This window comes from Pedobacter frigidisoli, assembly GCF_004331675.1.
In the GTDB taxonomy this organism is placed as follows: Bacteria; Bacteroidota; Bacteroidia; order Sphingobacteriales; family Sphingobacteriaceae; genus Pedobacter; species Pedobacter frigidisoli.
On sequence record NZ_SJSN01000012.1, the window covers coordinates 1 to 57,671 of the forward strand.

44 protein-coding genes and 1 pseudogene (1 of these 45 running past the window's edge) are annotated in these 57,671 nt (G+C 41.2%); 18 read left to right on the top strand and 27 right to left on the bottom strand.

Annotated elements, in window-relative coordinates; all coding sequences use genetic code 11:
- Positions 1–1,556: 1,556 nt before the first annotated feature.
- From EZ449_RS15325 to EZ449_RS15375, 11 genes are all read right to left on the bottom strand, one after another.
- Positions 1,557–2,246, bottom strand: coding sequence for a hypothetical protein (locus tag EZ449_RS15325; RefSeq protein WP_131560390.1), 690 nt, complete (start codon positions 2,244–2,246; stop codon positions 1,557–1,559).
- A 10-nt stretch (positions 2,247–2,256) separates the two neighbouring features.
- The gene (locus EZ449_RS23130) at positions 2,257–5,436 is read right to left on the bottom strand and encodes a DUF6443 domain-containing protein (protein WP_131560392.1); all 3,180 of its coding nucleotides are present in this window, start codon (positions 5,434–5,436) and stop codon (positions 2,257–2,259) included.
- 49 nt (positions 5,437–5,485) lie between these two features.
- Positions 5,486–9,127 (bottom strand): hypothetical protein, encoded by a 3,642-nt coding sequence (locus EZ449_RS15335; RefSeq protein WP_131560394.1) that lies wholly within the window; start codon positions 9,125–9,127, stop codon positions 5,486–5,488.
- A 179-nt stretch (positions 9,128–9,306) separates the two neighbouring features.
- On the bottom strand, positions 9,307–10,452 hold the full coding sequence (locus EZ449_RS15340) for a type II secretion system F family protein (RefSeq protein ID WP_131560396.1): 1,146 nt from the start codon (positions 10,450–10,452) through the stop codon (positions 9,307–9,309).
- The gene (locus EZ449_RS15345) at positions 10,449–10,757 is read right to left on the bottom strand and encodes a hypothetical protein (RefSeq protein ID WP_131560398.1); all 309 of its coding nucleotides are present in this window, start codon (positions 10,755–10,757) and stop codon (positions 10,449–10,451) included. Before EZ449_RS15345 ends, EZ449_RS15340 begins: the two co-directional genes overlap by 4 nt.
- A 163-nt stretch (positions 10,758–10,920) precedes the next feature.
- Positions 10,921–11,277 carry a type II secretion system protein gene (locus EZ449_RS15350; RefSeq protein ID WP_131560400.1) on the bottom strand — a complete coding sequence of 119 codons (357 nt, stop codon included), beginning with the start codon at positions 11,275–11,277 and terminating at the stop codon, positions 10,921–10,923.
- Positions 11,265–12,512: a hypothetical protein gene (locus EZ449_RS15355; protein WP_131560402.1), complete on the bottom strand. Its 1,248-nt coding sequence runs from the start codon at positions 12,510–12,512 to the stop codon at positions 11,265–11,267. Before EZ449_RS15355 ends, EZ449_RS15350 begins: the two co-directional genes overlap by 13 nt.
- 59 nt (positions 12,513–12,571) lie before the next feature.
- Complete coding sequence (locus EZ449_RS15360; protein ID WP_131560404.1) at positions 12,572–13,177, bottom strand: toxin-antitoxin system YwqK family antitoxin; 606 nt, start codon at positions 13,175–13,177, stop codon at positions 12,572–12,574.
- 1 nt (position 13,178) lies between these two features.
- Positions 13,179–13,673: a hypothetical protein gene (locus EZ449_RS15365; RefSeq protein WP_131560406.1), complete on the bottom strand. Its 495-nt coding sequence runs from the start codon at positions 13,671–13,673 to the stop codon at positions 13,179–13,181.
- Positions 13,674–13,680: 7 nt separating this feature from the next.
- On the bottom strand, positions 13,681–14,622 hold the full coding sequence (locus tag EZ449_RS15370; protein WP_131560408.1) for a fibronectin type III domain-containing protein: 942 nt from the start codon (positions 14,620–14,622) through the stop codon (positions 13,681–13,683).
- A gap of 11 nt (positions 14,623–14,633) precedes the next feature.
- A complete protein-coding gene (locus EZ449_RS15375) occupies positions 14,634–15,479 on the bottom strand; it encodes a LytR/AlgR family response regulator transcription factor (protein WP_131560410.1) in 846 nt (281 codons plus the stop codon).
- A 333-nt stretch (positions 15,480–15,812) separates the two neighbouring features.
- Here EZ449_RS15375 and EZ449_RS15380 point away from each other — a divergent pair, with 333 nt between their 5' ends.
- Complete coding sequence (locus tag EZ449_RS15380; protein WP_131560412.1) at positions 15,813–16,529, top strand: LytR/AlgR family response regulator transcription factor; 717 nt, start codon at positions 15,813–15,815, stop codon at positions 16,527–16,529.
- Between the two features lie 93 nt (positions 16,530–16,622).
- Here the strand turns inward: EZ449_RS15380 and EZ449_RS15385 are convergent, their stop codons facing one another.
- The 4 genes from EZ449_RS15385 to EZ449_RS15400 all read right to left on the bottom strand — a co-directional run bounded on the left by EZ449_RS15385 (position 16,623) and on the right by EZ449_RS15400 (position 24,781).
- Positions 16,623–16,928, bottom strand: a complete 306-nt coding sequence (locus EZ449_RS15385; RefSeq protein ID WP_131560414.1) for an immunity 53 family protein — start codon at positions 16,926–16,928, stop codon at positions 16,623–16,625.
- Positions 16,929–17,159: 231 nt separating this feature from the next.
- Positions 17,160–17,651, bottom strand: coding sequence for an ankyrin repeat domain-containing protein (locus EZ449_RS15390; protein WP_165499776.1), 492 nt, complete (start codon positions 17,649–17,651; stop codon positions 17,160–17,162).
- Positions 17,626–20,802: a DUF6443 domain-containing protein gene (locus EZ449_RS15395; RefSeq protein ID WP_131560418.1), complete on the bottom strand. Its 3,177-nt coding sequence runs from the start codon at positions 20,800–20,802 to the stop codon at positions 17,626–17,628. The genes EZ449_RS15390 and EZ449_RS15395 overlap by 26 nt, the downstream gene beginning before the upstream one ends.
- 1 nt (position 20,803) lies before the next feature.
- Positions 20,804–24,781, bottom strand: coding sequence for a DUF5977 domain-containing protein (locus EZ449_RS15400; RefSeq protein WP_131560421.1), 3,978 nt, complete (start codon positions 24,779–24,781; stop codon positions 20,804–20,806).
- A 773-nt stretch (positions 24,782–25,554) separates the two neighbouring features.
- Between EZ449_RS15400 and EZ449_RS15405 the strand changes: the two genes are divergently transcribed.
- Both EZ449_RS15405 and EZ449_RS15410 read left to right on the top strand, forming a co-directional pair.
- On the top strand, positions 25,555–26,205 hold the full coding sequence (locus EZ449_RS15405) for a Crp/Fnr family transcriptional regulator (RefSeq protein ID WP_225872337.1): 651 nt from the start codon (positions 25,555–25,557) through the stop codon (positions 26,203–26,205).
- A 4-nt stretch (positions 26,206–26,209) separates the two neighbouring features.
- Positions 26,210–27,616: a hypothetical protein gene (locus tag EZ449_RS15410; RefSeq protein ID WP_131560423.1), complete on the top strand. Its 1,407-nt coding sequence runs from the start codon at positions 26,210–26,212 to the stop codon at positions 27,614–27,616.
- An 830-nt stretch (positions 27,617–28,446) separates the two neighbouring features.
- Here EZ449_RS15410 and EZ449_RS15415 read toward each other — a convergent pair.
- Positions 28,447–28,848, bottom strand: coding sequence for a helix-turn-helix transcriptional regulator (locus EZ449_RS15415; protein ID WP_131560426.1), 402 nt, complete (start codon positions 28,846–28,848; stop codon positions 28,447–28,449).
- A 432-nt stretch (positions 28,849–29,280) separates the two neighbouring features.
- Between EZ449_RS15415 and EZ449_RS15420 the strand changes: the two genes are divergently transcribed.
- The 5 genes from EZ449_RS15420 (at position 29,281) to EZ449_RS15440 (ending at position 37,621) form a co-directional block, all read left to right on the top strand.
- On the top strand, positions 29,281–29,850 hold the full coding sequence (locus EZ449_RS15420) for an RNA polymerase sigma factor (protein WP_131560428.1): 570 nt from the start codon (positions 29,281–29,283) through the stop codon (positions 29,848–29,850).
- A 70-nt stretch (positions 29,851–29,920) separates the two neighbouring features.
- A complete protein-coding gene (locus EZ449_RS15425) occupies positions 29,921–31,018 on the top strand; it encodes a FecR family protein (RefSeq protein WP_131560430.1) in 1,098 nt (365 codons plus the stop codon).
- 300 nt (positions 31,019–31,318) lie between these two features.
- The gene (locus EZ449_RS15430) at positions 31,319–34,741 is read left to right on the top strand and encodes a SusC/RagA family TonB-linked outer membrane protein (RefSeq protein ID WP_165499777.1); all 3,423 of its coding nucleotides are present in this window, start codon (positions 31,319–31,321) and stop codon (positions 34,739–34,741) included.
- A 10-nt stretch (positions 34,742–34,751) separates the two neighbouring features.
- Positions 34,752–36,134 carry a RagB/SusD family nutrient uptake outer membrane protein gene (locus tag EZ449_RS15435; protein WP_131560434.1) on the top strand — a complete coding sequence of 461 codons (1,383 nt, stop codon included), beginning with the start codon at positions 34,752–34,754 and terminating at the stop codon, positions 36,132–36,134.
- On the top strand, positions 36,134–37,621 hold the full coding sequence (locus EZ449_RS15440; protein WP_131560436.1) for a TlpA family protein disulfide reductase: 1,488 nt from the start codon (positions 36,134–36,136) through the stop codon (positions 37,619–37,621). Before EZ449_RS15435 ends, EZ449_RS15440 begins: the two co-directional genes overlap by 1 nt.
- Before the next feature lie 69 nt (positions 37,622–37,690).
- On the opposite strand, the gene EZ449_RS15445 is transcribed toward EZ449_RS15440, so the two are convergent.
- The 3 genes from EZ449_RS15445 to EZ449_RS15455 form a co-directional block, all read right to left on the bottom strand.
- Complete coding sequence (locus tag EZ449_RS15445) at positions 37,691–37,984, bottom strand: hypothetical protein (RefSeq protein WP_131560438.1); 294 nt, start codon at positions 37,982–37,984, stop codon at positions 37,691–37,693.
- A 20-nt stretch (positions 37,985–38,004) separates the two neighbouring features.
- Positions 38,005–38,466, bottom strand: coding sequence for a MauE/DoxX family redox-associated membrane protein (locus tag EZ449_RS15450; RefSeq protein WP_131560441.1), 462 nt, complete (start codon positions 38,464–38,466; stop codon positions 38,005–38,007).
- A 217-nt stretch (positions 38,467–38,683) separates the two neighbouring features.
- Positions 38,684–39,274, bottom strand: coding sequence for a Crp/Fnr family transcriptional regulator (locus EZ449_RS15455; RefSeq protein WP_131560443.1), 591 nt, complete (start codon positions 39,272–39,274; stop codon positions 38,684–38,686).
- A 297-nt stretch (positions 39,275–39,571) separates the two neighbouring features.
- Between EZ449_RS15455 and EZ449_RS15460 the strand changes: the two genes are divergently transcribed.
- The 4 genes from EZ449_RS15460 (at position 39,572) to EZ449_RS23525 (ending at position 43,188) form a co-directional block, all read left to right on the top strand.
- A complete protein-coding gene (locus EZ449_RS15460) occupies positions 39,572–40,291 on the top strand; it encodes a LytR/AlgR family response regulator transcription factor (protein WP_131560445.1) in 720 nt (239 codons plus the stop codon).
- A gap of 212 nt (positions 40,292–40,503) precedes the next feature.
- Entirely contained in the window at positions 40,504–41,562 is a 1,059-nt protein-coding gene (locus EZ449_RS15465; RefSeq protein WP_165499778.1) for a sensor histidine kinase, read from the top strand.
- Positions 41,563–41,821: 259 nt separating this feature from the next.
- Positions 41,822–42,730 (top strand): restriction endonuclease, encoded by a 909-nt coding sequence (locus EZ449_RS15470; protein ID WP_131560449.1) that lies wholly within the window; start codon positions 41,822–41,824, stop codon positions 42,728–42,730.
- 182 nt (positions 42,731–42,912) lie between these two features.
- Entirely contained in the window at positions 42,913–43,188 is a 276-nt protein-coding gene (locus EZ449_RS23525; protein ID WP_131560609.1) for a peptide-methionine (S)-S-oxide reductase, read from the top strand.
- Here EZ449_RS23525 and EZ449_RS15480 read toward each other — a convergent pair.
- Positions 43,181–43,426 (bottom strand): DUF3253 domain-containing protein, encoded by a 246-nt coding sequence (locus EZ449_RS15480; RefSeq protein WP_131560451.1) that lies wholly within the window; start codon positions 43,424–43,426, stop codon positions 43,181–43,183. The two genes, EZ449_RS23525 and EZ449_RS15480, sit on opposite strands and share 8 nt — an antisense overlap.
- A 148-nt stretch (positions 43,427–43,574) precedes the next feature.
- Here EZ449_RS15480 and EZ449_RS15485 point away from each other — a divergent pair, with 148 nt between their 5' ends.
- The gene (locus EZ449_RS15485) at positions 43,575–43,817 is read left to right on the top strand and encodes a hypothetical protein (RefSeq protein ID WP_131560453.1); all 243 of its coding nucleotides are present in this window, start codon (positions 43,575–43,577) and stop codon (positions 43,815–43,817) included.
- Positions 43,818–43,853: 36 nt separating this feature from the next.
- Here EZ449_RS15485 and EZ449_RS15490 read toward each other — a convergent pair whose 3' ends face one another.
- The 6 genes and pseudogenes from EZ449_RS15490 to EZ449_RS15515 form a co-directional block, all read right to left on the bottom strand.
- Positions 43,854–44,723, bottom strand: coding sequence for a restriction endonuclease (locus EZ449_RS15490; RefSeq protein ID WP_131560456.1), 870 nt, complete (start codon positions 44,721–44,723; stop codon positions 43,854–43,856).
- 223 nt (positions 44,724–44,946) lie between these two features.
- Positions 44,947–45,243: pseudogene (locus EZ449_RS15495) on the bottom strand (Hsp20/alpha crystallin family protein).
- Positions 45,244–45,741: 498 nt separating this feature from the next.
- Positions 45,742–47,394 (bottom strand): hypothetical protein, encoded by a 1,653-nt coding sequence (locus EZ449_RS15500; RefSeq protein WP_131560458.1) that lies wholly within the window; start codon positions 47,392–47,394, stop codon positions 45,742–45,744.
- A gap of 83 nt (positions 47,395–47,477) precedes the next feature.
- Positions 47,478–49,499, bottom strand: a complete 2,022-nt coding sequence (gene mobC / locus EZ449_RS15505; protein WP_131560460.1) for a conjugal transfer protein MobC — start codon at positions 49,497–49,499, stop codon at positions 47,478–47,480.
- Positions 49,500–49,502: 3 nt separating this feature from the next.
- The gene (locus EZ449_RS15510) at positions 49,503–50,741 is read right to left on the bottom strand and encodes a relaxase/mobilization nuclease domain-containing protein (protein ID WP_131560462.1); all 1,239 of its coding nucleotides are present in this window, start codon (positions 50,739–50,741) and stop codon (positions 49,503–49,505) included.
- Positions 50,726–51,133 (bottom strand): plasmid mobilization relaxosome protein MobC, encoded by a 408-nt coding sequence (locus tag EZ449_RS15515; RefSeq protein ID WP_131560464.1) that lies wholly within the window; start codon positions 51,131–51,133, stop codon positions 50,726–50,728. The genes EZ449_RS15510 and EZ449_RS15515 overlap by 16 nt, the downstream gene beginning before the upstream one ends.
- A gap of 878 nt (positions 51,134–52,011) precedes the next feature.
- On the opposite strand from EZ449_RS15515, the gene EZ449_RS23530 reads away from it, so the two are divergent.
- The 3 genes from EZ449_RS23530 to EZ449_RS15530 are packed head-to-tail and all read left to right on the top strand — an operon-like array spanning position 52,012 to position 53,976.
- The gene (locus EZ449_RS23530) at positions 52,012–52,077 is read left to right on the top strand and encodes a DUF2256 domain-containing protein (RefSeq protein WP_205943021.1); all 66 of its coding nucleotides are present in this window, start codon (positions 52,012–52,014) and stop codon (positions 52,075–52,077) included.
- A 45-nt stretch (positions 52,078–52,122) separates the two neighbouring features.
- Positions 52,123–53,247 (top strand): three-Cys-motif partner protein TcmP, encoded by a 1,125-nt coding sequence (gene tcmP / locus EZ449_RS15525; RefSeq protein ID WP_131560466.1) that lies wholly within the window; start codon positions 52,123–52,125, stop codon positions 53,245–53,247.
- Positions 53,248–53,976, top strand: coding sequence for a DUF5131 family protein (locus EZ449_RS15530; protein WP_131560468.1), 729 nt, complete (start codon positions 53,248–53,250; stop codon positions 53,974–53,976). It begins immediately after the preceding gene.
- Here the strand turns inward: EZ449_RS15530 and EZ449_RS15535 are convergent, their stop codons facing one another.
- On the bottom strand, positions 53,977–55,338 hold the full coding sequence (locus tag EZ449_RS15535) for an AlbA family DNA-binding domain-containing protein (protein WP_131560470.1): 1,362 nt from the start codon (positions 55,336–55,338) through the stop codon (positions 53,977–53,979). It abuts the gene before it with no gap.
- Positions 55,339–55,511: 173 nt separating this feature from the next.
- Between EZ449_RS15535 and EZ449_RS15540 the strand changes: the two genes are divergently transcribed.
- The gene (locus EZ449_RS15540) at positions 55,512–56,264 is read left to right on the top strand and encodes an ImuA family protein (protein WP_131560472.1); all 753 of its coding nucleotides are present in this window, start codon (positions 55,512–55,514) and stop codon (positions 56,262–56,264) included.
- Positions 56,261–57,671 carry the 5' portion of a Y-family DNA polymerase gene (locus EZ449_RS15545; protein ID WP_131560474.1) on the top strand. 83 nt of this gene lie beyond the right edge of the window, so only the first 1,411 of its 1,494 coding nucleotides appear in the window; the start codon lies at positions 56,261–56,263; its stop codon lies beyond the right edge, outside the window. The genes EZ449_RS15540 and EZ449_RS15545 overlap by 4 nt, the downstream gene beginning before the upstream one ends.

The following is a 57,671-nucleotide window of genomic DNA, read 5'->3' on the forward strand; positions in this document are numbered from 1 at the left end:
AAAGGCGTCAAACTCCCCGTCATCCATCTCAAGGTACTTTTTTACCGTTCTGCGGTTACAGTTCAGCGCCTTGCTGATCTTTGAAGCTGAACGTCCGGCAAGGGACATTCGCTTAATTTCATAATACATCATAAATTTGTTCAAGAATGCGTGCATATTCATCAGTTGTCGTAAGCCGATGAAGGTCGTATTAAACGGTGGGGTTTAATTATCCTACCGTTTTTTTTGTGCACTCTTGTTGCCGTTTTTGGTGTATTCTTATTTGCCGATTTCTGTGCAGATTAACTTACTGATTACATTCAGTCTTACTTTCATGTTCACATTATCCTTTAAGCATTCATTATGAGCATCAGTAGATAGAATACCAAATCCCCCATAGAATGAATAAAAAACAAGGTGATCAAAAAATAAAAAAAGCCGCAATATTTTTGACGAACGATGCTTATGAAGTGATATTCTAGGGTTTTCGAGTGACGAACGTGTTTCGCTAACTATTTTGATTTCGACGAAAGGATATATGGACTTTCAAAATAGAGGAATGAATCTAATGACGAGAATTTGCAAAAATTTTTCTCTACAGGATCATTTAGGATCTAAGTGCTGGGCGCTAATTTAAAACTAGGTTGCCTTGAATTAAAACTTGAATTCGGCTATAATTAGTAAACAGCAAAGCCTATCAGTTCATTTCTGATAGGCTTTGCTTTAATTTTCTATTCTGCAAGAGTTAAGGATTTAGATAACGATTCTTTAGCGGCCGTTTAATCATACTGCCGATATGATATCGAAACAGCAAATCCCAGCATCTCTATCGGGCCGTTGCTGTAATATTCTATCCTAAGACTATTAAAAGAAAGTCTTAGGTTTTCATTTTAAACTTAAGTGACCGCAAAATACGAAAGGTGAAGCCAGGGGGGCAATGTTACGTCGCACTTATTCATGAACAAAATCTTCAAAGTTGCATTTTGGGGTTTCTCGCACTCTCTTCCAATTGTACAATAATTTCTACGGAGTTTAATTATTTCCATTGGGGTATGTAAAAAAATCATCAATGAACTTCTTTGTAGTATCTCTTGTTGATTCTGGCAGATTATTTTAAATTCACAATGTTTTGTATCAATATAGAATATTCTGTAGAATCTATATTTCTTAGCAAGTTCAGCATTACATATCGTATAAGCATATCCATATTGTTAATTTGCACTATTTGATTTCATACAAGTGCAGTATTGCTCTGCGGCTTTTCCCCCATCCATTTGATCTGTGCATGAAAACAATGAAGTTGCCAATGCGAAAAGAATTGGTAAGTTCAATTTTGTGCACATTTTGATTTGGATCAATATGCGGGCCTATACCATTTGGGTTCTGAGTTGGTTCAAGGAGTTTAACCTCTTTTGATAAGAAGTTAATAAAACTATATGTGCCATAGATCTCGCATAACTATTCAATCCAAGTGATAAACTTTTCGAATTGTATTATTTTCTCAAAATAAAGCTAGGTTTTAGATTGCCTAACAACAGATCGAAGATCTTATGTATATCAAAGGATCATAGATAAAGTCACTTTTTTTTATCTTTAACTCGTTCTTTGTGAATATCCGGAACTTCTTCAAATAGAGGCATCATCAACATTGACGGAAGCCAATTGTTCACACCATATTGGATATCCTCATCGCTTATTTTTTTTGTTGAAGGTTCCGATCTAAGTATATTAAATGCGATTTCGTTAAATTCTTTTACTGAAATCTCAGCTAATCCTTTTTTAATGTTTTTTTTTAAAAGCTCAATAACTATTCTTAAGCGCAATATTATTTCTCCATAGATAGATATCCCCTCTAAATGTGCAACCTTGTCAAAACTTGACTCTATACCTGAAAATGCAAAATAATCTCCATCCTTAACATAGAACCAATTTCCATCAGTGTGTTTACTATTACTATACTTTAAATGTGGCAAATCTTTCTCATCAACAGCTCTTTTTTCAGTCTTGACCTGGATAACTTTGTTAACTCCTCTTTTTGAGGGTTCTTCCGATATTACCCTCCCAAAAAGTAAATTACCATCATCTATTTCTCCTATATCTGTAGGCTCAAAGACGTTGTATACACTTAATAGATAATAATCTAACCCCTTGAAAGGCTTCAAAGAAAAGTACGAGCAGTAAACATAAGTATAGTTGATATCTTCTAATGATGTTATTTCCTTAAATGGAATATTACCTAATGGCAATTTAAAATAATGTACGTCCATATATTCTTATCTAAAAACTATTTTTCCAATTTGGGGCATTTTTTTCAAGCCAAACCGTAGCTTTTTGTGCGTATTCGACATAGTCCTTTCTTTTGGGATCAAATGCATTCCGAATATTTGCCACAGCACCTTTGGATTTTGAATATTCTAGAACTTTTTGTTCAACTGCTCTTAATAATCTTGGATCATCAATCCCATTCAAAACAGGTTCAATTTCCATTAGCAATCTTTCTGCCTTGCTGTACCGTTTGAAAACATTAAAAGCTTTACCAATATAGGGTAGGCCTTTTTTAAGACCTTTATAGATAGAATTAAAACCACCTTTTAAACCAATGTCTGGCACTTCCATTTTTATCAAAAATGGATTATAAGCGTACCCACCATTACTAACCGCTACAGTACGGTTTCTACCGAATATTTTAACCTCAATCTCTCTTGGAAATAACCCGTAATATATATTATTCCAAAAACCATGGACCGGCTCCATAACTTTTTTTCCAGTTATGTTAACTTCCTTCAAGAGAATGGCCATAGTTGTGTCAGCTTTCATCCCGTCAGGATCAATCATCAAGACTGGATTATTCATCCCATAACTATATGTAGATATGTCATCAGTGCCCTCCGCCAATGGATCCACAACATTCCACCTTCCAATGACCGGATCATAGAACCTTGCGCCGTAATCATACTGCTCGCCCAGCTCATCCTGTACCTCCTTGCCATTATAGAGATACTTGTTGCTCCCTACGGATACCGAGTTCCTTTTCCCAAATGCGTAATAATCATCCTGCTGTAGCCTCCGCACAGCCCCACCGTAAATATCAAAAGAATAACGCACATTTCCAAGGTGGTCCGAGAGATTGTACTGATAGGTATATACTCCATTGTTGTTCTGGGCAATTCCCTCATCCGTGTGGATGATCTCAATATTGTTGCCACTATACTCTATCCCAGAGATATACCTCCTGATGTTACCGTTCGAGTTCTTGGTAAGCTTTGTGCCAGTCGCATCATAGGTGTAGGCCACGGACACCCCAAACTTTGTGGCCGTGCTCGGCAGGTTCAGCATGTTGTAGATAATCGTCATCCCGTTCCGCCCATCAGTTGTCGCACTGCCGTTGGCATCATAGCCATAGTCCTGCGTGGTCACGTTCGCCACCGATCTCAGCATGTTGCCGCCATTGTGATAGGTATACAGGTTCGCCCCCGTGCCGTCCCTGTTCAGGCTGGCGATATTGCCCATCAGGTCATAGGTCAGCTCCTCGCTCATATTGATCCCAGAGCTGACCCCCTTGGTCAGCCTGTTCAGCCCATCATACTCATATCGGTAGGCATTAGCCAATGTACCATTGCCCGCCCCCCATAGCGAGCTCGAGATGTTCCCGTTGTACTGCCTCCGTGCGCTTGGCACAGCGCTGTTGTCATCATAGTTTAGCAACAGGCTGAACTGGTCCGACCTGCTAGAGCTCAGCCAGCCACGCTCATTGTAGCTATAGCCAGTGGTCTGCATCCCGCCCGCCAGCTGCTTGTTCAGCAACTGGCCCAGCTCGTTATAGCTCAGCTCACTCAGCAGCACATTGTCACCAACAGTGCTGCCGCTGGTAATCTGGCTACGGGCCTGTTTCTTCCTCCCCACATGGTCGTAGGTATAAATGTTGGCAATGGTGGTGTTCAGTACGGCGGTATGGTGGATACGGTTAGAGCTAAGTACCTCTCCCGTAAACCCATAGGTAATCGAAAGCTCATCATAGTTGTCGGTATTCTGGGTATCCGACAGATAGTGCTGCGCATAGGATCTCACCATCTTGCCCAGGTCGTCATAGTAGCTCACCGTCCATAGCCAGTTACTTGTTCCCAACACCTTTACCTTGCTTGCTGTCGCCAGCCCTTTCGTCCTTGTGCTGAATGAGAGCGATTGGTCATAGGGCATCCCCGGGGCAGTGTAGTCATCATAGTAGCTCATGCTCAGGTACTCTCCGATGCTCCCTTGCGGGATTGCATTGTTTGTGTAGCCCGTACTCCCATCGGCGGTATTTCTAACCTCATAGGCACTATTGACATTGGCTATCGACTGGAAGTCCGCACGATAGTTGTTGTTCGCCGCGCCACCGTGCAGGTCGTCCACGTAACTCCCCGTAAGCACCGAGCGTCCAAACGCGTCATACTTGGTGAACAGCCATTCCTGCGGGCTCTTTCCACGCTGCACCGCGTCCTGGCTCATCACTAACTGATCAAGCTTATTGTAGACCAGATACTCCCATCCCTTGCCCGGGAGCTTCTTCTCTACCACCCTGTTCCTGCCATCGTACCTGTAGGCGTAGATATAGTTGTTGAAGTTTGCATCATTGTCCGCAAAGCTGGTGATGCCCGCCCCATTCTCGTTAAGGGCTGGTGGCAACACGTACCTCAGGTTCCCAAGGTCATCATAGAGGTAATACGTACTTAGGCTCCTTGTATCAGTCTCCCATACCCGCTTCAGCACCACCCGGCCCTCCAGGTCCTTATATTCATCCACCTTGCCCATGTTCCCATCGGAAGTCTTCCAGTTCTCGTCACGGCTGGTGGTACGATAAAGCCGGCCCGCAACATAGCTACCACTACTGGAGGCACCGCCACCATTCACCGCCCACAGCCTTACCTCCCCCGCATTCGTGCCATACTCCAATCGCTGGGTATGGCCAGCGGATAGCTGCCAGGCGGCACCGGGCGATCCCTGCTGCTCTACCCTGTTCAGTGGGCTCGGCTCGAACTGCGTCTGCGCAAAGGGATAGGTATTTACCGACACCCCGGTTGGTGGCGAAGCGTAGAAGCCGCCCTGCGAGGCGGCCGCACCCGACCTGAAGCTGCCGTTGGCAGTTCCAGGCAAGTCCACATAAGGCAGGTATTTCCTTGCCTCACGCCCAAATGCATCATATTCCACAGGTTGGATAATATCCTTTCCACTCGGGCTCGCCTGCCACTGCACGCTCTGTAGCGGACGGCCAAGGCCATCAAGGTATTGGATCGTCCGGTTTGCACCCGCAACGCCAAGCGTAGAGAGCGATGCACCAGTCTTCTTGTCCGGAACCCTGACCGTGGTCTCCACAATATAGTTTTGGTTCCCGCTCGGTGACTGGCCATAGGCAGCCCCACCCATCGGCAAAGACAATATCGCCAATAGCCTATATATAGATATTCTGTTGTTCAACATGTTATTGTTACTTTTATCGTGATTCCCTTAAACCCTTATCCATACTTTCCTAATGTGGCGGCACAACTTCTGGCTCCTCTGGTGGTGGAATAATGGGGTCAGACTCATCACACCATACCTCGAAGATGAACTTACCGTTCTGGATGTAGTAGAGCTTGTACCCTATGTGTCCAGCCCCAGTCTCCCGCAGGGTATAATACCCAGTCGGCGCCAATGTAGTTAGCGATTGATCCGTATAAAACCTCGCCTCCGGAACCGACGGGCCACCTACTGGGATTGGTACGGCACCCAGGTACCTAACCGAATAGAGTGGCTGATAGAGCATTGGGGTCTCCGGACCATTGGACGGACATACCTCGTACCTGAGGGTGGAAAAGGCCGTTTGGTAGTTATGTACCAAGGGCAGATCACCCCCGCCTGGGTTCGTTGTACCCCCACCAGCCCAGTCACAGTCCACTACCTGACCGGCATAGTTGTAGCAGTAGCTCTTGGTGATATCGCCATTGTCGTCCCTGATATACTTGAGGCGTTGGAAATCGTCATAATCATAGCTCATAGTCATCCCCTTAGGATCGGTCATACTCGTCATCCCAACTAAGGGTTTGTAGGTATAGCCAGTAATGAAGGCACTGGGAAGAGCCGACCTGAGTTGACCGGCGACCGCAGCAACATCCACATCACTTGGATTGCTAGCATTTATGGTATTCATGGAGGTTGTACTAAGTGCAGCCGCTAGTGAGCTGTAGTCAACATTTTTTGCCTCTATTATGGGATACTGATTGCGATAGGAATATAAATAGCTTATCGGAGATCCACCGTTTACCTTTATGGTCCTAGGCTTGCCGTTCTGGTCATGAAAGGAATAAGATATCTTCTCCCTATAATGTGTCGGGATATGAAGAAAATCATAGCGATCTCCCAAGTTCATTTGATCTGATTCAGCAACCAATGTCCGTCTTAAAGAGAAAATTTTCGATGAACCAATAGGGTCGTATCCAAATTCGCTTATTACCCCACCCACCATGTGCTCAATGCCCTGATCACTCTTCACGGTAACCTGCTCAATCGGCTGATTTAAAATATTGTACTCTAAAAGTGAAGCTAAGAGTGGAGAAGAGCTGGCATTTGATTCATAGTCCTTGGGATAATAAAAACGGCTAATCAAAGTACTTCCATTGCTGGTGTTGCCCGAAACCTCCTTAAGATTAAAACCATTAACGGAATATTGATAAGATTTCATTGTAGGCAGCGAAACACCATTGTTGATCTCGACAACAGTATCCACTTGGACAGCGTATGCGTCAGTCGAAATGGGATAGGAAGCAGCATACAATGCATTAAGAATGACTTGATTACTAGCAGAGAAATTCATTTGTATCGAGGGGCCAATCTTGACACCATATGTAGTGTAAGCGGATCCTGGGACGACACCATACTTGTACGCTTCTTTTCTAACGAGTACATTCCCCGATTTAAAAACTTCCTTACTTAACAAGAGTCCCCTTTTCCAATCTTGTGAGGAATTTGGAGGGAAGGGAAATCCGCTGGTGTTATTGATATCATTTGCCTCTGAAAAATTACTAAACCGAGAGATGATTTTTCCATTATCGCCTGACCCTAAAACGGTTTTGGTCACCTGGGAATAACCTAGATAGGAGGATTTGGTATTCACAAGCGTAGAGTTGGAGGCTGAGCTATACACTCTATAGGTACAGGTATAATCTGCTGACCATCCAGATCCCGAGGCGATACTTGTTTGATAGACATAATTTGGAATGTTACCAACCTGCCCTGAGGACTTTGCAGTAGATGGAATATTATAATCGTATGTCTCGATGATCTCGGGTCCAAAAAGAGGTTTTTTAGTTATCTTTCTAATCCTTAGACCAGGGCCGCCAATTTCTACAGCCTGTTGAGTAGCGACCTGATTCATACTTGTCACTAAAAATATATGAAAGAAAAGATATGGATTTCCTGCATACTCACTAATCATATCGACCTTAAGCTTATAATTACCTGGCTCTAAGGATAAAATGGTTCCGTTGATTATTGAGACTTCCGAATTATCGGGCTTAACAATCTTTCCCCAAATGGTACAAGAACAATAAGTATCTACACCTTCTGTTAAGAATCTAACAGTTGTATTTACATTACCCATTTCTGATGAAATAGTAAAGTCTTTCTCAAAATAGAAATCAGTACTTGTATTATTATTATTACCTGCAAGTGCTGCTAAATAGTACTCCTGATCCAACATGGTACTTTCCATTGTCGTAAACCTATTGCCTTCAAGTTCGAAATCTGTAGTTCCCCCTGTTGGGTAAATGATTGATTTAAGACTGCATTCAATCGAAGCACCCTCATTGGCATTTTTATCTGCGCCTTTCCTTAGTCCATTCAATTGTTCATAGTAAGAAACCGATGTCGTGTTATTTGCGCCATTGGAATACCCCCAGTGATCCTGTGCATTGGAATTCCTATATGGAAGTCCTTGTCCGTAATAGTACAGGAATTTGTATGGCTTATTCATTTTTGTATTTGATTCCTCTCGCAAAGAATCCAGCCTCAGACGCTTATGATCCGTATTTGAATATAGATTTATACCACCAGTTCCGGTATTATTATTCTCGAAATAACTAGTAAAGAATTTGAAACGCTTGAGAATTCCATTATCGGATCCAAGAATATCAATTCTGTCAAGCATGTGGTCTCCATTACAATCAAGCCTTGCTGGTCCCTCATAAAAATTTATGGTGCCATTTTTGAAGATAATAGACTGTAACTTTTGAGCCGTTATCAAATTGTAGTTGAAATTATACCCTGTATATTTTTGGCACTCATTTAAAATTGTTTCCGGAATGTATACTTTCTCTGTGCCCTTAGTCAAATAATTTATGTTATGTGAGGTATAGGTAAAATTTACCTTATTGGATTTGGCATCTTCAATCTCGGTCACGTACCAACTGGTGGCATCGAAAAAATATTGTCCATCTGTCATTACTCCTTGGCCTTGATAGCGAGTGTCACTTTCAGAATATTCACGCTGACCGAACTTATACTTCACGCCCGAAGCATTAGTAATTATCCAATCATATCCATTGACATCTCTTTGGATCTTAATGTTCGGGTTAGCAGGCATTAATTTGAAACTATCGTACTCATCCTCAAAAAAGCTAAAGCTTAAATCCCCAACATTTACATGATAAAGATCCTGTTCCGAATCAGTCGTACCACGATAGGTACCCAATAGAAAAGCATCTCTCGTTGCGGTATTCATTTGATTATTCACAAAATTGCTTATCGTTTGAGCGGTCCCATAGCTGTCTGGCAAACCTCTTACTACTCTACTAATCATACCTCCAGCATTAAGGGACCAGCCGGTTCCTACCCAAGAGGCGATATCATCTACCTTTACACCACCGGCATGATAGGATAGCCCAATATCTAAACTTATATCTCCATCCTTAATTTGCCACATCGGTATTCCAATATTTGGAACGCCAGTATACTCTCCAACGGGAAGTTCAAGAAATTTGCCAAGGGATGCTGCATTTGGAGAGGGTGCTAGTACAGATACCATGTCCCCTGAGATGCTTGGTTGATTCATCTGAGCATTAGCCTTCCAACATATTGCAAGATTGCCAACTGCAGCTAATAACATTAAGGTAAAATAATTTTTAAAGTATTCCATATAGCTTTTTGGTTCTAATCCACATCTATTTGCCTAGTATAATCCCCAATTTGGTGATGAAGAAATATTAGACAAAATCTTTTTGACAAACGATGCTTTTAGAGTGATATCCGAAGCTTTTGGAGTGACGAACGTAATTCAAGCTTTGAAAATTCCAAAGAGAAAAATTCATGAAATCACTAAAAACTATTGCTCATCTGGAACATCGGCAAGTACATTGCAATCAATATTACCCCAACTGCTAATCCTAAAAATATAATAATCAAAGGCTCTAATAGCCCACTGATTGCATTGGTCTTGTATTCAACCTCCTCGGTATACTGTTCCGAAAGCTGCTCAAAGAAATACTCCAAGCGGTTAACCTCCTCTGCAATCCGAATCATCTGCACAAACTTATCAGGATAGAAATCATGTTTGGCCAAGGCATCTGATAGGCTGCTACCCAAAAGGATCTCCCTTTCTGCAAGTAATAACGATTGCTCAATTGGATAGAAAGTAATCATTTGCCTCACCATTTCCATGGCCTGAAGTAGCGGCGTAGCTGTACCAGTTAAAAGCCTCATGGTATTGGCAAACCTGGCCAAATAGATCTTTTTGGCAATATCACCCACGATTGGGATTCGGAGCAATACAATCGCACTATATTTTTTAAACCAAAATTTGTTCCTATTTAACAGATAGAATCCAATCGCGATCAATAAAAAGAATAACAGTAGGTAAATATAATTATCCAACCAATTGGAGAAACGGAGAATGAGTGCTGTAATGTAAGGCAACTTGCCGCCAAAGCGTTTGAATACATCGGCAAACATGGGCACCACGAACTTGATCATGAAAAAGATTGCCGCGAAAGAGGTGCTCAGCACCAGCATGGGATAGGTAATTGCACCCACGATCTTTCTACGCTGAGAAATCCTAGACTTATAATATTTGGCAAGCTCTCCCAACACCTCACCAAGCCTACCTGTCTCCTCCCCAATTCGAATGCTAAAATATTCATATCGGCTGAACTTATCCTGAAGCTCCAATGTTTGGGAAAGCGATTGACCCGCGATCACGCTCTTCTCAATGGCAGCAAATAGTTCAGCATCTTTTTTTGTGTAGGTGCTGATGGTTAAGGCAAGGGCCGTCCTGATATCGATTCCTGAGCGAATCAAGGTACCTAGCTCATTATAAAAGCCCTGCTTTTTTTTATCCGGAAGTTGACCACTGCCAAAAGAAATGTCCCTAGTCATAAAATCCAAAATGCCATTACCGTTTCTTAATTTGGGGTCTTTTAGAACTTTGGTCTTTTTCTGAAATGTGGAAATATCAATCGGCTTCATAGTTGTCTTAATAAATCCTTGGCACTGTAAACCTTTTTAAATTGCATCTGTATCCTCACTCCATCATTTAGCAAAACCATAAAATGTAAGCCATCCAGTGTATCTGGCGCTAATACTTCATTGCCCTCGAAAGATGTACTCAGTCCATAGGGCGCTACTTTGAAAGTATCTATGTGATCAGTATTAAATGTTCTCCATATCTCCCTTTCAGAAAAGTGATAATTAATTTTTGTAGTATCAGAGGAACACTCAAAACCATCCTCTGTTCGAATAATGTACCTTGATCTTAAAAAGTCCTTCTCCATGACATGCCCCAGTGAAAGCACAATATCTGAGGATTCGTTCCTAGCTCTAAAGCCTACGTAGTAATCATTGATCAGCCCGTATGCGGTATAACATATCGTGATGCATATGGCTGATAACAACATGGCTATGGTTACCTCCATCAACGTGTACGCATTTATCCGTTTATTGTGACTCATCTCTCTTATATAATGCCCGAATTGACCCGAGGGATTGACCATTTATACTTGCCTTTACTTCTAGGATATCCATTTCTGGATGGAATGATCCCTTAGCGCTCAAGTTATATTCAATACTGTCAATTTTAAGGTTATCCTCCCAAATACTTCCCTTTTTCTTAATATCCATGATAATCAATTCCATTTGTTTCATGGCCTGCAATTTCTGATGTGATAATGAATTGCTGAGTACATTATAATATAGACCTATTGCAATGGAGAAGATTACCATAATGATTACCATGGCAATGAGCACCTCTATCAGTGTTGATCCAGAAATTCTTTTATGTGTCAGTTTAGCCATTTCAATATCTTGCCGTGTTGTTCTTTGCCCCTAAAGATTGGAGAACCTAAATAATACTTACTTCTTGATTTCCTATCTAAGGTGACATCCACCAAGAAATTCTCGTATAATGTAGTGGGTGTCTTCATGATAAATCGATTACAGGAAACCTTTCCAAAAACCTTAACGTCCTTACTCAATTTGAGCAGCCCTGTAGCATAAACCTCTCCTGTGATGATTGATGAAGATCCAATGGAAATCATGGTCTGTAATGCCGACCGTTTATCCTCATAACTGAGGATAATCCCCTCAAACTTTACGTTTTTCCCAATATCAATTTTTGCCTGATCGACCAAATGATCGACTGATATAATGCCCAACACTGATGGATAACTGAGTGAGGCATTGTTCCCAACCGTGATCGAATCCCTTGCAAAAAGTTGGCAATTGCCTATAAATCCTTCCTCTACCTTGATTGATTGTGCAAAAACGATGATGTTATCGAGCTTGGCATATTTCTCGATAACAACCATTGAATCTGCATACAAGATCATCTTGCCACTCAATTGTTGTGAAATCACCTGACCTTTAGGTACACGAAATCTTTGGACCGAATCGAGGAACCCGACCGTTAAACTATTTGTGGGTAAAATCTGTAATTCACCGTCTATATTTCCCGCACGCTTAAGCTCTTCTTTAAGATAGCCCAAGTAAGCATCGGTTAATCCATCCAACTTTCTTCCACTATCGTTAATCTTTCCATACACCACTTCCACGCCAGAATATGGGCGACTTTCAACGTAGGCTTTTCTTATTCCAGACTTTGGTACAAATGCAACGCCTTTAATTCTGGTATCTCCGCTTACGGATAGCGGTCTGTCCTCATCGCTGAGGTAGATTGCGGTAGAATCTTGGTGATTATCCAGTCCAATCAACATGGATTTTGCAATGCTATCGGTGCTGACAAAGCTCCACACCTGTGCTAGATCATAAATGCCCCAATGTGATCTGGAGATCGTTATGCTATCGGCACCATCCCCATAAAGATCAATACTGTGATTTCCGTAGCCATTTCCTGGTTTTTCAAGCAACTGCATTTCAATACCCGACTCCAAGTTCCTTAAGATTCTGCCCATCCTAAGTTCCTTTAAATAGCCCGAGCGGTAGTGGGCCGCTAGCATGATCAAAGAGGCTGAGAGAATTGCTATAAAAAAAGCGATCACGATCGAAAAATAAAGCGCACCAGCCTTAATCATGCCAATGGTTTTTACTCCAAATATTCAGTGCCTTCAAAATGACCCAGCATTCTTTCATCCTATTTCTTCCTCCTCAATTTGATCTTGTCACCAAGCTTGATCATCCATATCTTTAACTTAGATTGTTTTTCCTGTATAACAATTCCTTTTTTGTAATAAGTTACCTGAACCTTATCTGTTGAGAGGTGGCCTAACCATTTACGATGCTTTAGTCCATTACGGTATCTTCCTTCCTCCAACAGGATCCCCTTTCCATCAAATCGTGCGAAGAGCCCATTCAATTCTCCAGAGGAATAATTGGAGATGGAATCCAATGACCCATTTTCACGCCATTTCTTCCACTCACCAACCATTAATCCACCATCAAAATTCCCCTCAGCCTTAAGATTTTTATTCAGGTAGAATTCCCTGTAGGCACCATCTAGGAGTTTTCCGCCAAAGCCGCCTTGGGTAATATTAATCTGATTGCCCCCATACCAAAAATATCTTTTGCTGTCGCTGGTCGCCTGATGCCCTTCCGGAACTACCTCGAGGTGGAAGACCACCTTATAGGAAGGATAATTGATTGTATGACTATAAAGCTCCAGTACGGATTGAGATCGCTGTGCACTACAGGCAGTTACAACCATAAAGTATGCAATTAGTATATTTAGACTGGCTTTCATGCTATTTTAGATGTAGATATTTGTTTAGCCCCTGATGTTCAATTCTAATGGAATCTCCTTGCTGCCTTATGAACCTAATGCCGTCAACTTGTTCTCCCTGTCCCACCATCACCTCCTTGCCATTGATATTTAAGATTGCGATCACCTTTTTGGTAGTTGGATTATAGATTGCTCCAGCATAGACCACAGTTGGCCAATTGACCACAGGTTTGATTGGCGGAGCCATTGATTGACTTTCTCTCACCGTTAATAGGTCATTATTAACGGAACTTGATGAACCTGCTTGCGCAACGGAAAAAGGATCATCGTAATCCAGATTAAGTGGAACCCTATCCAGGCCGTGATCAACCAACTTAAAATAGCTTGGTTTTGCAGATGATTTTCTTGTCAAAATTTCATCACTTTCACCTCCCTTAGCAAAAACCCTATAAAAGATCAACCCCCATAATACCGCTACCATACATATCAACAGATAGGTTATGCCTTTTTTCTTCATTTTATCATTACTGCACAGTAAAAGAATAATAGTTGCTAAATATTCCAGTATTCCCTGCCTTATCCACTGCCCTTATCCTCCAGAGAAGCGACTCACCGGATTGAGCATTAAGAAGATTATATGATGCACTGGAAACCGCTTGAGGAAAGGCAGTGCCGTAGAGACTGGTTGAATCCGACTTATAAACATAGACCTGATAATGATCCGCATCCCCAAGTGCAGCCCAGCTCAGCCTAACCGGAAGCGTAACAGCTTGTCTATTAGCTGGCAATAGCAAGCCGGCTTTTTCTGGTGGGGTAATATCATAGTTAAAATTCTTTACTACGCTCCATTTTGAATTCTCAGCTGCATTCTCTGCCCTCATCCTATACTGAAAGTTCCCCTCGATGGTTAGCTGTTGGAGGTAACTCAGGTTATCTGTGCTGATATTCAACAGCAACCTGCTCTCATCCAAAAAATTGTTATTATCTACCTGCAACCGATAGGCTGTAGCCCCATATAGATTGAGCCATTCATATCTCAATTCGTTTTTATTGGTTACCAGTCCATTTAATGGCGAAATCAATTGCACAGATTGTGCAGCGATACTAGAGGTATATACAATAAATGACCTAAGCGCAAAGGCAGTCTGACTACTGCCATTCTCTGCACGGACACGCCATTGATACTTCCCTGGATCAAGAGTATAGGTAAACTTGGTACTGGTGATTAATGTATCCAAAACAAGCTTTGATAAGCTATCAAAGCTAGGTGTGGCAACCTGCAGGCGGTAAAAGATTGCATCCGAACTGCCCTCCCACCAAAAGGTCTGCTGATAACTATTGGTTTCGAGGTGTTCACCGGGACCAAGCAAAATTATTTTCCGATCCTTTAGGGAGGGCTCTATAAACTCACTACAGGCAAATAGCGATAAAACAAACATCAAAAGCAGTAATCTTTCAACTTTCATACTCTGCCAGTTTAAGTAAGTAAAAAAGTTAACAGCTCAGAAGCATCCAAGATATCGCCAAACAAGAACCCTAAACAAAATACCAGTGAAGCTGGTCGAGAAAAGCTTAGGAGATTGGGCTGTTTAACTTTCTTGATCATCCTTTCATTCTTCTTGTCGAAGAAAGCCTTGCGGTAAGTGTTGCCGATCAACAGTTTATGTTCCTCAGCATGATTAAGTGTAACGGTATTTCCCTCAATAGATGTAATTTTACTGTCATTGATGATGAAAGACTTGTGTATCCTACTGAACGAGGAGCCTGATAGGTTATCTTCCATCTCTTTCATAGAGTTATGACAAGAAAAGCGCCTATCATTCTCCATGTGAAGAACTACGTAATTTTGAAGCGCCTGAATATAGATCAATTGATCACATTTGATCAACACCTCCTTAAATCCCTTGGAATCTGTTTTGATAAAAAAGGACTCCATTGCTTCCGGTTTTCTAGAGGCAAGAATTGATCCCGCCAATTGGGTAATCAACTCAAATTTATTGATGCACTTGACAAACCTATTCAGCGATACAGGCTTGATCATGTAATCAAAGGCAAGGTATTCGAATGCCTCGAAAGCCTGATGTGTATCGCCTGCGATGAGCACCACTGAGGAAAACTGCCTGATTCGGTCAACCCATGATTCATTACCAGCAGATAAGGAGGAATCAATAAATACAATATCAGGGCGAATGTGATATACTGGGTCGAAATGTTCAGGAATGTGTACAGAATAACCACGTAATTCCGTGACAGGATAGTTGGAGATGTAGGCGCAAAGCGACTCGACAGTCGATAGTTCACCGATGACGTAACAATTGATCATGAGTTGATGTTAATAAAGTAAATAGGATGTAGTGTGTAGTGGGATGATAGTAGAGCTTCCCCTTTCAGCGATCTATAGGATACTTAATAACAGTTGTTAGATTTAACATGAGAGCATAATTTTAGTTGGAACTGATTAGTTTATTCCTTTGTAATATTTAAAATCTAATATGAAAAAAAGTGGTACAAGAATTTTTATTTTTATACGAACCCCCCAAATTTTTTATACGAATACCCAATCCCTTAAGATCAGCTCAACTACTTATACCTATCTTTGTTATCGCAAATTGTCTCTTTTTTTAACACCGTCCCCTTAAGCAATCTCCGTTAATATTTGACACCCCTTTCCTGCGTACTTATAGATGATGATCCCGCTGCCATCATACAGCTTACCGAGTGCATTTCTAACTACCCGAACCTCAACCTTGTTCGAGCTTTTACCGACCCTATAAAAGCACGGAAATATTTGATCGAATTGGAGGAACCAATCGACATCCTATTCACAGATGTGGAAATGCCGGGAATGTCGGGAATTGATTTAGTGAGAGAAATTAAAGGCAAATATAGATCACTCATCCTGGTCAGTGGTCACCTGCATTATGCCCTCGACGGGTATGACCTGGATGCACAACAGTTTCTCAGTAAACCCTTTGATTATAGAAAGTTCGAGAAGATCGTAAGTTCGGTTATCTCAAAATTGCCACAAACAGAGGCAAGCATCACGATCAAGCTGAGTGGTAAGAACCGTGCGGAAAGGCTCCTACATCGGGATATTATTGCTATTGAAAGCGCCTCCAACTACCTTAAGATCCATACTACTGAAAAGACCTATGTTCCTTATGGAACCTTAAGTGAGATGCAAGCATTATTAAAACCTTTCTCAAATTTTCGTCGTATAAGTCGTTCCGTGATCATCAATACCAACTTCGTAAAGGGAACGGTACGCTATAAAATAACACTTGACAAGAACATGGTTTTCACAGTAGGAGAATCCTATAGAAAGGAGTTCAACAAAAATTTCGCCAACTATTTTAAAAAAAAATGTAAGTGATGAATAAACGATTGGTAGTCTAGGCATTCGCAAGTGAGCACTATTCAACATCTAAAGTTTTTCATGCTCGGAATCCTGTACATAGAAAAGACCTTATTTAAGTACCTGAACATTGCTGGACTCTACAAATTCCTTGAATTTTGATATTAATAAGGGTAGTTTACTAGAATCACCATAGCCTTCAAAAACACTCCCTTCTGATTTGATTGAATACCAATCATCATCAGTATTATCAACTTTTATGTTAATTATTTTTCCATCCTTTTTGGTATCAACTAAATCTATACCAACAAACCATCCTGGATTATCTAGGGTATTTATCTTAATACCATAGCTATGTTCCCAATCTCCATCACAGTTGGATTTATACCAATCTGTAAGCCATTTTAATATCTCCATTTTTATTGTTTGTGTAGTTCATCTGGTTTTGCTGGCCTGACATTTTTTCCCTCTTTTACATGAGGTGTTGGAATGCTTTTACACTCTTTTTATCATAGTGAGGTTTACTTTCAACATCTACTCTTTTCTTCTCATCCCATCCAGTGGGATTTTTAGTATTCCTTTCATATGTAGCTGTTCCAGTAATTCTCCCCACCTTAGACTCATAAAATTTGTATTAGGGTGAAGGAATTATTGAAAAAATTTCCTCACGTCATAATTGGCAATTGTGTTTGCCAACTTACTGGGACTAACCTGAGAATGGTTATTATGATTTAGATCTGCTCCCCGTTTCAACAAAAATTCAATCATCTCACCACTACCATTATAAGAAAAAACAGCTCGCCATAATGGTGTATTTCCGTAATCATCCTCACTATCAATGATTGCTCCATTTTGTATTAGGATATCCGCTGCTTCTACTGAATTATCCTGTGCGGCATAATGCAATGGATACCAACCAGTTCGATCTTTGGTGTTGGGGTCTTCCTGATGTCCTAATGCTAATTTTAAAACAATGATGTTTTTTGCTAATAAAGAATGAATGACAATATTTCTACCGTCATTATCGACAGTTCCTACTCCTTCCTTGGATATCCAATTATCAATTTCGACAGTTCTATTACCATAAATAGCCCTTATTATTTCATCAGACAATTTAGTTTTTTTTGGTTTTTTCTTCATGTTTTCGACTTCTATTTTCACTTCTATCTTCCAGATGATACAAACTCGCATCATTTTCAGTCTCAATTACCTCTTTCCTTGAACTTTTCTTTTCTTTGTGCATCTCTTGTCTAGCTTTCCATGAATGTCCTTTTTTATGACCTACATCAGTTTTTTCAGGATCTAGTGGTTTACCTGTATTAGGATCAAGCATCTTTCCCTCATCGTTTTTTGGTTGAGCGTCCCGTATTTTTGCCAATACCCCTTTCCTAAGTTTCACTCTGCTACCTGTTGGGTCTTTTTCTGTTTTTGTCTCCTTTTTGACCTTGCTTTTATTAAAATCTGCGTTTACTTTAGTGTTGTCTTGAACAGAATAATTGTTCTTACTTGAATAATGATTGTATGCCTTTGTGCCAATATAAGCCGAAGTCAATACTACAGCTGTTCCTGCAACAACCTCCGCAGTTGTATATGCAGCAATTGCCTCACCGATGTATACAAGAACTGGAATTAAGGGAGCAAAAGCTGGTTTTGGTGTAGGCCACATACCATCAGGATCGACAAATCTTATGGGGTCGTTAAACGCATAAGTGTATGGAGACCATCTCCTACCAAGTTCTGCCAGCGGATCAACCACATTCCACCTACCTATAACCGGATCATAGAACCTTGCGCCATAGTCCAACTGTTCACCAAGCTCATCCTGAACCTCTTTCCCGTTATAAAGATATTTATTATTTCCGAAACCCAAACTATTTCGCTTTCCAAATGGGAGATAGTCATCAACCTGTAGCGATCTCACCTGTCCATTATAAATATCAAAGGTCTTGCGAACGTTTCCCAGATGATCCATCAGGTTGTAGTGATAGGAATAGCTGTTGTCCCCATTGTGCTGGGCCAGCCCCTCCTCGGTATGGATTACCTCGATATTAATACCATTGTATTCAATGCCATCAATATATTCCCTCACCGTGGTCCCCCCATTTTCGCTCACCAATTTCCTCAGCTTGCTACCAGAGGCATCATATATATAACTCACCACCTTTCCGTTCCCACTTGCCACCGATGGTAGGTTAAGGATATTATAGCTCAGCGACATCCCGTTCCTGCCATCAACCGTTGCGTTACCATTTGCATCATATCCATAGGTGCCCGCGACATTGTCGATATGGTCCAGCCTGTTTCCATTATAGTAATACTGGTTCATTGCACTGCCATTCCTTGAGAGCTGGTTGATGTTGCCCATTAAATCATAATTGATCACCTCGCTCATGTAAATACCAGAGCTCGTGCCATTGGTCAGCCTGTTCAGCTTATCGTATGCGTAGCTGAATACATTGGCGGAACCCCCAGGACTGCCGTTGAGCGACCATCGCTGCTTTCCAATATTGCCATTGTACTGCCCGCCCCCATTTTCCTGATAATCCAGCTGAAAGCTAAACTCATTGCTGATGTTACTCTTGATCCACCCACGCTCATTATAGTACATCTGTGTGGACTGCATGTTATTGTGCAGGCCCTTTTGAAGGAGCTGACCGATCTCGTTATAGCTCAGCTCACTCAGGAGCACATTGTCCCCCAATATGGTGGGGCTGCCAATCTGCTCATAGGTAAGTCTCTTTCTTCCCATATGGTCATAGGTATAGCTGTTTGCAATGCTCGTATTCCCCCCAGTGGTATGGTGCAACCTTGCGGTCTCCCTCACCTCCCCGACAAAGCTGTAGCTGTTGGTCACCTCATCATAGTTCCCTGCCTGTACGCTTCCACCAAGATAATGTTGAGCAAAGCTCTTTACCATCCTACCATCATTGTCGTAGTAGCTAACCGTCCAGAGCCAGTCGCTCGTACCCAGTACCCTTACCTTTCCCGCCGTTAAAAGACCTCTCGTCCTATCAGAATAATTGGCAGCATAGTTGAAGGGCATGCCCGGTGCACTATAGTCATCATAATAGTTGATAGTCAAATACTCGCCGATACTGCCCTGCGGAATTGCATTGTTAGTATAGCCGGTGTTTAGATCAGCTATATTCTTGGTCTCAAAGGAGGTGGTCCCATTGGCAATACCCTGAAAGTCTCCACGATAGTTATTGTTGGCGAGGCTTCCGTGGAGGTCATCCACATAACGGCCAGTCATAACGACCCTTCCCAAGGCGTCGTATTTTGTAAAAAGCCATTCCTGTGGGCTCTTGCCACGTTGAACCGCATCCTGTGTCATCACAATTTGATCTATACCATTGTAGACCAGATACTCCCAGCCCTTTCCCGGAACCTTCTTCTCTACCAGTCGCTTCCTACCATCATAATGATAGCCAAAGATAAATTGGTCAAATACCAATTCCGACTCGGTAAAGCTGCCAATCGTCACCGCTGGTGGAAGCACATACCTGAGGCTACCCGCATCATCATAGACATAATAGGTATTCAGTGCACCTGTCTCACTCCACTGTCTCCTCAATACCACCTGGCCATCCAGGTCCGTGAACTCCTCGGTGGTCCCCGCATTCCCCGAGACCCAGTTCTCATCCATCATCTGGGTCCTGCGCAGCCTTCCCGCGGCATAATATCCAGAGCCCGTTGCCCCGTTCCCGCTAAGTTGCCACAGCCTAACGTCGTTAGCTACATTTGTACCGTACACAGTCTTTGCCGTGTGCCCGGCATCGCTCCCAACCACCGGCTGCCAGTCGGCACCAGGGGCTCCCTGCTCGATTATCCTATCAAGGGGAGATTCCTCAAAGACCGCTAGGCTAAATGGAGAGCTTGTCCTGACCACCTGTGGACCGTTGGCCAGATTGGAATAATAGGAAACCGCCGCTGTCCCGCCATTGTTGCGAAAGGCACCATTGGCAGATCCATAGTCCCTGTAGGGAAGATATTTTTTGGACTCGCGTCCGTTGGCATCATACTCTGAGCTCAGTACAATATCCCCCTTTCCCGGGCTGCCCTGCCACTCCACGGTCTGCACCGATCGCCCAAGCCCGTCCAGGTACTGGATCTTCCTGTTCACCGAATCAACGGGCAGGCCCGCAAGGCTCAATACCGCCTTGTGGCCTGCCGCCCTTACGCTCGACTCCATCACATAGTTACGGTCGGCACTCGGCGACTGCGCAAATGCCGTACAAAAGCTCGACAGGATAATTCCTGTAATGATCTTAATGCTATTTTTCATCATCATATTATTCTACGGCGTCAAAACGTGACATGCTCAAATGAAAGGTCCCACCAACCATGTTGATATTGTTTAATGTATATGTACCTCCCACTGCATTGGTGTTGTAAAATGAACCGGCAACTTGGTATGTTGGGCCATATAGATTCACTTTAGTCCAACCATTATGGGTAGAGATATTGTATGTAGACCCATATGTGGTGAACTCTAGGTTATAGACACCTGGTGGCACACTGATCCCGGTGAGCAACTGCGCCTCGGTAAAGCTGTAAATTACCACACCACTGCCATTCTTGAAACTCAGTGTAGTGATTCCACTTGAGCTGCCCTGGGTATCCTTATAATATTCCATTAGGGTATTCGCAGTGGAACAAGTACCCTGCGCATTGGCATAGGCCTGGCCATTGCTGTTCACCTCCGCCATCGCCTGCCCGTTTGCATCCGCCTGACTAATGGATGATGAGTAGCTCCCAGCTGCTACCGCATAAATCAAGCTACTTCCGGCCCCCATGGTACATTCCTTAGTAAAAGACTGCGATTGCTCAAGATTATAGAAAACGGGAACTGAAGAATTGAATCCGAACAACTGATGATAAGCGTAGGTCTTGGTTATATCCCTATTCTGGTCCCTGACATTCAACAACCTATCAAAGGCATCATATTCATAATAAACGGTATTGCCCTTTTCATCCACCATTGCTGTAATCCCCACATTTGGATCCATTGTGATGCTCTTCAAAGAAGCATCTGTTGGATAGATCGCAACATCGTCGACCGCATCGCCGAGTGTTAAGGTCATTGGGCCCATATAGGCTTGCTGGGCATATTTCCATCTACTGTTTTCCAGGTAGAAATAAGTTATTCTATATTGCCTTCCATTGGGTGGAACCCATCCCAAAGTGTAGTCACCATTTTGATAACGTTCGCCTGTATGGCCCGTACCCAGCTGCGCTGAGGTAAGGTCCTCAAAATTCTCAAAGAAGAACTCGCTGGACAATGCGTTGCTGCACTCCACTATTGGAAGCTTATTACGGTATCCATATTTAAAGCTGGACTTTGCTCCCCCACTCTTCGATTGGGTCAGTAATTTGCCCTGGCTATCATAAGCGTCGAATGACACAAAATTATTGTAGGGGCCTCCCATAACACTTAGCTTTGCATTTACGGGCTCTACATTTCCGTTTCCCCAGTCCTGATACTCAGTGAATAGCGATTGCACGTGGTTACCTCCAGCTAGGTCGGTTTTGATAATGGGGGTGGTGATCCTGTTGTTGGCAACCAAGTCTGAGTATGCGTTAAGATTACCATCGGCTACCATCTCATGGGCATATTTGATATTCATCTCACTCTCCCGACCATCACTCAGGTTTGACAGGATGCGATTAGGCTGAAAGTGATCGGTATTGTTGTAAACCTCCACGGTTCTTGATACCATGGGGTTATTGCCCTGCGGGTCATATTCGGTAACTGTTGTCGTATCTGAGTACACCCAGCTGCCAACGTGGGAGAACATTGCCACATCAAAGGGCACAAACATGGATTCATTTGGTGGAGAATAGCTGAGGGTGGGCAGATACCTTCTCTTGACCACAAAATTGTCCAGATCGGTCAGTTTACGCAGGTCTGATACATAATGTTTTTTTACCTCACGAACAACCTTGTAGGTATAACCTGTGGTATTACTTCCTGTAACGTAAAAATCTCGAGTTTGATCCTCCAGACCGGTCTGGAACCCATAACTGGTCAATGGAAGTCCCTGCATGGCCGAGCCCCTCACCTGGAGCGCATTCCAGCCCTGGCTACCCAAATAGTGGTGTGCGGTGCCGCCATTCTTCCACTGCTCATCGTCAACCTCTGTTACCTCCCTATAAAAGATATGACTACCCGAGATATAGTTCAGGGGATCAATAGGCGTGGAGTTTGCTATCCTGTAGGTACATTGTGAAACACTCCAATCTGGACAGTTCTTCCCATCGATCAGGTTGGCGTAATACTTTCTGGTATCTGGCGTCTCACGTAGTAAACCTGATGATATTCCCTGACTTTCCAAAGAGGTATAAATGAGCCGCTTGCGAAGTGTACGGCCAATGGTAGGAATAGAAATGTTTCGGACAACCCTCACTCCTCCAGCCTCATAGTTCATGGAGACAGGTGATCCCTGCGGATAATAGCCAAAGCTTAGCTCACCAATTGCGGCCTGTCCGTAAGCCGTCCAGGTAATGTTATAGGTTCCCGGTGTCAAAAGGAGTTGCTTACTATAATTCTGCCCGATACGGAGCAGGTGATTATAGACCGAGTTATTGTATTGGTCACGAACATCCAGAATGGCATGTTGATGAATCTGGTCATCCACGCCAGTTCCACTGTATTGGCAGGAATAATCAAAACCCACGCTCTGGGCGCTTCCTAGGGAGATGATAGTTGAGTAGCTTACTGCGTTGCTATTTCCAGTCCCCTGCCTTATCTCTCGCAAGGTTGTTCGAGCAACCTGCGGTGTTCGGGTATCAAAAACCGTATTTGATTCATACTCCAAGCTATCTGCACCTCCTGTTGGATAGGTAATCTTTCTGAGAAGTCCCATGAGTGAAAAGGCTGCATCTGGCTCCCTGTTGGCATATGCAGGGAACAATTGCGCATCAGAGGCATCGCTACTGGTTGGCAAGAGGCTCTGATTGTTCTTCCCATTTGGAAATCCCCAATAGTCCTGCGCAAAGGATAAGCGTGATGGGAGCCCGTTCATATTGTAGTAGTCAAAGCTATGTCGTTCTGGCTCTCCCCCCTCAGCAGGTGAACGGATAACACCCATCAAAAATGGTCGAGAGCAGAGTATCGCCGGGCTTCCCTGCGAATTGTAGTAGCTATTGTTGAAACTGTAATTGTAGCTAAGACTATAGATATTGGGTACTTGGTGTACCGTCGGATCTGCAGAATTGTGGCTGAAGTACTTGATCTGGTCTAGCAACATATCCCCATCAATATCGCTTCTCTGGGTATAGTGAAAGTCTGTGGAGGTAAATCCGCCGGAGATACTGATAAGCAGCACGCCCTGACTCCTTAGGTTACTGGCACAGATCTGATTCTCTATCCGTTGCGGGCACGTACCCTGAGGGCAGGCTGCAGTTGTCAACGTCCCTTGGGGCGTGCGGATCATGGTCTCTGAAACATCCGCAAGGTAATCAAAGCTAACAGCGGTATATCCAAAGACTATCTGTTCGCCATGGATACCCTCTATTTTCTTTAGATACCAAGCAGTAGGAATGAAAACATCAAAGCTCTTTCCGCAGGTAGCACCATAGGGAACGGTCTTTGTCTTCTCAGTTGCCGAGGAACCGCCAAAATAATATTTTGTGCCATTTGGATCAGTAATTCTAATTGTCCAATCCGCCGAAAACTCGTTGTTGAAATTCGTCTCAATTCGCAGTGGCGAGGTGGTCAGCTGAATGGCCTTGGTTTTTTCCGTCGGCTTTAAATAGAACTTTCCTGAATACCCATTACATTCAAAACTGAAGATATCAGCCTGGGTATCATACATATCCTTGGTTGCACTGTCAAGGTAATTGTAGGCTTCTGGAGTTGAGCTACCCGATGAAAGCCCAGCTGGCGGGGTTAACCACTTGGTACTTTCATCCGGTTTACCAAATACCGTCCTGGAGATCACACCGCCTGCATTAAGCGTCCAGTTCACGCCAACACGTGAGGCCAATTGATTGACCTTTACCCCATTTCCAGAGTTGTACGAGATACTGATGGGCACACTGAGGGATCCATCCTTCACTTCCCCAAGCGGAATAGTCGCATTCGCCGTTCCGCTGGAAAGGCTCAATGGCAGTCCACTATACTTGGTGAGCTGAAAGGCATTTGGCGCCGGCGGCAGTACTGCGGTCAGCGATGGGGCATTAATGGATTGTTGGGTACTTGGTGATTGGGCAAAGAGATTCATCGAGCCCAGCACGAACAATAACAATAGCGATTCCTTAAACTTCATGAGAAACTGTTTATCCCATGAAAATGATAAACAGTATTTTTTTAAGGAAATCCTTTTGACGAACGGACCTTATCGAGTGACGAACGATACCTTTGAGGTGATGACTTTTCAAGCATTTAAAACTCTTGATAATAAATTCATACCAACTAATCTTATGAATACCGGGGCATCAGCAGTAACCTAGTGAATCCCTGTCAAAAAAAAACCGGCGAATAGGTAGTGATAAAGTACCAACTAGGTTAACATTTCAATCCAATAGAATTCATTTACCTGATCGCTAAAACTTGATCTTGGGATGCAAATTCAACATCGCCTGCCTTTGTCAGTACAATTGTTGGAAAGGACAGATTTTTAATTTAGTGTAAACGTTCTACCAAACGCTTTTTGAAGAAACCAGCCTAAAAGCCATAGCGGCTTTTTTTATCGTCAGGAATCCCCGAATCACAATCCGCTACTCTTTCGGCAACCAGTGTCTGCATCTCATCGAGATTCCGCGTCTTGCTCATCGACTGCCGTCCCTTGGTGTCAGCAAAACGCTTAAGATAAACGGATCAGAGTACAGTTTTTCTGATAGCTTATGTAGGCTCATAACGATAGGTTTTAGGCTAAAGGTTTGAGCAGCAATCAATCAGATACCTAAAAAAATGAAAGATTTCTAAAATCGCTTAAAATAAAAGCGAGTAAATCCCGTTAAAAAAATATATCCTTCCGACAGGACAATATTAGCCAGGTAAATGCACTGAAAAGTTGATTTGTGACACAATCGACATCCTATGCTGAAACAACCTATTCCAGAAGCCGATCTATTGGAGACCTTGGGCTTCATTGTACCACTCCCAGCCCCCTTTCAACAAAGGGTAAATGAGGAGGTAATTATCGAAAACTTTGGCCGAAAACATTTATTACTCAGGCCAGGCGAGATCGCCAGAAGACTATACTTTATCCGCAGCGGTTTCCTCCGGGCATTTTTCATCGACGAGAACGGAAAGGAATGCACCACATGGTTCATGGGAAAGGGCGATCTGATGATCTCCGTATATAGCTTTTTCACCCAGAAACCCGCATTTGAGTATATTGAGGTGCTCCAGGAATGCAAATTGCAGTCCCTGAGCTGGAATCAACTGAATGCCTATTATGCCGATTTCCCACAGGGCAATTTGTTGGGCAGGATCGTAACCCAGAAGTATTACATCATGAGTGAGGAAAGGGCTATTTTTCTGCGTACCCAAACACCCAGTTTACGCTACGAACTGCTGATTGCTCAGCATCCAGATATTGAACAGAAAACCAGCCAGAACAACATCGCCTCCTACCTTGGAATCAGTAGGGAAACCTTGAGCCGAATCAGGAGAAAAAAATTGCAGCTGTTTCGCCAAACACAAAACGACCAAAATCCAGGAGCTATTTTATCACCAAAAAATTAACGTCATGAAAGCAAAAACTAAAACTACCATACTTTTTATTTTCCTAATAGCTGCTTGTCAAAAGGAACCCTTAAGGGAAAATAACCCGAAGCAAGACCAGGCAATCGATACAGCCTTGACATTAAGCGATGCAAAGGATTTTATCGAACAGATTAATCCAGATAGCAGCAGCGCCTTGGCGAAAATCGTAATAGAATGGAAACTTGCTAAAAGCGAGGAAACCCATAAAGGGAACAAGTGGCTTATATATTTATCGGGCCAACCCACCTATCAGAATTACAAACAGGGTTACCGGCAACTTGTAATCTTGAGAAACCAAGAAAGTCAAAAGATTGAAGCGAAAATCCTGGAGATTATTCCTGATGCAATTTACCTACAAAAAAAAAGAAGAACGAAAGTATCCGACTTTACGGGAAGAGTATTTGAATACAACCTCAACTACAAGTTGACTGGAGGACGACTTTACAGTAACGGAAAACCGGTTGGCAAAATTCGGCAGCTTTCGGAACAGGAACAGATCGATCAGGCAAACAAGATGTTAAAGGAAATCAACCCGCTGAGTGGAATTCAGGGAAAACAAATGAAGATGAGATCCATAGAAACCTGCGAGTGGGTGCAGGATTACTATATTGACGCTAATGGGGAATTGACCATTCACTCCACCCAGCTATGTTCTACCACCTATTTTGATGATGGTGGTGGCGGGGGATATTATGACGGCGTTGGAAGCAGTTCATCCGGTACAACTTCAGGTGGTGGATCTGGATCAGGTAACTTGGGGACTACCTCCCCTCCAGCTCCATCTAATCTTCCCGGAGAAAACAACAGCAAAGTCGATCCAAAAAAAATGATGGCCTGCTTCTCTCAGATTTCCACTCCCAACGCAGCATTTGTGGTTAGGGTCTATGTTGTCGAACCACAGCCAGGAACCTATTTTAATGTTGGTCAAAACTCTTTCGGACATGTCGCTATTTCCCTGAGCAAGACCAGTGGAAACACAACCATTACACAAACCATTGGATATTATCCAACTGAATCAGGTTTGGATAAATTGGATTCTAAATCACAAATTCTTGATAATGGTTTTATGGCATATAATGTTTCTTCTACGTATTATGTAAGCGAAGACAGCTTTCAGAAAGTCATCACTTACCTTAGCAATCCGCCCAAGCAATATCATTTCACAGATTTAAATTGTGCTGCATTTGTTTATGGAGCTGGTCAAGCCGGCGGAATTCCTATTCCCGATCCTACTACGCAAATTGGATTAAGTGGACCTGGTGGAGCTGGCTTTGCCAAGACACCCGCAGGAATGGCAGGTGCTTTGCGGGATCAAAGAATAGCAAATCCAAATTTAGATATTAACGACGCTGGTGGGGTGATGCCTGCCAGTAAGGGTGAGTGCAATTAATTAGCATATGAAAAAAAAATATAAAATATCCATTGGAGTTTTATTACTCATTGTTTTGTTTAGTAATCTCCCTCCGTTCCAATATTTCTTTCAAGAAAACTATTATTACAGGAATAAAGATGGGAGTTTTCAGTTTGAGGAAATAGGAGGAACCGAAAGAACCTTTGAAGTTGCTGAAAAACAATTTGAACATTTCAAATCGCTCCATCCAGAGAATCCAAATAAAGTTCTCTATCGGAATTTCACGTTTAAACCCTGGCGATTCTGGGAATGGTGGACTATGATCTCACATTTTCAAAGATATAGGTTGCCCAAATATGAATGATAAAAAAATGCCTGATCAACGATCTGGCATTCATTTAATAACAGGAATAATCATCAATAACCTTGTTATTGATGATATCAATTAAAATACATTGATTGTAGGCAACATCCCTTGCTTCACTAAGATCGTTGGTTTCTAATAAATCTTACATTGCCATTTCAGCAGAAACCCCGTAAAGTGCTATTTCATTTTTTTGAGCTGGATTTTCCATAATATTTATTTTCGAATTTGTAGCCCAGGTAAAATATTCCGAATAGTCAAGGGCGGTCGACAGACCGTTTACATACCTTTGATCATTCAACAGGAATATTTTACAGGTTAGCAAGGACCAGAAAGTATTTGGGAAAAAACTTGCGGGATATTTAGAACGCTAAATAGCTTGTTATGGTAACTAAACGTTTTTATTTGCTATGAGAGTTACCTTTCTGAAAATTAGGACCAGATTATTGGAAGCCAAGCAAAATGTGAGGAGAAGATCTTGTGCAAAATCGCTGGGCAGTATCGATTATTTGTTAGACTTATTTTTAGTTTTCACTTGGCTTTGTTCGTGAAAAGAAATTAATTTCTTTTGGTTTGCAATGATCTCCAACAAATCTTCAATCTTGCCATTTTTTGATAGCAACTCTTTTTCCAATTCAGCAATTTGATTCTGAAAGACAACGATATCTTTACTGAACATACTCTTCAATGGTTCTTCATTTAAATAGTATAAAAACAGATTTTTATTGAAGAGCCTAGAAAACAATATTAGCTTGTCAATATCAACAGACTGTCTATTGTATATCCCATATAATGTTGACTCGCTGACATTGATATATTGCGCAACATTTTTTGCCTTTAAGCCATTCTGCTTAACCAAATCTTTAATAATCTTTCCAATTGCAAACGCCATAAACAAAGCTTGCAAAACAGATATTCTTAACTAAATTATAAACTATCATAATATAATAGCTTTTAATACTAAATAATAGTAGTTTATAACTAAAATTCTTATATTTGATTAAATAATCACATTTTTATTTAAAAACTAAATGAATTAATTCATAGCAAGTGAAGATTAATTTAAATAGAGCATAATAATTTTAATTTTGCAGTAGTAATCTTAATAAATACTGCTAACGAACCTCGCCACTAAATCTGGTAAATTTCACGCGAGCGTAAGTGAAGCATCCATACCCTATATAACTATAGGGCTGGTGCTCGCTTATGTTTAATGTGTGAAATTTTTTCGCAAGAAAAAATTGGCTTTACCAGAGCCTTGTGACATTAGACTTTGCGGGTGCTAGCCCTAAAGTAACTTCCAGTTCGTATTATTATCAGGCTCTGAAACGATACGAACATGGAAAACTATGAGCATCTTTCCGACGACGATCTTTTAATCCAACTTAAAAACGGAAACCATTCTGCGTACACGGAAATTTATAATCGCTACTTCTATTTGATGTTCATTTTCGCTTTAAAGAAAATTCAGGATGAAGAGCTTAGTAAAGACTTTGTCCAAGAACTTTTCATCAACTTATGGAACAAAAAAGAATCGCTCTCAGAAAACGGAAAACTTGCCTCTTTCCTTTATATATCCATTAGAAGTAGGATTTTTGACCATTTTGCTCACCAAAAGGTTGAGCATAGATACCTGGATTTTCTAAAGAACTACCAAACAGCTGCTATTGAAAAAACAGATCATCTGGTTCGAGAAAGGGAGCTTAGCGATTATATTGAAAAACAGATTCAGGCACTTCCCAAAAAGATGAGGCAGATTTTTGAGCTCAGCAGAAAAGAACATCTCACCCACAAAGAGATTGCAGTTAAGCTTGAGACCTCAGAACATAACGTCTCCAAACAAATCGTAAATGCCCTAAAAATTTTCAGGACAAAGCTTACCAGTTTTTTGCCATTCACATTTCTGTAGTTTTTCTTTAAAAAAAACTTACTACCCACCGATATGTTCGCCGTACTAACTTCAAATCAATTTGATTGCAATGGACAACGAACAAATTAGGGCACTTCTAAAAAAGTATAATTCTGGTAAATGCACAGAGGAAGAAATGCTATGGATTGAAAAGTCTTTTTTTGAATTTAATGAGCAAGATATAGAGCTTTCATATAAAAAGCTGGAGGGATTAAAAAAACAAACATACAGTCATTTACCCAAGCCAACAACAAAGTTTAATGGATTAAGAATCTTAATATCTGCAGCGACCGCAGCGGCGATAATTGCTATAGCCATTTACATTTTCTTACCACACACTCCCAACAATACCGCTGCAAGCTTAAACCTTGCAGAACATATCCTTGCAAAAGGAAATGTCGCACAGATTAAGTTATCCAATGGAAAGACCATCCAATTGGATGAAAGCAAAAATGAGATTACCATCAACGCATCATCAATAGCTTATGCAGATGGGACAAAAATAGAGATTGCTAATGATGTACTAGAACAAACCATATCAACGCCTCGAGGCGGCGAATATCAGATAGTGTTGTCCGACGGCACCAAAGTATGGCTAAACGCCGCTACTGTTTTACAATATCCCACAAGCTTTAGAGAGCAAGCTAAAAGGAGTGTAAGATTGGTCAGCGGCGAAGCCTACTTTGAGGTAGCAAAGGATAAAAAACATCCGTTCATCGTTAACACCTCAGGACAAACCCTTACTGTTCTTGGCACTCACTTTAATATCAAAGCATACCAAAGCGAAGTTAAAACTACTCTATTGGAGGGCGCTGTGAAAATAAACTCCGCTAGTCAGTCTGATTCAATAAGGCTAAAGCCAGGTGAGCAATCGCTTGCCGTGGGAAATAAGTTCCAAAAAAGAAATGCAGATATCGATTTGGAGATGGCCTGGAAAAACGGCAGGATGAAATTCAGAAATGCTACCCTACAATCTATGTTACCCGAGGTTGAAAGATGGTATAATATTCAGATTGAATATGAGGGAAAAACACCAGACATCCACCTCACGGGTGGAATATCAAGAAAGTCCAGTCTTGCAACATTATTGAAGTTACTACAAATGAGTGGTGTCAATTTTACACTTAATGAAAGGCAGGGGATAAAAACCTTGACGATAAAATCTTAATAGCCCCTAAAACAATAGTCCATTTAAACCCTAAACTGCCTATGTAGAGATCTAAATTCAATTTTAGTTAATGATTCCAGATAAAAAAGCCGGAGGTGTTTTGTAGAACACCACCGGCAAAGTCTGGTGCATTATATCAAGCACTAACCTAACATTTTATCAACCAAACCAAACAAAAGTATGATTTTTTATCAACTGAAGGGAAACTGTGACCAAAAACATCCCTATCCACCACCAGCATATTTTTCAAAAAATATAAATTGGAGATTTTGCACTAGGCTTTTTATTAAATCTTCAACATTGCTGATTTTACTCACCACATCTCTTGTGCGGTTTTCCAATGCGCAGACGATCACCTTAAAAGTTAACCAATCATCCCTACGCTCTATCCTAAACAAGATTGAGCAGCAAAGTGGTTATGACTTTTGGTATAACAAAGGCGCTATAAGTGAGACTGAGAAAATCAGCGTTGATGTCAAAGGTCAACCTCTGGATGTTGTTCTGAAGATCGTTTTCGCCCAAAAGAAAATAGGATTTGAAATCGTTGACAAGACAATATTCTTAAAGCCTTTAACTGAAAATCCAAAAGGTAATCCAACTAAAACAGAGACCAATATCGAGGGATATGTGGTAGATGATCAAGGTAAGCCAATACCTAATGCTACAATCAAGGTCAAAGGCGGTGATATGATGACTATAGCAAATGGCTCTGGTCGATTCAAAATCTCAACCATGAGTGATAATGGAATTTTGATTGCAACCTCATTAGGCTACTCGCAAACCGAAATACCTTTTTCATTCAATAACCGGGTGCTTAACATTATCCTTCAAAGTGAGGAAAATAGACTGGAGGATGTTCAGATTGTATCGACAGGATACCAAAACATCCCAAAGGAAAGGGCAACCGGGAGCTTTACACAAATTGACAACAGCTTGATCAATAGGAGTGTTGGACAAAATATCCTCGACCGTCTAGATGGAATAACCAACAGCTTAATTTTTAATAAAACCAGTCCCTTGGGAACAGGAGCTAGCAGCTCAACACTTTCTATCCGTGGACGCAGCACCATAATGGGCAATCCCAACCCGTTGATAATTCTTGACAACTTTCCTTATCAGGGGGATTTGAGTAACATTAATCCAAATGATATAGAAAGTATTACAGTCCTGAAGGACGCAGCCGCAGCATCCATTTGGGGCACGTTGGCAGGCAATGGTGTAATTGTTATAAACACCAAAAAAGGAAAGCTCAATCAAAAGGTTAGCGTAAATCTCAATGCCAATATCAAGATCTTGGAAAAGGCCAATTTGACAAGCCAGAAGCAGTTAACGAGCGCTGAGTACATCGAGGTAGAACGCGACCTATTTGACAAGGGTAAATTTAACTCCACCATAAACAATGGCTACGGTAATTTATCGCCAGCGGTAGAAATCATGTTAAGCAAGAGACTGAACAATATTAGCGAAGCAAGGATGATCCAAATGCTTGATTCACTATCACGGTCCAATGCCACCGACCAGTTTCTGAAGTACTTTTACCGCGAACCCGTCTCTCAACAGTATCAACTGAGCCTAGATGGCGGGAGTGCCGCTCATCAGTATTTTATTTCGGCAGGGCTTGATCAAACCTTAGGTGACCGCAAGAGCACTTCAAACAATCGTAAATCCTTAAATATCAACCAAACTTTCTATTTGCTAAACGGCAAAATGGACGTGGTTGTCGGCCTCGCTTTAACCCAAAGTCAGTCCGGCTTTAATTCCCGTGCATATAACCCTCGATATCCATATGAAAATGTGACCAATGAAAGTGGGATTGCACTTGCCGTGACAGATGGAATATTGCGATTACCTTATGCTCAAAGCGCAGGGAACGGAAAATTGCTCGACTGGCTATATCGCCCATTGAACGATGATGCACAGAATTCAACAGGCAAAACCACAGATTACCGTCTGAATACCCAATTGAGCTACCAGATTTTGAAATCATTGAAAATGTCGGCAAATTACCTATATCAGCAGGGTATAACTTTCAACGAAGTATTAGATGATCAAAATTCTTATTATGTCCGCCAACAGGTAAATACCCTTTCTTCCATCAATACAACTACAGGCTTAGTCTCCCGTCCCCTACCCTTTGGAGATATACTTTCCCGAACCAACTCAGGTTATCATAGCAACTTCGGGCGTATACAGTTTATTTACAGCAAAAGCTTTGGGGAGAGTCATGAGCTTAATGGAATCCTGGGTGGAGAGGTTAGGGAGAATATCGTCAACAGTTCAGCAAACATATTGTACGGCTATAACCGCAATACACAAACCTCATTAAACCAATTTATAGACTTTTCCAAGTTCAATAATTATTTCTATAACACAACGACCTCGCAGATTCAGACGGGTATTTACAATTATGGCACTGTAGATCGTAATCGTTCAATCTACGGTAATCTTGACTATAGCTATCTAAAAAAGTATCATCTTTCGTTGAGTGCGAGAAAAGATGAATCCAACATTTTTGGGGTTAAGAGCAATCAAAAAGGCGTTCCGTTATGGAGTGCAGGAACATCCTGGCTAATCTCTTCCGAAGAATTTTACCCACTTATTCTTCCCAAATACCTGAGATTTCGATCAACATATGGCTACAATGGAAATTCCGACCAATCTACCTCAGCATATTTAACTGCGTCTATTGACAACGTGGCAAATATTTATGGACAATTCCCTGCAAATATCCAGAATCCCCCAAATCCCTCACTAGTATGGGAAAAAATTGCCAATCTTAATCTTGGCCTCGACTTCGCAACCAAGGGTAATCGAATATCAGGAAGTATTGAGTTTTATTTAAAGAATGCGAAGGACCTCATTGGGTATGCTTTTACAGCTCCCCAAACTGGCATAACCCAATATCGTGGAAACTCCGCCAGCTTGAAAACGAAGGGATGGGATTTCAGCATCCAATCCATAAACACGAACGGGAAAATAAAATGGCGAACATCCCTACTGGTAAATTTTGTTAGAGACAGAATCACGGCTTATGGAAGAGAACCGGCCAGCAATAGTGCATTGGTAATTTCGAATACCTACACCCCGATTATGGGTTATCCTGTTTATTCAATTTTCAGTTATCCCACCACCATTCTTGATAATGCAGGAAATCCCCAAGGCTATCTAAACAATGTTGTTAGTAAGGACTATACAGGTATGGCTAATTCCAATAACCGAAGCGACCTTGTCTATCACGGATCAGGAAATCCAACTGTTTTTGGTTCATTAATTAATACAATCGGTTGGAAAAAATTTGAGTTTTCCTTTAACCTAACCTTCAAGGGAGGATATTATTTCAGGAGAAACTCACTAAACAACACCAATCTATATAATAATGCCTATAACAGTACAGATTATGCCAATAGATGGATGAAAGTGGGCGATGAATTCAATACATACGTCCCATCATTAGTCTACCCTGCGATCATAAACAGAACTAATCTTTTTACTTATTCGGATAAATTAGTCGAAAGAGGTGATCACCTACGTTTCAAGGATGTACGCATTGGATATACATTAAACAATCCCCATAATCATTTGGGAATCCATCAACTCAGTTTTTTCGGTTACGCCAGTAACTTAGGCATTATATGGCGAGCAAATAAATATGGCATCGATCCCGACAGCCAGATCACAGATCAGCAAAGGGGCATTGCCTTTGGTTTAAAAGTAACCTTCTAAAATAATCAAGATGAAAAAATCAATTATCCATGTCCTATTCATACTAATGCTGGCGATGACCTATAGCTGTAAAGATGGGTTTTTGGACGTAAAGCCAAAATCGGACCTGGTTGTTCCAAGCACTTTATCAGATTTTGAAGCAATGTTGAACAACTCAAGCCTTTATCGAACCGCTGCGTTGGGTCAACTATCTTGTGATGACTACGAGTACCTAGATTTTGCTGCATGGCAGAGCACAGTAACAGCCACAGAGCGAAATGCCTATATCTGGCAAAGGGATTTATTTAGCGGAGAGCAGGCACGACCAGACTGGAATATACCATATAGTTCTGTATTTTACGCCAACAATGTTCTCGAAAGCATGAAGAAGCTTGATCCAGCTACGGAACCAGAGAGATATAACCAAGTGAAGGGATGGGCGCTTTTTGTCCGTTCAGCTGCCTTTTATGACCTATTGCAAAACTTTGCTCCCCCATATGAGGTAACCGCGGCAACTTTTGATCTAGGAATCCCACTCAGGCTATCCCCAGGTATAGATGAAATCTTACCTCGAGCCGACTTGGCAACATGTTATGCACGGATTATTACCGATCTAACTGAAGCAGCAAGCCTACTGACAGCAACCTTTCCTTCAAGCAACCGATACCAGCCTTGTAAAGCGGCGGCTTTCGGGTTACTCTCAAGAATTTACCTTAACATGAATCAATTTGCAAACGCACATAAATATACGGATATGGCATTGTCGCATTACAATAAACTCATTGATTACAACACCGTTTCACAAGCTAGTGCCACACCTTTTTCATTCACCAATGACGAAACGATATTAAATAGTGGGCAAGTACTTTTTTATGAGACTACTATATCCAGAATAACAAATACAAGGGTTAAAGTTAGTCCTTCTCTCATTGCACTATATGAGACAAAGGATCTTAGGCTACCTATCTTCTTTGAAAAAAACACCAATGGCAGTTATAGTATGAAGCGAGGTTACTTTGGGGGTGGCAGCTATGGCTTTTCCGGTATCGCGACAGATGAGCTCTATTTGACTAAGGCAGAGTGTCAGGCCAGGGACGGTGATACAAATGCAGCGATATCTACACTCAACCAGTTACTCATCAAGCGATATGCTACGAATTTTTTTAGCCCCGTTACTGCCAGTAATCCTGTGGAGGCACTGTCCAAGATCTTGATCGAAAGGAGAAAAGAACTTGTTTGGCGGAACCTAAGGTGGTCAGATTTACGGAGACTCAACAAGAGTGGTAGTTCAATTACATTAAAGAGAATCCTCAACGGAACTGAACACACATTGGAACCAAACAGCCCCCGATATACCTTCCCGATACCTGATGATGAAATCAATGCAAGTGGAATTATTCAAAACATAAGATAATGAAGAGCGCATTTAAATTTATATTACTAAATGGGCTTATTTTTCTTGCCCTTATTGCCCAAGCAGAAGTTACAATCGAGGGGAGTATTACGTTCAACGAATCAAAGATGGACATCAGCAACGTATGCTTTGAAATATATGATCATTACCTATCCCCCCAATCAACGCCACCTAAAACAATTGTCTGTCCTGTCAATGCAAAAGGGGAATTTTCACTCGTTTTCAAACCTGAAAACAAATTGTTCTACATAGGTATCTATTTCACCAATCGGCAAAGTCAAGAGGTTTTTCCCATCGAAACAAAACTGCTCCATAAGAAATTTATTTATGAAGATCAAGACTACCTAAAGGTTAGTTTGAACGTGAGGGGAAAGTGGATATCTTTCCGCGGAAAAGGTTCGGAAAAATTAGATTGTCAATACCAGATGGCCTCAGAATTAATGTCACAAGCAATTTCATCACGTATAACCAGCTTGAAGAACAGTCACAGATACGATGAAAATTTTAAGTTCCAGCAGATCATGAGAGATACACGATGGGCCATACAAAAACAAATACTGGAGACTTACAGATCGACAATGACAGAGCAAGTTTTCGAGCATATATCCTCGCAGGTGAGGTTTGATCAGGAATATTATTATCTTAAGATACTAGCGTATGATTATTCTGCAGGCATACCTGCTCAGCGCTCTGCCGCAATACGTTTTTTCAAGCAACAATATGCTAATGACCTACCTCTCCCCAAAGATGGTCCAATTGCAACACTATCGTCGGAATATTACCTATATCTCTATAAGTTAAACTGGTTAAGAGTTGAATTCGAAGAATTTCCGGAAGGTCATGCCTTCGAACGAGTTTCAATGAAGAAATTTTATGAACACCTTACGAGCAACTATTCGGGCCTGACACTTCATCATCTGCTATTATTGTTTTTTACAGAGAGTGGAAAACAGCAAAATGAAGTCATGTCCTATTACCTACCCACTATTGCCGTCCTTCCTGATGGATTTTCAAGAAAATTATTGGTCAAATGGCACCAGCGATTTACGGAATTTCATGACCAAGATTTCAGTTTAACTGATGAAAGCGGAAAAACTGTCAAGCTCAATACTTTAAGGGGAAAGGTTTTGGTAATAGACTTTTGGTTCAATGGTTGCCAGGGATGTCTAGAGATGACCCCTAGTATCGAAAAACTTATCAACGATTTCAGTTACAACCAAGATGTGCTTTTTATAAGTATAAATACAGACGATTTAAGAAAGTTTCAGGATGGAATAAAAATGGGTGGGTATACATCGGATAAGCAATTGATTTTGTACACCTCAGGAATGGCGAGACAACACCCATTACTTAAGTACATTGGTATTGATTTTTATCCCACTATAATGATTATTGGCAAGGATGGAAACCTGATCAGCTCGAGAGCGCCAAATCCCCGCATAGATAATGGAGCGGCCTTAAAAAGAATGATTTCAGATGCATTGTAAGGCAAATAAACGGGATAGTATTTATCCCGTTTATTAAATCTGTATGTGGTTCAATTGCCTTCTTTTAGGTTACTCCTCAAAAATCGCCAATGACGAGGTACCCACTGGTTGCCAATCCCCAGGCAATTCTGAATAAGGAAACTCGGAACCCTTATCTACATCCGTTGTAATTACACAATGAACTGTACTGGAAGTTGAACATCCCAAATCAGGATTTGCAATAGGCCTTAACTGATATTTACCATCAATATTGGCATAGCGATAAGTTAAGAGTTTTGCATTCCCGCTTGGTTTGAAAGCGCTAAATGATACGATCATAGCTACTGCTGCGAAGCTCATGATCATTTTTTGAACTTTGTTCATAATTTAAAATCTAAATTTTGTTATTTAATATTAAAGTTATTCTCCAAACGAATTGCAATAAGTGATAAGAGGATGAACCCCATGTTAAACCACAAATGTTCCGTCCAGCTTAAAGACTCGATGACACCTCCACAGTGGCAGGGAAGCTTACTCGCCCACATCAATGCGATCACTATATACACACTAAAAACCAACATCATCCCCAAAAAGCTCCAAAGTCCAATTCTGGCAGTTTCAGGTATCAGGATAAGTACTGCGATCAGAAATTCAACAATTGGAATAGTCCAACTGATGAATAAAGCAAAACCTCCTATTATCTCTACCTTGGCAATACCATTCATAAACCGTTCATGGTCCATTATCTTTTCATATGCCGTGTAGGCAAAAAGCGAAGCAAGAATGATATTTATAAGCGAGAGGAGTAATCCATTGTACTTTGACCCATGCTTGATGGAAAAAACCTTAATATTTAATGTTTTCATAATAATTGATTAGATGTTCATCAAATTGGCGGCATCCACCACCGGGAGCAATTAGCTCCAGTATCATAAATAAACTCGTTGTCACGGCACTCCTTTCTGATTAGCGAATCGGAACCATCTCCGAATCAATAGGTTAAAATTCAGTATTCCAAAAAATAATAAAGAGTACATTTGTACACTTTTAATTTGAAAATGTACTCATTTACAATTAGTTGAATTAAGGAAGAAGAGAATAATAACGGCGGAAACTAAAATCTTTCATCGCAAGAAAAGACGTTATGTCTTTGTGCTTGACAACATTGAAGAGTGCTGGATGGGCATTATGGAATTTTTGATATTTTTGCTTGCCGGACAAATTAAAAAGATCTTCGTGATGGTCTATCCTGGCTTTATCATAATAGAATTTCAACTCTTCTTCTAACTTGTTAACCCTTGGATTTGAAAGTCTCAGCGTGAGAAAATCCTCGTAACTTATTTCTAATAAGATCGTATTTGGTAAGACCTCGATGTCAGAGATTGCCTCTTTTTGGTTAAAAAATACGGGGTAAGCGAGAACAAAATCGCCAGGATACCAGAACCACGTTGTATGTGCTGGATTGGATGGATTACTATTAGTCACTTCCCTTAAATACCCCTCAATAACAAACCAGGCAAACTTAGCGCTCCTTCCCTTTCTCAAAATGTATTCAGAATTGGGAAATTTATAAACCTTTAGTAGAGGTCTCAAAGCAATATAAAAAGCAGGGGATATTTCGCAAAAGGAATCTATCCGGTCTACAATCGCCTGATAGTATAAATCTGAGATCATAAAAATGGTGTTGCACTCCGACTTAAAAAAAAGAGGGATTAGCAAACCCCTCTTTAAGTACCTGGCTTCCGACGGCTTGGTAAACTGAAAGTTGAAATGTTAGTTAATAAATAAACAATTACTTCTCACTGCAAATTCAGCAACTAAGTTTCCTAGCACAAGATTTTTTTGCGGATGACCGATATTTTATCCCAATGACCAGTATCGCTATGCGAATGACTTTCAAAACAGTCAGCCTTTGGTATTTAAAAAGACAATGTTTATTTTAGCATAATACTAGCCGATAATTTAGATAATATGACGGAACTAAAATGCATCGTCATCGACGATGAACCTTATTCGATTACCCGAATTGAAGAGCTTATCCTAGTTACCCCAGGAGTAACACATGAGCAAAGTTTTGAGAATGCCTATGATGCAATGAACTATTTGCATAATCACAAGCATATTGATCTAATTCTATCAGATATTGGTATGCCTTATATCAATGGCATAGAGGCAGCACAGCTATTGAAACCATACTGTGATTTTTTGGTCTTCATTACCGGTCATAGAAATTATGGCGAGGAAAGCTTTGAGGTAGGAGTCGACGGATATCTTATGAAGCCCTTGAAGAGGATAAAATTCATACAGCAGATACAAAAACTTTTAGCGATTCGGGAGCAGGCACACGAATTAACCAGGGATGATAAATTTATATTGGTGAAAGGAAGCCTGAAAAACAACTATGTTACCATTGAATGTGATAAGATTACGCATGTCAAAGCGCTTTCCAATTACATTCAGGTTTTCTCTACTGCCGGAGTTCAAACAACTTATCTAAGTCTCACAGAGATGGACAGTTTACTCAGGAACAAGACTAGTTTTCTAAGAATCAATCGTTCAGAGATCATTTCATTCAACTATGTCAAAAACATAGATGGTCTACAGATCTTAATGAGTGATGGGAATAAGTTTTCTGTAAGTAGAACTTACAAATCTTCTTTCGAAGATTTCTTAAAGAAAAGGATTCCATGAAATTGAGAATTATAGTATCCTGCTTGTTGTTGTCAAGGTATCTGTTAAGGAGGTCGTTGGTTCTGTTGATTGATGTGTTTTAGTTTTTTGAGATTTAAATACGAAGACGGTTCTTTTCGTAAGTTTTAAATATTTTTTTGCTTTCATAACCACTGATTTGATGGTCAATTCTAGCCTATGTGGAAATTATCCACACTTTTATTATGCAGAACATGGAAATTTTATCTGAGACGCTTAAACCACGCATTAAGCCGGCAGTCGTTCATTTCATATGCTGGGCAGCCTTTATTTTTATAGAGGTTATAGTTGCTGGTCTAGTCAAACAGCGCTTTAATAGCCTACCCTATTATGTATTGTTCTGTTCGATGAACATAGGACTGTTTTACTTACACGGTAATTTCGTAATGCGACTTGCCACTGGTATAGGGGTACTACGAATGATACAGCTTTTGGTGCTGATTTTACTTGAAATTACAGCTTATTGTTTGTGCGCTGTAGCAACTAGCCTGATCTTGCTGCATATTTTCAATGAGCAACCGGAAAGTGGCTTAAAATTTAATATCGCCTATTTTGCAATCGTTATCTACAGAGCACTATTTTTTATAACCTTTGGAACAGGCTTTTATTTTTTAAAGCAGTTTCTCATTCGAAAAGAAGCTGAAATGCAGCATGCGATTAAGGTGGAAAAATTAGAAAACAAGTTATTGACAGCTCAAAAAGATTACCTAAGAGCCCAGATTAATCCTCATCTCCTATTCAACACGCTTGACTTCATTAAAGCAGTCTCTAAGAAAAACCCAGAGCAATCTGACCAGGCCATTGATTGTCTGGCAGAGATAATGGACTATGCATTGGAGACGAGCCATAAAGACCTTGTCCCCTTGGATCGTGAAGTGGAGCAAATTGAACATATGATCCAACTGAACTGCCTAAGAAGCAACAACCGTCTCAACTTGCGCTTTATAAAAAAGATCGAATACCTGAAGGCCAAAATCATTCCCATCTTATTGTTGACACTTGTAGAAAACGTGTTCAAACATGGTAACCTATTGGACGATGCACACCATGCAAAGATGGAATTATTGGTTACGGATAAATCCATAACTTTCAGAACACTCAATCTAATAGCCAGCACTCCGCCCTCCAAATCAGAGCATACAGGTCTAAAAAATATTGTAGCTCGATTGGCGCAATCATATCCCGGCAAGCACCTTTTTGTTTATGGCGCCGAGAAAAACGTTTTTAAAACTGAATTAAAAATCAACCTATGAAAAGGCAATCTTTTATCCGGATTATCTGCCACCATCCCAACAAATCCTCCCGAGGAGAGTGAGATATATTTGGTGATTTCTTTGTACGCCTCCCAGTTTGGTTCATTATTTTATCGCTGAGCAGAACCTTATAATTATTATAAAGCTATTTTTTTAGTTCCTTATGATGATTTCCAATAGCATGCGTAAATAACATTACCCGATTGGCGTGTTCCCAGATGGGAAAAGCAAAGCCCTTATCAGCCCTAGCTCTAGAAAGATGATGTGGAAACCAAAACTTTTGCAGGCCAAGAATAGCGGCAGGCGATCAAAAGCATTTGTAGAAACGGAACGATTTACTAGCTTTAAGCAAATATTAAATGGAATGCCAGTCCCAGATCCAGATCGCTTTATAAGCCCTGCTATGCGCAAAATGATAGAGGTACAAGAGAAAATCTCTAAGATCGCCTCTACCCCAAGTGAAGTTGCAGGTTACAGCAGCCTACTTGCAAATATCTACTCTCGGCAAGGTATCATGAGCGTAGCTGCGTTACGTGCCTACAAACCTGGAATAAGGAATCTTTTTAGGAAAAAAACAACCTTTGAAAGGATAATGGATTTCACCTACCCAGGCCATCTTCAAAAACTTCTGGACAATTTTCCAGAGCTGCTTGAAAATGAAAAAGAAAAGCTTGAGCTCACCAGTTACGACTTTGTACCAGATGAACTGCCCGAAGCCGACAAGATCATTATCTATAAAGAAATTCCCAGGATAAAGCTTCGGCTAGAGCAGATCTATCACGATCACAAGAAGCTTTATGAGCTGAGACCAAGAGAGTTTGAAGAACTGATGGCCGAGTTGATGGTGCTTGATGGCTGGCAGGTCGAGCTGACCAAACAGACAAGGGATGGCGGTCATGACCTGATATGTTTGAAGAGTATGGACGATATGGAATTTAAACTGATAGGAGAATGTAAACGAAATGCTGCAGCACGCAAGATTGGTGTAGGCATACTACGAGAATTGCAAACGGTTATCTCGGACGAATCCGCTCACAAAGGCGCCATCTTCACCACTTCTTATTTCACAAAGGATTCTGTTAGCTACAGCAAAAAGTACGATCCAAAAAAAATAGAACTAAGGGATATTAACTATATTATCAACTGGATCAGACGTAATAATAAATAGCAATTTGACAATTTCACTTTTTCAAAACCTAACCATTTTCAACTTCACTTTGCTAAAATGGAAAAAAATTGAGAAATGCTACTTAACCTTTTTGCCTTTAGGTAACCAGGAATATGTCCTGAAAGAGAACGGACTGAAATGATCGGTTAACAAATAATCAATAATTTCTCAAGAGCTAAGCTATAGGCCGAACATATCGTAGGGTATACCGCTCGGCAATCTATTACATTAGTGCTGGCCAAAAGGATAAGGCAATACAGGCCATTGAAAACCTTAAAGATGGATTTAGCCATCCGATAATTACCAGGGTTGTTCCATTCAAAACTTTTGAACTCAACCAGAAAACTTTCCTCAACTATCACCAGAAAAACCCCGATACACCCTTTTGCAACACCTACATCTCGCCAAAGCTTTCACTGCTAATGCAAAAATTTGGAAAGCATGTTAAGGTCAGATAATCTTGATCCTAATTGGCCCCTTGATCTTTTCAATATCTACAGGTTTTCCCTTTTGCGTGATTATTACTTTTCCCTGTATCTGGAGATCAATCGCAACCCCACGAACTTTTTCCATATGTTTGCGCCAATCTGCCGGAAACAAAGATCTTGCAATTTCCGATGGACAGGTGCTCTTTTCCTTCCCCCTTTCACCGGCGGTAGCTAAGATAGTTTTTGCGATATCGGGATGTTGTGGCATAGTACAGCAACAATCAATAGCTGATTTGATTTACAGAAAGCCTATTCGATATCCAAACTTTTATCACCTTACCATTGCTGGATAAAAAAGCGTAGCCGAGCCAACACAAGAAAAGAAAATAGTATCTTAAAGCATCTAAAACGCCCAAATGAAATACTATTACCAATACGTCTCACCAAAATCGGTGCGCATTGAACTTATCACCGAAGACAAAAAAGAATCTGAACAGTTCCATGAATTCGATACCAGCGGAGCCTATGATCAGGAACTTAAATCACTTTACAGCGCAGCACTTCTTCCTTATGCTGCAAATTCAACAATTACAAAAATCAATTTTATGGAATTTCCAAAGGTCGCACCAGTTAGCTTTGACAAGGCAGTGATCGAATAAAAAAGCTTTGCCTAAAAAAGCCAAGCTTGAGCTAAACTATTTCTTCTGTTGTCCATATGGAAAGTTATACATCATCCCGCTTTTCGAAAGCGTCATGCGTCTTTTTTCAAATATCTCCTCCATGACCAGCCAAACGTGGTCCACAAGTTGAAAATACTTGGTTTCCTTAGATTTAGTACGTTTTAGCAAACCTGTAAAGGAAATCTCATTGATTTCCCTCTGCTCACCCTTATAATTCCATATCAGCTTTTCGCTAGGGGCAAATTTTCTGGTTACTGTTTTATCAAATGCTTCTTCGTTCTCCAAAGCATCCGAAAAAGCCCTTATACATTTGGAAAACTTGATTTCCCTACCGTCTAGCGAGTACATTTTTACATAATGCATAGCCATAATCTGCTGCTCGTCCGTCATCTTTTCAAACCCAAAATCGATCTCGGTGATGATTGGACGGGTAAGTGTAACGTCTATGTGCAAGTCCAACATCCCAAAATTGATGGCCTGCCCCTGCTTAACGTCTGTTTCGCCCGCTTCCCAAAGTTCCACCAGTTTTATGCCCACATGCTCCGCATAGGTCTTCGTATCTTTTGTGTAACCTGACCTGCAGACAATGATACCGCTTTGAATACCTGCATCAGTCATGATCGACTGGAGCTTCATCACAATATCTTTGTCCACTTTCTTCGCCAAGAACTTGCACTCAATGGCTGTCAGGTGCTTAATGCCATTGATAGTCTGTTCAGTGAGCACATCTATCTGATGGGATATACCCGAGCTGCCCTTCACCTTGCAATGCTGTCCATAACCTACAATTTTTATCCCATCCTTATGCCCAAGGTTTCCATAAATAAATCGGGTAATATCTTCGTATTCTTTCCAATTAAGTTCCTTGCTGCCTTCGTCTGCCATAATTTAAAATTTGAATATAAAGCTAAATATTTTTCTACAGTTTAAAATCACTGGTTCGACTTGGAATATGAATTCAATAAAAAAGAAGGTTACCATTTTCGCTCTATATGAACTGCCCGAAGTTTGCATCCACTGGAAGAATTTTTTGATAATGTATGCCGGCAAAAAAAGCAATTTAAAACAAAAAAGCCACCCAAAGGGTGGCTAGATCGATTAAGCCATATTAGCTAATCAAGATTTGGCGGGTTGCCATTTTCGCCTCTTCCCTTTTCGGGATTTCCAGCTTAAGCCACCCATCTCTGTATTTCGCTTGGATATTGGTATCATCCGCAGAATCAGGCAATGTAAACTAATGGGTGAAGGAACTATAGCTGAACTCTTTCCTTGAAAAATTCTTTCCATCTTCCTCGCTCGACTGTTCTTTTTGTACAGAAATGGTCAACAGCTTGCGTTCAAGGTTTATCTTAAAATCTTCCTTGGCAAGACCTGGAGCTGCAAGCTCGATCTGAAAATGTTCCACTGTTTCTTAGATGTTCACCGCTGGCACTAGCGCCATGTCGCGGCCCGAAAAAAAACTGTCTGTGAATACCTGATCGAACAGGTTGTTGAATGATGGCACTAAGCCTCTTTGGTTGTTTTTGTCTGCATTGATTTAACCAGTGTCATTGGTTTTTCCTCCTTAAATTTTTTGTTAATGATTGAAACTATGATTAATTAAAAGTGGGAAATAGTCCCAAAATCAATTCCACAAGTGCTGTGCCAATGCATTTTAACAATTTAGGTGCTGAAAAAATTTCAGAGAGAATGAAAAAATTTCAGTATCTACTTGCCAAATTTTCAGTCAAACGTTAATAAGCTTGATCTCAATCCCACAAGGGCTAACCGCTAGGATATGCCCAGAATAGAGAAACTCAGCCGTAAACCTACGCCTCCCGTAGGAGCAAGAAGCAAGAACCGAAGGTTTTGCAGGCCTATTGAGAGCGAAAGGCTTTGATAAAGGAATTGTGGAAATAGTCGGCTATTCTTTGACTAAAAGCTTTCCAGTAAAACCAGCACCCTGATTTGATCGCAATTCATATTCTATGGAGAATGGGGCATTACTTTTTACCAATAAATAGGATGGCAAAGCCATTTTACCTTTGGGCTTCAATGCTTTAAATTTACATTCCACAGTAGTTTTACCTTGCATTCCAGGGACTTCTTCATAATCGAAAATTCTCTCGACTACAGAGTTCAAGTAACCTAATTCCGATTCCTTCGTTCTTGTGAACGGAAGATTAAAATTCATTTTCATTGGTAACATGCTCCTATAGTCATAACCATCGATACATTTATCTTTCTGAAGTTGCAAAGATTGCTCAAGAACATTTTCTTCACATGAGAAATATTCAATATTATCTATGTCGTTAGGATATGGAAAATTCTTACCATTAAGAAGTTCAGTGTTGACATCCATTTGAAGTTGCAGGTCTATATCCTGATGTAATTTATTGCTCTGGTTGGAAATGATTAATGGAATCAAAAGATATTCCTGTAATGATCCCCAAACATCCAACAAATCCTCACACTCATCCAATAACCAAATAAACTCTTCGATCATCTTTTGCTTACTCTCCTGCTCCACTGACCCGAAGAATGCCCTGTTGCCACCGAAAGGAAAAGCCAAACGGTAATCACGAGATTCCTCAAGGTTGCCAACGTTGAAGAAATCCACTGGTAAATCACAACCTACGATAGATTTGCACTTAGCAGTTGTTTGTGAAATTTCATTTTCAGAACAACCAGCATAACTTTTGTCACCAAACATTGATTTAAAATCCGTTAAAGGCATAATTCGAAGCGGATTTTGCTTATCTTCAATCTGTTCCTTTGTCGACGCTCTAGGTGCTAGTTTTATCCGATCAATATCAAAATAAAGCTCTCGCAGCTTAATTAACTTGTTAGTATAAATCTCTTCTTCTGTAATATCAGTTAATCTATAAACTGTGCAATTTTCAGATGAAGCCTCCATGGTATCGGGATTATAAAACAGCAATTCTAATCCAGCCATATCATTTGTCATGGCTTCAGGATAATTATATGCCGCCCACTTTATAATTCCACTTTCAAAGTCCATGCGACTAACCTTTGTTCCATTGGTTGCAAATCTTGAAAATTGAGCCATGAGGCCCAATGCAATCAAATTTATAGTTTCGTGGTTAACCCGATATCCCTTTTCTGACAAGTACCTATGAAGTTCATTGCAGATTAAAGCGAGTGTATCATCAATACTTATGGGATTGAATTTGACTTCAAGCTTTCCACCTAAATGAATTGATGTCGGAAAGATTTTACCTAGGTTTTCTTCATTTTCCTCGCACAGTTCTGAAAAGTATTTCCGGGTCGCACTGCTACTGTTTCCAAGTAACAAGACAGTGAACTTAGACGCACCGGGAACTTCCCTAACCAAGTCCTGGAGGATTGATAAAACTGGGCCTTTCTGAAAGTCATTAACAGTTGACTTGACTTGGCAAACTGTCAAATCATCTTCTTTTGACCATTGAATGTCTACTTTTTGGAGTTCATCATCTGGTTCCAAAGCAATATAAGCCCAGTCATCATTTCTCAACCCAGAAAGTATGCAAACTAATGCCTGTAAAATATATCCTTTGAAACCTTCTCTCCCGCCCATTCTAAAAAACCTTGTACAATAAAATGATAAACATAAGTCAATAAAGATAATGTTTTTGACTAATACAAGTCATTTGCTCAGAGCTAATAAGAAACACTCGGCTCCTCTCCCTTGCTTGGCCTGAATTTCGCCCTCTTCTCGATCTCTTTCACCTCAGTTTTAACTTCCTGTTTTGCACACTCTGTTTTCAATAGATCAAAAATTTCCCGCTTGATCTGCTTATAGTTTTCCTCCACCATTTCCGCAGTCACCTTTTTAACCATTGGAATTTCCCTATACCCCTTTTCCTCCAAAGCGATCGCCCCATGGTCGTTCTGTACCTCCGAGTGGAACATCTTCAGCTTAATCTTCTGCTCGGGATTATCCGCAACGACCCCCACAAACTCGCCCGAAGAAAGTGTTGCGATCTTGCTTGCAGGAATCGCATAATCCATTTGTGTCGCCTTAGTAATGGAGGTATCCGAGGAATTGATGTTCATCGAATCTTTGGCCTGGGAAATCTTTCCAAAATTCTCACTCAATGTCTTTGCCGTAGAACCCGTCACCTGCCCAGCAATCACATTGCCCACTATTCCTGTAATCACATCTGCCTGCTCCGAACCATAGTCCTTTTTCAGCTGCGAGAAATCCTGCACCGCTAGGCACGTAGAAACCTTATTGCTCCTAGCCGTAGCAATCAAGCTATCCATGTTATTGAAGTAGATTGTCGGAAACTCATCAAACACCAGAGAAGACTTCAGTTTTCCTTTCTGGTTCACCAGCTTGATCATCCTAGAGATATACAGCGAAAGTACCGCCCCATAGACCTGCAGTTTCTGCGGATTGTTCCCCACACAGACAATCTTCGGCTCCATGGGATTATTAACGTCCAGCGTAAAATCATTTCCGCTCAAAACATAATACAACTGCGGCGAAGAAAGCCTAGCCAGCCCGATTTTGGCCGAGGCTATTTGTCCCTCCAGCTGCGCCATCGCATTATTACGGTAGGCAGAAACAAAGGGATTGATGAGCACCTTGATCTCCTCCTGGGTCTTCAGCACCGCAAAAAGCGGATCATAGTCCGACTGCATCAGCTCGATCACATGCGGCAAAGTACAATATCTTCCATCTTCGTATTTCCTCAAGTACCAGATGCAGGCCGTTAAAAAATTGATCGGGGATTCCACAAAAAAGTCCCCCTGCTTTTTGATCCAGTCGCGGTTCAGTCCCATCATGATCGTACGCGAAGCCTCGGTCGCATCGGTAATGTCCTCCATCGCCTGCGGGTCCAAGGGATTGCACCTGTGCGTTCTATTCAGATCATCAAAATTGATCACAAAGAACTTTGGGCGAATCTTGTAATTGCCTGCATATTTCAGCAACTTGTTGTAGGCAATCCTCGAAAGGTCATCGAACTTGAAATCATAGATAAACATCGAAAAACCCTTTTTGATATGCTGATCGATGATGTGCCTGATGACAAAATAACTTTTACCCGCACCCGGAGTTCCTGCCACAAGTAGCCCTCTAAAAGGATTGATGATATTGATCCAGCTATCCCGCAGCAGTTTCCCTAGCCTATACCTTGCTGGCAAGTTAATGGAATATTCATTTTCCAATAACCTTTCCTCTTGAGGAAAGGTCTGGTTCTCCTCGTTGAAGATATCCTGGTTCAGCTTGTCCTTTAGCAATCTTGAAAGCTGCCCTCCGCCCCTTAAGATCAGTAAATAACCTATGGATGTCAGTCCAATATAACAGACCGCAATAAGGGTTTTCGGGGCAGGGCAGAAAAAGCTCAGCGTACTTGCAAAGTACAGCACCGCCCCAAACAAAATATAAAAAACAATTGGACGAACCTCAATCTTCTCATCCTTCCTCCCCTTCACCCCGACCAATGAAACCACCAATAATAGCAAAGCCGCCAGCTTCGCCCTGAAAAAGCCTTCAAACAAACCGGTCCTTGCAATGTTCCCGATAATCTTATCAGTTACCCCAGCGGTCCATTCCCAAACCGCAAAAGCCTGGTAACAACTTAAATAAAAGTGTATCGCCAGAATAAAAATACTCAGCAACCTCGTAAAATCAATGATCTTGCGCAATCCCTGCACATCCTCTCCAGTGTTCATAAGCTAAAAATTTTGTGATTGTTCCTCTCCAGGCCTTCTCTTCCTTTTCTTGCCAATGACAGTTGGATCATCATATTCCGCCTTTTCCAAAAGCCCATCCAACAAACTTTCCTCTTCTTTGCCCCGCCTTTCGCCCAGCCCTAAATCCTTGTCCAAATAATTGCTCTGCACCTCTTTCCTTGAATAAACTTTCGGCTCATCCCTAGCCGAAAACATCCCAGTCACCACCTTAGCCGAATACCCTTTGCCCAGATCGCTCCCATTGAAAACCGTTCGGTGCTTATGGTCCACAAAGGTCAGCCCATAAATCAGCCCCGCCTCATTTCTCCTCAGCACCAAAGCCACCTGTTCCCTAGCCAATTCTTTAACCAGCGTTTCTTTCCTCACTGCACTATACCGATTTACCACCGAATCAATCCTTTCCTTGAGGCTCTGCTTATGGGCCAGTCGTAGTTCAGCATTCTTTTCAAACCTTTTTTCCAGTTCCCTCATCGTTGCCCCCCTGTAAAAAGCACTCGCCTTAAATGGCACCCCGACTGGATTACCGCTTGAATCCGCAACCGAATACACCAAACCCTTTTTCTCGAACATCACCGAATCCTCAAATCCCCGATCAACCAAAACATTGAACTGCGCCAGCACCGCCCTGTATTCCGCAAAAGAGGTATAGGCATAATCCCGCATTACGGCCTTTGTAATATTATTCAACTGTTTCTTGGTCGGCAAAGCCCCATATTCCGCAACCCTTAAATAAGGTTCATTAAGCAGCTTTCTTCCCTCAGCCTTGACCAGTCCATATTTGATTTCCAGCTCTTTTCTTGCAGGCTCGGAAAGTTTTCTTCCGATCCCCTCGGTATTGATCCGCTTCCCATCCCGCTCGATAAGCACCGTAGCAATGTGCAAATGCGGATGGGCCGAATCAAAATGCTCATAGACGATAAAGGGCTGCTCGCCCATACCTATTTTTTCCATATACTCCGAGGCAATCTCTTGCATCCTCCCCGCATCCAGTTTATCATCGGCGTGAAAGTTCAGCGAAATGTGCATCGCATTGACCTTGCTACGGGAATTCAGCATCGTCAGCTGCTCAAAGCGGAAGAGCTTCTGGTGGAAGTTTAACCTATCAATCTCAGTTGCAAAGCCACTTGCCAGCACCACTTTCGCTTCCCCCTTTTCCACCTTGTCCTCGTTGTAGACCAGCACGCCCCGAATGGATTTTCCACTGCTTATCCTTGCAACCATTTCCCCGCGAGTTTAGAGATAAGCCCAAATAGCCGTTCCATCCTGGCATCGATTTTCTGATAAAGCTCCACCGTCCTCTCGGCGTGAAACGCTTTTTCGGCATGCGATTTCACCGCATTGAAATACCGCGTCTGCTGGTTGATATTGATGCCGATGGACTTGAGTTCCTTTCGGATCAACGCCAGTTCCTCCATTGGCCCGGCCAGTGAAGCATCACGATAAAAGCAATTGATCCGCTCCCTGGAAAGTAGCTTCCTACCAACTTCGCCAATGCTCCGGCAACTGGATTCTGCCAGCAGTTTTTCCAGCCGCTTCATCGTCGCATCATTTACCCTCACCCTAAGCAGGTGCACCAAAAGTTCGTCCTGGTTCTTCGCTTTTTTTCTCCCCATGCTCCTATTAACATTTTGTTGATTTCAGACTTTGCGAGTTCCGAGGCAAAGTCCCCTGCGCTGGCAGGGCAAGATAATTTTTGTCTACAAAAAGACATCTTGCTGCAAACAGGGGTTTGCCATAAATCTTCCTTGGAAGTTCCTCTGGAACAGGTTAAATCGGTTAATTATCGGATTCATTTTTAGTATTGTTCCTTAATTCGGAAATAGGAAGGAAAGACCTTAATAGTGGCCGGATCTTCATGCGCATTTGTGTAGGTTTTGGGCGAAGCCTAATGCCCAGCCTCAAAGTAGAATTAGAAATTTTTTTAACAGATTGACCATTCATAATCGCAAGATTTTATTGTCAAAAATAGAGAGTCAAATTCAAGCGGATTGACAATCTCCAAGGCTGGCACTAAAGTATACGACAAGAATTGGTTAGATTTAAGAATGGCAGAATCCAACGACCTCGTCTATCCATTTTTTGGTGCCTATTCCACCAGCTACCGGCCATCGCATAAATCACTCGGCCTAGAGTAACCAGATCTCGACGAAGAGCACTTCAACCAAGTCAACCTTATGATTAAAACAGCTTTATTAGACGGCGAACCAAATTACACATAAACTTCATTTCCGAAAAATAGATCGATCTGGACATAAGCTTCCGAAACAAAAATATCCATATCCAAAAAATCTACCCAATGTACAGCCTTAAACAGAAAATTTTAAAAGGCAGCCTAGAAGTAGTGGAACTTTGTTTGTTTAAATACCGGCATTCAGGAATGTACATCGGCACAAAATTTACGTTGAGAATAAATGATTGAAGAACGTCAAAAAGGAAAACCTGCAAGCGAGATCTGCGCTATCAGCTGCAGGCCGTTCTTCTGGCGCAAGAAATGGTAGAGGTATGGGATGAGGTGAAATACTGTAGCGATAAGTGTAAGCAAAAAAGACGTAGTTAGAAAGTGGTAAAAAATGATTAATTTAGAGTTTTAGTTGCTCTCAAAATGGAAAACACTTTTTTTAAAGAACAAACCTCATCCTCCCTGATCAAGGCAAAAATTGTTGCTGAATATTTTCCGAAATATTGTAGAATTATTCTCTCAAAACCACAAAAAGAGGTCAGATATTTAGACCTTTTTGCAGGGCCTGGCAAGTATGAGGATGGAAATCACTCCACACCGCTATTACTTGCTAAAGCTTGTGCCGAAGACTCAGTTTTATCACAAAAAGTTCATTTATTATTTAATGATAACATTTACTCTGGTGAACTTGAGAAAAATTTTTCAGAATGCTTTGCTGAGAATTCCTTTAAGTTTAAGCCAGTATTCGGAAATAAAACTGTCGGTGAAGATCAAAAAATTTTAAATTACCTTACCAAAACACCACCCAGGGTAAATCCATATCCAACAGTATTATTTTTTGACCCTTTTGGTTATAAATCAATAGACACAACTGTTTTGTCTAAGTTTTTGGCAAATTGGGGTAATGAACTTTTTTTGTTTGTGAATATCAAGCGTATCAATCAGGCCATGGAAGTTGGAAAGTTTGATGAAATGATGAAATCGTTATTTCCAACTACCATTACTACCTTAAGAAATGACCGTAAGTACAAAGCTAGCGTTAATGAAAGGCTTGTTTTGATCATGGACAATCTTGCTCAAGAATTTGAGAATGCAGTAAGTGGTAAATTATATAGCTGTTCTTTTAAATTTAAGGAAGAGGATAGCGTTGCTACAAGCCACTTTATCATACACTTTACAAAGCACCAAAAAGGTTATGAGCTTGTTAAGCAGATCTACCACGATTATGATAATATAGGTGCTTCATTAGACAAAGATGGAAATTATACTTATGACGCCAAACAAATGGGAACCAACCAGTTGGACTTTGGAGATTCAAATATCAGTTCTTTATCGAAATCATTAACTGAAAAATATAAAGGTAGAAAAATTACTGCTAAGGCAGTCTTTGATGAACATCATCCTACTACCAAATGGTGTGGAAGCCACTATTTGAAAACATTTAGACATATGGTAGATGCCGGTAGATTAAATGCTAAATTTACCGATAACGCGTTACATAAGGTAACTGTGCTTATAAATGAAAACTGCGAATTAGAATTTAATTAGATGTCAAAATCTTCAATAGAGTGGACACAACAAACCTGGAATCCAACTACTGGTTGCGATAAATTGACTGCAGGCTGTAAATTTTGTTATGCAGAAACAATGACAAAAAGGCTTAAGGGAATGGGACAGGAAAAATATAGCCAAGGCTTTAAATTTAGGATACACCCTGCAACTCTGCTTATACCATATACCTGGAAAAAACCTCAAGTTGTATTTGTTAATTCAATGAGCGATCTATTTCATAAGGAAATACCACTTGATTACATTCAGAGCGTATTTAAAGTTATGAATGAGACACCACAACATACCTATCAGGTATTAACTAAACGAGGTGATGTTTTAATCAAATACGCTCCATTTTTAAATTTCACACCTAATATATGGATTGGAGTGAGTGTTGAGGATGATAGAGTTTTGGAAAGAATTGATTTATTACGCCAAGTGGATGCCCATGTGAGATTTCTTTCATTGGAACCATTGTTAGGACCCTTGAAGAACTTAAATCTGACGGGTATACATTGGGTAATTGTCGGTGGTGAGAGTGGGTTTAAAGCAAGGCCTATGGACCCAGATTGGGTGGAGGAAATCAGAATTCAATGTGAAACATCAAACGTACCGTTCTTCTTCAAGCAATGGGGTGGAAAAAATAAGAAACTATCCGGCAGGATATTAAATGGACGAACATATGATGAAATGCCGATTGAGTCAGATGAAATACAGCATGTATGATCATTTACTATAAAGAACTTTATCAACGAAACAAACAGCTTTTTTGAATGAGGTATTTCGTTTAACTCCCGTTTCTGCAATTCTGTCTATTAGGGCCAAAAAATAGTCTTTGTTTTTTAATAAAATTTCTGCAGTTATGTTAGTTAAGGCTGTTGTTACTAAAGTAGTTTCCTTGCTTAATAGTTCATTTGAGATTTCTGCATATTCTATTAATGAATTATAAATTAAGCTTCTTTTAACTTTACTATTTGATGATACTGGCTTTTTATACTTTTCAGATACAGCCGATAGAAGTTGTTTCGTGATATTTCCGTTATCTAAAACTTCAGTGATATCCTTATCAATTACTCCATGTATTCCGTAGTCGTAATCTATTGACAATCTTTCAATTATTTTATCTTTGGTAGTGCTGTTTATAACTTTCTCATCAACACTATTAAGGTGGTCGATAACTTCTTTATTGGTAAAACCATGTTCGTTAATAAAAAAGTGTATCGGAAAATATTGACTTGATAACGTGATTAATTTCTCAAGAACTAGGAGTGGACATTCACATTTACCGCTTGTAAAATATTTCAATATGTCCCGTTCATATAAGTTCGAAGGCACTTGTTTTTCTATAACCTCCATATGATCCAGATTTCCAGTTTGTATTTCTCCTTTAATAACGTATGCCGGAGAACCCTCTTTTTCAACGAATTCACCTAACTTAATAATATTCAAATTAGCTAAGATTTTCTCGTCAAGAACAAATTTCGGCATTCTATTACCCGTATCTATCACTCCTGATTTGGTATCAAGAATTGCTGCATTTTCACCTATTTCAATTAGTTTGTTAATATTTCCAACCACTTTATTTACCCCATTAGAGATTTCCTCAGCAATTAAAGTCCTTAAATCAGAAGCCATTATTTTAGAAGTTTGAGCAGGATAACGGAAATAAATTTCACCAAGCTTGAATTCTGCTGAATCAACTTTGAGGATTACTGGACGTGTAATCGCTTTTTCGACAATCAAAAAACCCACAACTTTACCCAAAAAATTCTTAGTAAGAAATGAATATCTAAATGAACCATCCAAACCGGTATTTATGGTTGAGCTTATGTATCGATTGTCAAGATTTTCGAATTCTGCTTTAATACCCACTACTTCTTTTTCAGGCGAAATTCCGAAAATAATTGTTCCTCCAGCATTATTTGCAAATGCTGAAATAGTTTTCAGGTACTGCTTGTCGATTGTATCAGATTTCACTTGAAGGCTTGACTTGAATTCTAAGGTTTCGCTTTCTTCTAGCGTCGTTGACAATACTGGTTTGGTTACATCGAGACTTTTTTCAAAGTCTAACAAAATTTCATCTTTCATAAATTTGAGAGGTTAATGATGTTAAATTTAAGATAAAATTACTGTATATTTTAATCTGTACTTTTATTATTGTTGAAAAATGCACTAAAATTGTTAGTAATTACTAACAATTTTAGTAATAGCTTTGTTGTTACTAAAGTCTTACGCAAACTTATAGCGTTTGATAAGTAACGATGACAGCGGAAAAACAGGAAATATTAACCAGGCTCAGACAGCAGATTTCAGTAGCGCAGGGATTTAAACCCAGCCCTATCTCTATTGGCGAGGGCTTTGGGCTGGGCGAAATCGAAGCCTGTTTTTCGAATAACGTTTTTCCCACCGGCACCATCCACGAGTTCCTCGCAGAGCATCCAGAAGACGCCGCAGCCAGCGAAGGCTTTATCGCAGGCCTTTTAGCCAAGCTCATGGAAAACGGAAACTCCTGCCTATGGATCAGCCGGAATAGAAAGCTTTTTCCGCCATCACTTGAAACCTACGGCGTTGATCCCCAGCAGATCATATTCCTGGACCTTTACTATACCAAGGAAATCCTCTGGGTCATGGAAGAGGCGCTGAAATGCGAGGGCCTGGCCTGCGTGATCGCTGAAATCCCGGATATCGACTTTGCCCAGAGCCGCAGGTTGCAACTTGCAACCGAGAAAAGCCACGTTACGGGAATAATCTTAAGAAAAGCGCCAAAGCGAAGCTTATCTGCAACATGCTGCTCGGCAAGATGGCAGATCAAGCCCCAGCCCACAGCACTCAACGACAATATCCCAGGCGTGGGCAACCCAAGATGGGAAGTCAACCTGTTGAAAGTAAAAAACGGAGAAGGCGGGAAATTCTACATCGAATGGGCAGAGGACAGGTTTGCTCCTTTTGAAAGCCAAGAAACAAAACCCCAGCACCAAACCATTACGCTACCAGAAAGGGGGCTGATTGCATGAGGTATTTAAGTATTTATTTCACCAATCTTTTATGCGACTACCTCGCCACGAGAAAACCGGAGCTAAAGGGTAAAGTCTATGTGTTCACCATGTCACAGGGCAACCGCATCATGGTCACCGCATCTTCCAAAGAAGCAGAAAAACAGGGCATATTTGCCAACTCAGTCCTAGCCGACGCCAAGGCACTTGTCCCTGATATCCTGACCTTTGATGACAGGATCGATTTCAATAAAAAGCTACTCATCCGGATTGCCAAATGGGCCATCAGGTACTCGCCCATTGTCTCCATCGACCTGCCCGATGGAATCATCATTGACTCCAGCGGCTGCTCACATTTGCTTGGAGGCGAAGGCAACTATCTGGAAACCATATTAAACAAGTTAAAAGAATCCGGCTATAACTGCCGTGGAGCGATCTCGGACACCATTGGCACTTCCTGGGCGATAGCCAGACTGGGCAGAAAATCCCCGATCATTGGACCAGGCCAGCAGTATAATGCCCTTTTGAATCTTCCCCCAATGGCCTTGCGATTGGAACAACCTATCATCCAGCGATTGCACAAACTCGGCTTTGACAAGATCGGAAAGTTCATCCAGCTCCCAGCCTCCATGCTCCGCCGAAGGTTTGGACAGGAATTCTTGATCCGCCTTGGCCAAGCCCTAGGTACTGAAGAGGAAACCCTCGACCCCATCATCCTCAAGCCACCATTCGAGGAAAGGCTTTTTTGCCTTGAACCCATCCGTACCAAACCTGCCATAGAAATCGCCATTGAAAAACTTTTGGAACAATTATGTGCCAGATTGGAAAAGGAGGGGCTTGGTATAAGATCAGCAGAGCTTAAGGGCTATAGATTGGATGGCCAAGTAACGGAGACCAAAATAGGTACTAACCAACCAACCCACCAGATCCCCCATCTAGCCAAGCTTTTCGAGCTGAAGATTGCCCAGATCGAGCCTGCTCTTGGCATCGAACTATTCATTCTGAGCGCTACCAAGACAGAGCCCGTACTGACCCATCAGGAAAAGCTATGGAGCGGAAAACCCGGCCTGGCTGATAAGAATCTAGCACAGCTACTCGACAGGCTTGCCGGAAAGGTCGGTCCACAGGCTATCCGAAGATATATCCCGCAGGCACATTACTGGCCGGAGCGTTCTCTGAGGCCAGCGGTATCGCTCGAGGAAAAAACAGAGATCAAGTGGCAAAAGGCTAACCCAAGGCCGATGGAAATGCTGCATAAACCCGCCTCGATCCAGGTGACAGCCCCCATCCCCGATTACCCGCCGATGAACTTCCGATACAGGGACGAGCTGCACCTTGTCAGAAAAGCCGACGGCCCGGAACGGATCGAACGGGAATGGTGGATGGAACCGGGCGAACACCGCGATTACTATATCCTAGAAGACGATA

Bases quoted from the DNA above. Each gene is read 5' to 3' on its own strand.
- EZ449_RS15325 (WP_131560390.1), bottom strand. From the start codon at position 2,246: ATGGACGTACATTATTTTAAATTGCCATTAGGTAATATTCCATTTAAG.
- EZ449_RS23130 (WP_131560392.1), bottom strand. From the start codon at position 5,436: ATGTTGAACAACAGAATATCTATATATAGGCTATTGGCGATATTGTCT.
- EZ449_RS15335 (WP_131560394.1), bottom strand. From the start codon at position 9,127: ATGGAATACTTTAAAAATTATTTTACCTTAATGTTATTAGCTGCAGTT.
- EZ449_RS15340 (WP_131560396.1), bottom strand. From the start codon at position 10,452: ATGAAGCCGATTGATATTTCCACATTTCAGAAAAAGACCAAAGTTCTA.
- EZ449_RS15345 (WP_131560398.1), bottom strand. From the start codon at position 10,757: ATGGAGAAGGACTTTTTAAGATCAAGGTACATTATTCGAACAGAGGAT.
- EZ449_RS15350 (WP_131560400.1), bottom strand. From the start codon at position 11,277: ATGGCTAAACTGACACATAAAAGAATTTCTGGATCAACACTGATAGAG.
- EZ449_RS15355 (WP_131560402.1), bottom strand. From the start codon at position 12,512: ATGATTAAGGCTGGTGCGCTTTATTTTTCGATCGTGATCGCTTTTTTT.
- EZ449_RS15360 (WP_131560404.1), bottom strand. From the start codon at position 13,177: ATGAAAGCCAGTCTAAATATACTAATTGCATACTTTATGGTTGTAACT.
- EZ449_RS15365 (WP_131560406.1), bottom strand. From the start codon at position 13,673: ATGAAGAAAAAAGGCATAACCTATCTGTTGATATGTATGGTAGCGGTA.
- EZ449_RS15370 (WP_131560408.1), bottom strand. From the start codon at position 14,622: ATGAAAGTTGAAAGATTACTGCTTTTGATGTTTGTTTTATCGCTATTT.
- EZ449_RS15375 (WP_131560410.1), bottom strand. From the start codon at position 15,479: ATGATCAATTGTTACGTCATCGGTGAACTATCGACTGTCGAGTCGCTT.
- EZ449_RS15385 (WP_131560414.1), bottom strand. From the start codon at position 16,928: ATGGAGATATTAAAATGGCTTACAGATTGGTATAAATCCAACTGTGAT.
- EZ449_RS15390 (WP_165499776.1), bottom strand. From the start codon at position 17,651: ATGAAGAAAAAACCAAAAAAAACTAAATTGTCTGATGAAATAATAAGG.
- EZ449_RS15395 (WP_131560418.1), bottom strand. From the start codon at position 20,802: ATGATGATGAAAAATAGCATTAAGATCATTACAGGAATTATCCTGTCG.
- EZ449_RS15400 (WP_131560421.1), bottom strand. From the start codon at position 24,781: ATGAAGTTTAAGGAATCGCTATTGTTATTGTTCGTGCTGGGCTCGATG.
- EZ449_RS15405 (WP_225872337.1), top strand. From the start codon at position 25,555: ATGCTGAAACAACCTATTCCAGAAGCCGATCTATTGGAGACCTTGGGC.
- EZ449_RS15410 (WP_131560423.1), top strand. From the start codon at position 26,210: ATGAAAGCAAAAACTAAAACTACCATACTTTTTATTTTCCTAATAGCT.
- EZ449_RS15420 (WP_131560428.1), top strand. From the start codon at position 29,281: ATGGAAAACTATGAGCATCTTTCCGACGACGATCTTTTAATCCAACTT.
- EZ449_RS15425 (WP_131560430.1), top strand. From the start codon at position 29,921: ATGGACAACGAACAAATTAGGGCACTTCTAAAAAAGTATAATTCTGGT.
- EZ449_RS15435 (WP_131560434.1), top strand. From the start codon at position 34,752: ATGAAAAAATCAATTATCCATGTCCTATTCATACTAATGCTGGCGATG.
- EZ449_RS15440 (WP_131560436.1), top strand. From the start codon at position 36,134: ATGAAGAGCGCATTTAAATTTATATTACTAAATGGGCTTATTTTTCTT.
- EZ449_RS15445 (WP_131560438.1), bottom strand. From the start codon at position 37,984: ATGAACAAAGTTCAAAAAATGATCATGAGCTTCGCAGCAGTAGCTATG.
- EZ449_RS15450 (WP_131560441.1), bottom strand. From the start codon at position 38,466: ATGAAAACATTAAATATTAAGGTTTTTTCCATCAAGCATGGGTCAAAG.
- EZ449_RS15455 (WP_131560443.1), bottom strand. From the start codon at position 39,274: ATGATCTCAGATTTATACTATCAGGCGATTGTAGACCGGATAGATTCC.
- EZ449_RS15460 (WP_131560445.1), top strand. From the start codon at position 39,572: ATGACGGAACTAAAATGCATCGTCATCGACGATGAACCTTATTCGATT.
- EZ449_RS15465 (WP_165499778.1), top strand. From the start codon at position 40,504: ATGGAAATTTTATCTGAGACGCTTAAACCACGCATTAAGCCGGCAGTC.
- EZ449_RS15470 (WP_131560449.1), top strand. From the start codon at position 41,822: ATGATGTGGAAACCAAAACTTTTGCAGGCCAAGAATAGCGGCAGGCGA.
- EZ449_RS15480 (WP_131560451.1), bottom strand. From the start codon at position 43,426: ATGCCACAACATCCCGATATCGCAAAAACTATCTTAGCTACCGCCGGT.
- EZ449_RS15485 (WP_131560453.1), top strand. From the start codon at position 43,575: ATGAAATACTATTACCAATACGTCTCACCAAAATCGGTGCGCATTGAA.
- EZ449_RS15490 (WP_131560456.1), bottom strand. From the start codon at position 44,723: ATGGCAGACGAAGGCAGCAAGGAACTTAATTGGAAAGAATACGAAGAT.
- EZ449_RS15500 (WP_131560458.1), bottom strand. From the start codon at position 47,394: ATGGGCGGGAGAGAAGGTTTCAAAGGATATATTTTACAGGCATTAGTT.
- mobC (WP_131560460.1), bottom strand. From the start codon at position 49,499: ATGAACACTGGAGAGGATGTGCAGGGATTGCGCAAGATCATTGATTTT.
- EZ449_RS15510 (WP_131560462.1), bottom strand. From the start codon at position 50,741: ATGGTTGCAAGGATAAGCAGTGGAAAATCCATTCGGGGCGTGCTGGTC.
- EZ449_RS15515 (WP_131560464.1), bottom strand. From the start codon at position 51,133: ATGGGGAGAAAAAAAGCGAAGAACCAGGACGAACTTTTGGTGCACCTG.
- tcmP (WP_131560466.1), top strand. From the start codon at position 52,123: ATGGAAAACACTTTTTTTAAAGAACAAACCTCATCCTCCCTGATCAAG.
- EZ449_RS15530 (WP_131560468.1), top strand. From the start codon at position 53,248: ATGTCAAAATCTTCAATAGAGTGGACACAACAAACCTGGAATCCAACT.
- EZ449_RS15535 (WP_131560470.1), bottom strand. From the start codon at position 55,338: ATGAAAGATGAAATTTTGTTAGACTTTGAAAAAAGTCTCGATGTAACC.
- EZ449_RS15540 (WP_131560472.1), top strand. From the start codon at position 55,512: ATGACAGCGGAAAAACAGGAAATATTAACCAGGCTCAGACAGCAGATT.